Here is a 57,293-nt window from a genome sequence, read left to right as displayed (position 1 = left end):
GTCCAGGGTGATGCGGCCGAAGTCCATCGCGACGGTGGTGGTCGTCTTGTCACCGGTGTGGGTGAGGTCGTCGATCCCGGCCGAGGCGCTGGTCATGACGGCTTCGGTGCGCAGCGGGTTGATCTCGGAGACCGCGCCGACGAACGTGGTCTTGCCCACGCCGAAGCCGCCCGCCACCACGATCTTCGCGGAGGTGGTGGAGCGAGCGGGAGCCGCTCCGCTAGATGTTCCGAAGGCCACTGAGCACCCTTTCGAGCAGCGTTACATCCGGCGTGCCGCCGGCCTCTCCATTGCCCGGCTGGTGGATGGCCACCATTCCGGCCTCCGCCAGGTCGGCGACGAGGATCCGGGCGACACCGAGCGGCATCGACAACAGTGCGGAGACCTCGGCGACCGACTTGACCTCGCGGCACAGGGTGCAGATGCGCTGGTGCTCCGGGAGCAGGCCGGACAGGTGCATCGGATCGGCGGTGGTGCTGACCAGCGCCTCGATGGCGAGCTGGTAGCGGGGCCGGGTCCGGCCGCCGGTCATCGCGTACGGACGCACCAGCGGCTGATCGCCTTCCGAGTACGAATCTCCGTACGCATCGGGATAGGCGGGGGGCGGGGTCATGGATCCTCCGGGCTGGACAGCAGTGGTCAGCGTGCCGTCTGACGGGGCGGCCGGTGGGGGGAACGGTATGACGGCCTGGCGGGGGTACTGGATTCCGGGGTGGGGCCCCGGTCTCCCGGCCGGTAGTACCGTCCGGCCGGGAGAGGGGAAGTCAGCCGAGCAGGCTTCCCTGCAGTTCGGCACGCAGGTCCGGGGTAAGGACACTGCCGGCGCGATCCACCAGAAGCGCCATCTCGTAGCCTACGAGGCCGATGTCGCACTCGGGGTGTGCGAGCACGGCCAGCGAGGATCCGTCCGAGACGGACATGAGGAAGAGGAATCCCCGGTCCATCTCGACCACGGTCTGGTTGACGGCGCCGCCCTCGAAGATGCGGGAGGCTCCGGCGGTCAGCGAGGTCAGTCCGGAGGCCACGGCCGCCAGCTGATCGGCGCGGTCGCGGGGGAATCCTTCGGACATCGCCAGAAGGAGTCCGTCGGCGGAGACCACCACCGTGTGGGACACCCCTGGGGTGTTGTCCACGAAGTTGGTGATCAACCAGTTCAGGTTCTGTGCCGCCTGGCTCATCGAACTCAACTATCGCTCCTGCTGGTATGTGGGGTCGATGTGGTAACTGCCGGTCGCCGGGCCGTTGTTGCCGGCCTGACGGCCCTGCTGGATACCGCGTCGGAGGTTGGTCAGACGGCCGCGGACGTCGTCCGGCGCCCGCGAGACCTGGGGACCCGCCTGCGCCTCGGCCTGCTGCTGCGCGGTGCCGGCCACGAGGTTCGCCCGCGGGACCCGGCGGGGCAGCCCCGAGGTCGTGATGCCGCCGGCGGCGGGCTGACGCACACGCTCGGCCTGGCGCATCAGTTCGTCGTTCGGCGAGGACTTCCAGCTGACGGTCGGCATGCTGCCGGTCGCCGCGGCGGCGGACTCGGCCGCGTGCTCCTGGCCGCGCTGCGGCAGCTGCTGCTGCGGAGCGTGGGCCGGAGCGGACTGCTGCGGCTGCTGACCCTGCGGGGACATCGCCGAGGCCGGTCCCTGCGCGGGGGGCTGCTGCCCCTCCTCGCGGAACCAGTTCGACTCCAGCGTGTCGAAGATCGGGCTGCGGCCGTCGCCGGAGCTCTGGGCCGGGGGCAGGGCCTCCGGCCGGTGAGCCTGCGGCTGCATGTGCTGCGGCTGCTGCGGGGCCTGGGGCTGCCGGGCGAAACCGCCGACACCGGGGCCGCCGGGCCGCTGGGGCTGACCGCCGGACTGGTAGGGGGCCGGGCGCTCGAACTGTCCGGTGGTGGACGGGTTCATGGGGCTGCGCACGTCCGGACGCTCGAACTGTCCGGTCGTGCTGTTGCCGCCGTCCGCCTGGGGCATCGGCGCGTTGAAGTCCGGGCGGGCGAACTCGGCCGTCGAGCCGGGGCCCGAGAGTTCGTCGTGGCCGCGGGCCTGGTCGGCACCCCAGCTGGTGGTCTGCGGGCCCGGAAGCTCCGGACGGGCGGCGCCACCGCGCGGCGGCAGCTGCGGCCGGGGGCCGTTCGGGGCCGCGGGAGCGGCCGGCTGCTGCTGAGTCTGCTGGTGCTGCTGGTGCTGCTGGTGCTGGGGCTGCTGGGGGCGCTCGAAGCCGCTCCCCTGCTGGTACCCGGACGGACCGCCCGCCGGACGGGCCTGCGGGCCACCGGCCGGTCCGCCACTGGCGACGGGACCGCGGGCCGGCAGCGGCGCACCGGAGCCGAAGGCACCCTGGCCCTGTCCCGCGGTGGTCGGACCCTGCTGCGGACGGCCGCCGGGAGCACCGGGACCGTTCTGCTGCGGAGGCCGCCCGCCCTGCGGGCCCTGCGGACGCTGCTGGCCGCCGTCGCGTCCCGGCAGGGCGGCACGCTGGCCGCCCGCGGAGACCTGACCGCGCTGCGGGGCCGCGCCCACGGGCGGGCGTGCGGGCGCACCGGGCACGGAACCCTGCGGGCCCTGGGGACCGCCGGGGCCGCCCTGACCACCCTGGCCGGGCATCGGAGCCGGCTTCTTGCCGCCCTGGGCGACATCCACCGGAAGCATGACGAGGGCCGTCGTACCGCCCGAGTCGGAGGGGCGCAGCTGGATGCGGATGCCGTGTCGCAGGGACAGGCGGCCGACCACGAACAGGCCCATGCGGCGGGAGACGGAGACGTCCACGGTCGGCGGCGACGCGAGTCGCTCGTTGATCGCGGCGAGGTCCTCGGGGGAGAGGCCGATACCGGTGTCGTGGATCTCGACGAGCACGCGGCCGTCGGGCAGCGCGTGACCGGTGACCTTGACCTTGGTCTGCGGGGAGGAGAACGAGGTGGCGTTCTCCAGCAGCTCTGCGAGGACGTGCACGAGGTCGTTGACGACGCGGCCGGCGACATCGGTGCCGGGCACCGAGGACAGCTCGACGCGCTCGTACTGCTCCACCTCGGACGCGGCGGCACGGAGCACGTCGACGAGCGGGACGGGGCGGGTCCACCGGCGGCCCGGCTCCTCGCCCGCGAGGACGAGGAGGTTTTCGCCGTTACGGCGCATGCGGGTCGCGAGGTGGTCGAGCTTGAAGAGCGAGGACAGCTGGTCCGGGTCGGCCTCGCGCGACTCCAGTTCGGAGATGAGCGACAGCTGACGCTGGATGAGGCCCTGCGAGCGGCGCGAGAGGTTGGTGAACATCGCGTTGACGTTGCCTCGCAGGAGGGCCTGCTCGGCGGCGAGGCGGACGGCCTCGCGGTGCACGTCGTCGAATGCCGCGGCCACCTGGCCGATCTCGTCGCGGGTGTGCACACCGACCGACTCCACGGACGTGTCCACGTCCTGCGGGTCGGACTCGGACAGCTGCTTGACGAGCTCGGGCAGCCGGTCCTGGGCGACGCGCGTCGCGGTGTCCTGCAGGCGGCGCAGCGAGCGGATCATCGAGCGGGCCATGACGAAGGCACCGACGAGGGAGACGCCGAGGACGAGGAGGATCAGGGCACCGTTGATGATGGCGTCCTGCTGGGCCTCGTTCTTCAGCTCACGGGCCTTCTGCTCCATCTCCTCGAGCAGGGTCAGCTCGATGACCTTCATGGCCTGGAGCTTGGTGCCGTCGGCGTCGTACCAGTCGAGCCAGGACCGGTTCTTCTCCCGGAGGAACGCGTCCGGGCTGGCCAGGACGCGGCGCGCGTAGTGGTCGGCGCTGGAGATCTCGGAGTTGCTGTCGCCCAGACCCGCGAGGAGTTCCTCGGTCCGGCCCTGGTAGACGAGGCCGAAGGTGGTCTTCGACTGCTGCTCGCCCTTCTGGGCGGACAGGGCGTAGAGGCGGTCGTTCTCCTTGAGCTCGCCCTGCCTCTCCGGGGTCTCGGGGAGCGAGGCGGCGATGATGGCGCGCTGGATGGAGGCGTACTCCTTGGCGGCGGAGAACGCCGCCAGGGCACGCGTGCGCTTGATCATCTCCGGGTTGGAGGTGGCCTGCGCCATGTCCTGGGAGAGCGAGAGCAGCGAGACGATCATCGCGTTGTACTCGCTGACGGTCTGCTGGGCGCCGTTCGCGTACGCCTTGGTGCGGACCGTCTCGATGCTGGTGAGCTGGCGCCCGATCTGCAGGACGTTGTTGCGGATCGACTTGAGGGTGTCGTCCTTCTCGCCCGTGCTGTCGACCTTGTCGGTCGCCGCGGCGAAGGCCTTGGCAGCGGTGTCGGTCGCCTGACGGGCACTGTCGACGCTGCTGGTGCTCTTGCCCTTGGAGAGCGAGAGCGGACCTGCCGACAGGTCGCGCTCCTCCTGGAGCATGGCTGCCAGGTTGGTGGCCTGCCGCGTCATCGTCGTCAGCAGCTGCATGTGTTCCAGCTGCGCGATGTCGTTGAGCGAGTCGTTGATGCGGAAGCCACCGAGCGTGGTGGCGGCGACGACCGGCAGGGTCAGCAGCGACACCAGTCGCGTGCTGATGCGCCAGTTCTGCATGGCGAGGCGGGAACCGGGCCCACTGGGGGCCTTCGGTATCGCCACGTCCTGCCCAGTCGACCCGGCTTTGGCCTTGGCCTTTGCCTTGACGGACTTCCCACGGCCCTTCGCCTGAACCGCGGCGGAGGTGTCGGGGCCTGCGCCTTCGACAGCCGGCCCGCGGTTCTGGGCGTGCTGGGGCGAGGAGCCACGGTCGGTCCCGCCGCGCGGCTCCTGCTCCGCCGCAGCGCTGCCATCCCTCTTGAATCGTCCCTGCACTAGCGTCGCAACCTCTGGACCAGGCGTCCCGCCGGGCGACCGGTGGGACGGTGTCGAGTCGTGGGGCACTTGCGGCCCCATGGTGGTCGTCGGTGACCGGCGCGTCTCCCTCTCTTTGCCACCGCGCTCGGCGCTGAGTCGCGCCACCTGCGCGCCGGCTGTTCCCGCGGCGGTCCCGCGAATTCCAGCACAGTGGAGGATCTCCAACAAGGTGCGAGCGTCGGCCCGGAGAGTCGATTACGGCTCGTGACGGAAGCGCTACGCCATGTGTGACTGCATTCGGGAGAAACCGGACTTACGCCACCCAAACAATGGTGCTGCCAAGGTGTCCCAGTCGAGATGATCAGGAGCGGAATGGCGCATTCAGTGGCGCAATGTCCGTTTTGACTGAGGAAGTTGGCTGTCCGTTATGTCGTGAATGCCTGGGCCTTGGTGAGCAAACTCACACAGCCGTGGCCATTACTTCCTGGTTCGGCGGGGGATTCAGATGTTTAGCCTTGCCCCTTAAAGGGTTGGCGCCAGGGTTGGTGCATGCAACAGCCGTCACTCACAGATCGAACCGAGGACCCCGAACTCCGATGAAGACGACGACGATGTTCCGCAACATAGCCAACCCCCGCCGCACGACCCTCGCGCACCTCAAGGACGCCGAGGACCTGCAGGCGGCCCCGGCCACCCCGGAGCACGCCGTCGAGCTGCCGACGCAGACCGCCAACCCGCGGCGCACGGTCCTGATGAACGTCCCGGTCGCCGTCGCCGCGGAGTGACCGCCGCGCACGGAACGTGAAGCCGCACTGCCCGCCGCGTTAGCCTGGAGACCGCAGACTCCAGCCAGCGGAACATAAAGAGGGGCAGACGCAACACGTGCGCATCGCCAGGTTCTCGATCGACGGCAACGTCGCGTTCGGCGCGGTCGAGGGCGACGCCGCCCCCGGCGGCGAATCGACGCTCGTGCTCGACATCATCAAGGGCATTCCGTTCGCGGACTTCGAGCTCTCGGGCACGAAGGTCCCGCTCAGCAAGGTCCGGCTGCTGCCGCCCGTGCTCCCGAACAAGGTCGTGGCCATCGGCCGCAACTACGCGGAGCACGCGGCGGAGCTCGGCAACGAGGTCCCGGACGCCCCGATCACCTTCTTCAAGCCCTCCACCTCGGTGGTCGGCCCGGGCGATCCGATCACGTACCCCTCCTTCTCCCAGGACCTCCACCACGAGGCGGAGCTCGCCGTGGTCATCGGCCGCATGTGCCGCGAGGTCCCCCGGGAGCGCGTCAAGGACGTCATCCTCGGCTACACCTGCGCCAACGACGTCACCGCGCGCGACGTCCAGCAGCGGGAGAAGCAGTGGGCACGGGCCAAGGGCTTCGACAGCGCCTGCCCGCTCGGCCCCTGGATCGAGACCGACCTGGACCCGAGCGACCTGACCATCCAGTGCACCGTCAACGGCCAACAGCGCCAGCTCGGACGCACCAGTGACATGGTCCGCTCCATCGAGGACCTGATCGTCCACATCACCGAGGCCATGACGCTGCTCCCCGGCGACGTCATCCTCACGGGGACCCCGGCCGGAGTCGGCCCCCTCAACGTCGGCGACGAGGTCGCCGTCACCATCGAAGGCATCGGCACTCTCACCAACAAGGTGATCAAGCGTGGCTAACGCGAACTCCCCCAAGCTCTCGACTTCGCTCGAGCAGGGGGTACCCCCCCGCGTACGTTTCTGTCCCTCCCCGACCGGCAACCCCCACGTGGGCCTGGTCCGGACCGCCCTCTTCAACTGGGCGTTCGCCCGCCACCACGGCGGTACGTTCGTCTTCCGCATCGAGGACACCGACGCGGCACGCGACTCCGAGGAGTCGTACGACCAGCTGCTCGACTCGCTGCGCTGGCTCGGCTTCACCTGGGACGAGGGCCCCGAGATCGGCGGTCCGCACGCCCCGTACCGCCAGTCCGAGCGCATGGACATCTACGCGGACGTCGCCCAGCGGCTGCGCGACGGCGGCTACGCGTACAACTGCTACTGCACGACCGAGGAGCTGGACGCCCGCCGCGCCGCCGCCCGCGCCGCCGGCAAGCCCTCCGGCTACGACGGTCACTGCCGCAACCTGACCGCGGTGCAGCTGGAGGCCTACCAGGGCGAGCACCGCCCCTCGATCGTCCGCTTCCGGATGCCCGACGAGCCGATCACCTTCACCGACCTGGTGCGCGGCGAGCTGACCTTCACCCCGGAGAACGTGCCGGACTTCGGCATCCTGCGGGCGAACGGCGCGCCGCTCTACACCCTGGTCAACCCGGTCGACGACGCGCTGATGCAGATCACGCACGTGCTGCGCGGCGAGGACCTGCTGTCCTCCACCCCCCGCCAGATCGCGCTCTACAAGGCGCTGATGGAGATCGGCGTCGCCACGGACGTCCCGCAGTTCGGCCACCTGCCGTACGTGATGGGCGAGGGCAACAAGAAGCTCTCCAAGCGCGACCCCGAGTCCTCGCTCAACCTGTACCGCGAGCGCGGCTTCCTCCCCGAGGGCCTGCTCAACTACCTCTCGCTCCTCGGCTGGTCCTTCTCCAAGGACCAGGACGTCTTCTCGATCGAGGAGATGGTGTCGAAGTTCGACATCGACGGCGTCAACGCCAACCCGGCGCGCTTCGACCTGAAGAAGGCCGAGGCGATCAACGCCGACCACATCCGCCTGCTGGACCCGAAGGCCTTCGCGGACGCGTGCGGCCCCTGGCTCCAGGCCCCGCACGCCAACTGGGCGCCCGAGGACTTCGACGCCGAGGCCTGGGCGCGCATCGCCCCGTACGCCCAGACCCGCGTGACCGTCCTGTCGGACATCACGGCCAACGTCGACTTCCTCTTCCTGAAGGAGCCGGTCGAGGACCAGGCCTCGTGGGACAAGGCGATGAAGGGTGAGCCGGCCGCGCTGCTCACCACGGCGCGCGAGAACCTCCTCACCGCCGACTGGTCGGACCCCGAGTCCCTCAAGCAGGCCGTGCTGACCGCCGGCGAGACCCACGGCCTCAAGCTCGGCAAGGCCCAGGCCCCGGTCCGCGTGGCCGTCACCGGCCGCACGGTCGGCCTGCCGCTCTTCGAGTCCCTGGAGATCCTGGGCAAGGAGCGGTCCCTGGCCCGCATCGACGCGGCCCTCGCCAAGCTCGCGGCGTAGCCCTCCCGTACGTCCCGCACGTCCCGCAGGGGGCGGCAGCCAACCAGGCTGCCGCCCCCTGCGGCGTTGCGGACCAGGGTGCGGCAGGCCCCGGAAAGCGCCCCCGCGATCGCCTTCGCGGGCATAGGCTCGGCCCCATGCCGATCCGCGCCGTGCTGTGGGACATCGACGACACCCTCTTCGACTACACGGGGGCCGACGCCGTCGGGCTGGCGGGGCAGCTGGCGGCCGCGCGGATCGCGGAGCGGTACGGGACCTCCGCGCAGGCGCTCGCGCTGTGGCGGGAGATCACCGACCGGCACTGGGCGCGCTTCGCCGCGGGGGAGGGCACCTTCCAGGGGCAGCGGCGGGACCGGGTGCGGGAGTTCCTCGACGACCCCGGGATGACCGCGGACGAGGCCGACGCCTGGTTCGACCAGTACGTCGAGCACTACAAGGCGGCCTGGACCGTCTTCCCCGACGTCGTGCCCGCCCTCGACGCCCTCGCGGCCGGCTACCGGCACGGGGTGCTCACCAACTCCTCCGCCGTCAACCAGGACCCCAAACTGCGCCACCTCGGCCTGCGCGACCGCTTCGAGGTGCTGGTCTGCGCCGTCGAACTCGGGGTCAGCAAACCGGAGGCGGAGGCCTTCCTGGCCGCGTGCGAGGCACTCGGACTGCCGCCGGGCGACGTGGCGTACGTGGGGGACCAGCCCGAGATCGACGCGCGCGGGGCCCGTGACGCCGGACTGCTGGCCGTCTGGCTCGACCGCGACGGCGGCCGCGGGGAGGGACCCGACGGCGTGCACCGCATCGAGGGCCTCGACCAGCTCCCGGAGCTGCTGGCACGGGATACCCGTTTTGGAGCACGGTCAGGCATCCGGTAATGTTCTTTCTGCGCCGCCGGAGCGGGCCGAAAGGCCGGACGGAGGCGCCACCCGAAGGAAAACCCCGCCAAGGGGTTGACTTTTGGTGGGGTATAGTGTAATTGGCAACACGAGGGTTTCTGGTTCCCTTATTCTAGGTTCGAGTCCTGGTACCCCAGCGCAGTGCAGCAGTAACGCAGTGCTTTGCCCCCGTTGTGTAGCGGCCTAGCACGCCGCCCTCTCAAGGCGGTAGCGCCGGTTCGAATCCGGTCGGGGGTACAGATCCTTCCCGCGAGATCTCCAGGGTCGCACCCGGACGTCTTGATGCAGGATCGCTAGGGCCCCCGTTGTGTAGCGGCCTAGCACGCCGCCCTCTCAAGGCGGTAGCGCCGGTTCGAATCCGGTCGGGGGTACTGTTGGTCTGGTCTAGACCACTTTGGGCTATAGTGTAATTGGCAACACGAGGGTTTCTGGTTCCCTTATTCTAGGTTCGAGTCCTGGTAGCCCAGCGCAGTAACAGCAGCACCAGCTAGCCCCCGTTGTGTAGCGGCCTAGCACGCCGCCCTCTCAAGGCGGTAGCGCCGGTTCGAATCCGGTCGGGGGTACGCATCGAAGAGGCCCTCCGCGTTCATCGCGGAGGGCCTCTTCGCGTTGCCCCCAGGGATCCGGGCGCGGATGTAAGTGCGGGCCCGGAGGCGCGTGTTCGGACGTGTGCGGCGTCGTACGCGCCCCCGGGCCCGGGGGGATGGACGGGGGGAGGCCCTTCGGGCCGGGAGGGTGCTCAGCCGGAGCGGCGCAGGGCCTCCGTGAGGCGTGCGGCCGCGTCGATGACGGCCTGGGCGTGCATCCGGCCCGGGTGCCGGGTCAGCCGCTCGATCGGTCCGGAGACCGATACGGAGGCCACGACGCGGTTCGAGGGCCCGCGCACCGGCGCCGAGACGGAGGCCACGCCGGGCTCCCGCTCGCCGATCGACTGCGCCCAGCCGCGACGCCGTACGCCCGAGAGCGCCGTCGCCGTGAAGCGCGCACCCTGCAGACCGCGGTGGAGCCGCTCGGGCTCCTCCCAGGCCATCAGGATCTGCGCGGCCGAGCCGGCCTTCATCGGCAGCGTCGAGCCCACGGGAACGGTGTCCCGCAGACCGGACAGCCGCTCCGCGGCCGCCACGCAGATGCGCATGTCTCCCTGACGGCGGTAGAGCTGCGCGCTCTCGCCCGTCACGTCGCGGAGGTGGGTGAGTACAGGTCCGGCCGTGGCCAGCAGGCGGTCCTCGCCGGCCGCGGCGGCGAGCTCCGCCAGCCGCGGTCCGAGGATGAACCGGCCCTGCATGTCCCTCGCCACCATCCGGTGGTGTTCCAGTGCCACGGCAAGGCGATGTGCCGTGGGTCGTGCGAGCCCTGTCGCCGCGACCAGCCCGGCGAGGGTGGCCGGACCGGACTCCAGTGCGCTCAATACCAGAGCTGCCTTGTCGAGAACGCCGACGCCGCTAGAGTTGTCCATGAAACGATATTCGCGTCTCACACTGTGAAACGCAAGTTCAATTTTTCCAAGAACCAGAGACTCTGTATGTGCGGGTCCACGAACCACTGGGTCCGAGCCGTCGTCCGGGACGTGGGGTACGGACGACAGGCGCACAAGATCTCTATGAAGCGCCGGCACAACCGGCCGGCCGGAGGGAAAGCGATGGGTAGGACACTCGCGGAGAAGGTCTGGGACGACCATGTCGTCCGGCGCGCCGAAGGCGAGCCCGACCTCCTCTTCATCGATCTGCACCTGCTGCACGAGGTGACCAGCCCCCAGGCCTTCGAGGGCCTGCGTCAGGCCGGCCGCAAGGTCCGACGCCTCGACCTCACCATCGCGACCGAGGACCACAACACCCCCACCATCGACATCGACAAGCCGATCGCGGACCCGGTCTCCCGGGCCCAGCTGGAGACGCTGCGCAAGAACTGTGCGGAGTTCGGTGTCCGCCTGCACTCGCTGGGCGACGTCGAGCAGGGCGTCGTCCACGTCGTGGGACCGCAGCTGGGTCTGACCCAGCCCGGCACCACCGTGGTCTGCGGCGACTCGCACACCTCCACGCACGGCGCCTTCGGCGCGCTGGCCTTCGGCATCGGCACGAGCCAGGTCGAGCACGTGCTGGCCACCCAGACGCTGCCGCTGGCCCGCCCGAAGACGATGGCGATCACCGTCACCGGCGCACTGGCCGACGGTGTCACCGCCAAGGACCTGATCCTCGCGATCATCGCCAGGATCGGTACCGGCGGCGGACAGGGCTACATCCTGGAGTACCGCGGCGAGGCCATCGAGAAGCTGTCGATGGAAGCCCGCATGACCATCTGCAACATGTCGATCGAGGCCGGCGCCCGGGCGGGCATGATCGCCCCCGACCAGACCACCTTCGACTACCTCCAGGGCCGCGACCACGCCCCCGAGGGCGCGGACTGGGACGCGGCGGTCGCCTACTGGCAGACCCTGCGCACCGACGACGACGCGGTCTTCGACGCCGAGGTCGTCATCGACGGCACCACGCTGTCCCCGTTCGTCACCTGGGGCACCAACCCGGGCCAGGGCGCGCCCCTGTCGGCCAGCGTCCCCGACCCGGCTTCGTACGAGGACGCTTCGGAGCGCCACGCCGCCGAAAAGGCCCTGGAGTACATGGGGTTGACCGCCGGGCAGCCGCTGCGCGACATCAAGGTCGACACCGTCTTCGTAGGTTCGTGCACCAACGGCCGCATCGAGGACCTGCGCGCCGTCGCCGGGATCATCGAGGGCCGCAAAGTCGCCGACGGCGTACGGATGCTGGTCGTCCCGGGCTCGGTCCGCGTCGCCCTGCAGGCCGTGGAAGAGGGCCTGGACAAGGTCTTCAAGGAGGCCGGCGCCGAGTGGCGGCACGCGGGCTGTTCGATGTGCCTGGGCATGAACCCCGACCAACTGGCGCCGGGTGAGCGCTCCGCGTCCACCTCCAACCGCAACTTCGAGGGCCGGCAGGGCAAGGGCGGACGGACCCACCTGGTCTCCCCGCAGGTGGCGGCCGCCACCGCGGTACTGGGCCATCTGGCCTCGCCCGCCGACCTGTCCGACGCCACCGCGACCGCCGGAGTCTGAACCATGGAAGCCTTCACCACCCACACCGGCCGGGCCGTCCCGCTGCGCCGCAGCAACGTCGACACCGACCAGATCATCCCGGCCCACTGGCTGAAGAAGATCACCCGCGACGGGTTCGAGGACGGGCTCTTCGAGGCCTGGCGCAAGGACCCGGAGTTCGTCACCAACCGTCCGGAGCGCGCCGGCGCGACCGTGCTGGTCGCCGGCCCCGACTTCGGTACCGGCTCCTCGCGCGAGCACGCCGTCTGGGCCCTGCAGAACTTCGGCTTCAAGACGGTCATCTCCTCCCGCTTCGCCGACATCTTCCGCGGGAACTCGCTGAAGAACGGCCTGCTGACCGTCGTGCTCCCGCAGGAGACGGTCGAACAGCTGTGGAAGCTGACCGAGGCCGACCCCACGGCCGAGATCACGGTCGACCTGGTCGACCGCCAGGTGCGAGCCGAAGGCGTCGTCGCGGAGTTCGAACTCGACGACAACGCCCGCTGGCGTCTGCTGGAGGGCCTGGACGACATCTCGCTCACCCTTCAGAACGAAGCGGACATCGCCACGTACGAAAGCGGCCGCCCCTCCTTCAAGCCGCGCACGATTCAGGCCTGATTCCTGCCTGATCAGCGCTTATTCACCCTCGGGTGATCACATCGAGAACACTGTGCCCCCCGCCTCACGGCGGGGGGCACAGCCGTTTGTTGAGGCCCCGTGAGGCGACAACTCGCCCCAGATGGCACAATCTGTGCATGGAACGCGACAGTCAACTCGAGCTCTACGAACTCGTCGCGGACCGGTTGAAAGAAGCACACACACGGGTGCGCTCACTGCAAGTCCCGGAGGGCGTAAGGATGGCGCTGTCCCGGAAGCTGTTGGTCGTCACGGCCGCGGCGAAGCATGATCTCGCCGATGCGGCAAGGCGCCTGGACAGGTTGATGAAGGACCTCGACGAGGGTCGATTCCCTGAAGGCGACTGATGCGAAGGAACTCCGTAACGGCCTACAGCGTTGCGGCACTAGGGTGATTAGCCCGTTTCGTGTTTGATTTGCGGTATATATCCGCCTAACGTGCGAAATAAGCTTGAACACATTCGTTCTGGCGAAGTCTCCGAAGGGGAAGACGTGAACAAGGCGCAGCTCGTAGAAGCGATTGCCGACAAGCTGGGCGGCCGCCAGCAGGCCGCGGATGCTGTCGACGCGGTACTGGACGCGATCGTCCGCGCTACCGTCGCGGGCGACCGGGTCTCGGTCACGGGCTTCGGCTCGTTCGAGAAGGTCGACCGTCCGGCCCGTTACGCCCGCAACCCCCAGACGGGAGAGCGCGTCCGGGTCAAGAAGACCTCGGTACCCCGATTCCGCGCAGGCCAGGGCTTCAAGGACCTGGTCAGCGGTACCAAGAAGCTGCCCAAGGGCGGCGAGGTGTCCGTGAAGAAGGCGCCCAAGGGCAGCCTCACGGGTGGTGCCTCCGCGACGGTCAAGAAGGCCGTGGCGAAGAAGGCCACCACCGCCAAGAAGGCCGCGGCAAAGACCGCGGTCGCAAAGAAGGTCACGGCGAAGAAGACCACCGCGACCGCCAAGAAGGCCGCGGTGAAGAGCACGGCCACGGCGAAGAAGGCCACGGCCACCGCCAAGAAGGCCACGGCCACGGCGAAGAAGACCACCGCTGCGGCGAAGAAGACCACCGCCACCGCGAAGAAGACCGCCCCGGCGGCCAAGAAGGTCACCGCAGCGACGAAGGCGCCTGCCAAGAAGACGGCGACGCGCAAGGCCACCGCGAAGAAGACCACCGCCCGCAAGAAGTAGAAGCAGGGCACGAGTCACACACGCCGGGCCGGCTTCCCCCCGCGGGGAGGCCGGCCCGCGGTGCGTCCAGGCAGTCCGGACCGAGCCGGCCGATCCGGGGCGCGACGGTCTTCGCAGGTCAGAAGGTCAGAAGGTCAGAAGGTCTGCAGCGTGACGAGGGTGATCCGCCGGCCGGCGCCCTCGCCGTCCGTCTCGATCCGGACCCGCTGCCCGGGCCGCAGCAGACGCAGGCCGCCCGCGTCGAAGGCCGGGGCGTCGAACGGCACCGGGGTGCCGTCGTCCAGCAGCACACTGCCGCTGCGGGTCTGGGAGTCGTACGTGTACGCGGTCGCCTGCATACCGGCACTGTATCGGGCCGTGTGCCGCCCCACCCCGAGGGTGAGCGCCGTCCGCAGATCCGCCCCGGTGTCAACGTCCCGGCGCACGCTGTCGACGTCCGCCAGGGCGATTTCCACCGCCCCCGAGGCCGAATGCCTGACCCGGGACGGTCCGCCGAAGGACGGGGCCAATTCCACGTCCGGCGCGGCGGAAAGCAAGGTCGTCCCGATTCCGGCCGCATCCGCCAGAAATGCCCGGGGAAATGCCGAGGCGTTTTCGAGCACGCGTAGCAATTCGGGGGGCCGCAACGCCGGTAGATCGGCGTTCATCGCGGCCACCGCGGCGCCGGGCCGCCCCGACCGGGCCGCCCGCGCCCCGTGGGCCAGCGCCGCGTTGAGCCCGGCCGCAGGCGCGTCCGCGACGATCCGCGCCCCCAGCCGCGCCAGTTCCGCACCGGCCGCGACGTCGTCCGTGACGACCACCACATCCGCGACCGCCGTGCAGGCCAGGGCCCCCGCGACGGTGTCCTGCGCGAAGGCCAGGGCGAGGCCCGGACGGGAGGCGCCCACGGCCGCCGCAAGGCGGCTCTTGGCCACCGCCAGAGGCTTCAGCGGGACCACCAGACTCCAGACGGCGTTCGTGGCCGACCCCTTCCCTCCGGTGCGCTCCGGCACATTCTTTGCCCACGGTCAGGTCATGGCCGGGTCATGTGTCGGCCCATTGTCACCTCCGCCCGGGCGGCCCGGGAGTCCGGTGGCTTGAGCGGGGCGTACGGTGTTCTCGACAGAGACCGGGCCTGGGGCGACACTTGTCCGGCCGACGAGGTGCCCAAGCCGCGCACCGGTCCTAGAGGAAGGTGTCCGAGTGTCCCGCCGCAGAATCGGCTTCTGGTACCGCCTGGCGGCGGTCATCGCAAAACCGCCGCTGGTAGTGCTCTTCAAGCGGGACTGGCGGGGAATCGAGCACATTCCGGCCGAGGGCGGATTTATCACCGCCGTCAATCACAACTCGTATCTGGACCCGCTCTCCTACGCGCACTTCCAGTACAACACCGGCCGCGTCCCCCGATTGCTCGCGAAGGCCGCCCTCTTCAAGGTCCCTATTGTCGGGTCGATCCTGCGCGGATCCGGGCAGATCCCCGTGTACCGGGAGAGCACCAACGCCCTGGACGCATTCCGGGCCGCGGTGGACGCGATCGAGCGCGGCGAATGCGTGGCCTTTTACCCGGAGGGCACCCTCACCCGGGACCCCGACATGTGGCCGATGGCCGGCAAGACCGGCGCCGCCCGGGTCGCCCTGATCACCAGGGCGCCCGTCATTCCGGTGGCCCAGTGGGGCGCGAACCTGGCGATGCCGCCGTACGCCCGGGAGAACAAGGTCCGGCTCTTCCCGCGTAAGACCCTCCAGGTGCTCGCCGGACCGCCGGTGGACCTCTCCGCCTTCTACGACCGGGAACCCACCCCCGAAGTGCTCAAGGAGGCCACCGAGGTCATCATGGCGGCCATCACCGGGCTGCTGGAGGAGGTGCGGGGAGAGACCGCGCCCGAGCAGCCGTACGACCATCGCAACGCCAGGGCGGAACAGCGGCGCAAGGCCGCAGGGGAGGGCAACAAGTGACACGTCCCGTGAAGGCGACCGTCTTCGGAACAGGCTCCTGGGGCACGGCCTTCGCCATCGTGCTCGCCGACGCCGGATGCGAGGTGACCCTCTGGGGCCGCCGCCGGGAGGTGGTCGACGCCATCAACACCGGCCGGACCAACCCGGACTACTTCCCCGACGTCGAACTCCCCGAGAACATCCGGGCGACCACCGACCCGGCCGAGGCCGCGGCCGGCGCGGACTTCACCGTCCTCGCCGTCCCCTCCCAGACCCTGCGCGACAACCTTGCCGCGTGGGCGCCGCTGCTGGCCCCCGACACGGTGCTCGTCTCCCTCATGAAGGGCATCGAACTCGGCACCGCCAAGCGGATGAGCGAGGTCATCGAGGAGGTGGCCAAGGTCCCCGCCGAGCGCATCGCCGTGGTCACCGGCCCCAACCTGGCCGCCGAGATCGCCGCCCGCCAGCCCGCCGCCTCCGTCGTCGCCTGCGTGGACGAGACCGTCGCGCAGCGCCTCCAGGCCGCCTGCCACACCGCATACTTCCGCCCGTACACGAGCACCGACGTCACCGGCTGCGAACTCGGCGGCGCCGTCAAGAACGTCATCGGCCTCGCCGTCGGCATCGCGGACGGCATGGGCCTGGGCGACAACACCAAGGGCTCGCTCATCACCCGCGGACTGGCCGAAGCCACCCGGCTGGGCGTGGCGATGGGCGCCGACCCGCTCACCTTCTCCGGCCTCGCGGGCCTCGGCGACCTGGTCGCCACCTGCTCCTCGCCGCTCTCCCGGAACCACACCTTCGGCACCAACCTCGGCCGCGGGATGACCCTGGAAGAGACCATCGCGGTCACCAAGCAGACCGCCGAGGGGGTCAAGTCCTGCCAGTCGGTGGCCGATCTGGCCCGCCGCCACGGGGTCGACATGCCCATCACCGACACCGTGGTGGACATCGTCCACCACGGCAAGCCGACCCTGGTGGCGCTGAAGGAACTCATGGGCCGCAGCGCCAAACCGGAACGTCGCTGACTCCATTCCGGACGCATGAGCGGGTACTCTCGTGGCGATATGAGCAGCGAGAACCTCCCCCAGACCCCTGAGCAGCAGGGACGCAAGCCCCGCGTGGCCGTCGTGTTCGGCGGCCGCAGCTCGGAACACGCCATCTCGGTCGTCACGGCGGGCGCCGTGCTGCGCTCCATCGACCGGTCCAAGTACGAGGTGCTGCCCATCGGCATCACCACGGACGGCCGATGGGCGCTGACCGCCGACGAGCCCGACCGGATGGCCATCGCCGACCGAAGGCTCCCGAGCGTCGAGGAGCTCGCCGATTCCGAGGACGGCGCCGTCGTGCTCTCGGTCGACCCGGCGAGCCGCCAGGTCGTCTACACCGAGCCGGGCGCCGTTCCCAAGGCCCTGGGCGAGGTCGACGTCGTCTTCCCCGTGCTGCACGGCCCGTACGGCGAGGACGGCACCCTCCAGGGCCTCCTGGAGCTCTCCGGCGTCCCGTACGTCGGCTCGGGCGTCCTCGCCTCGGCCGTCGGCCAGGACAAGGACTACATGAAGCGGGTGTTCACGTCCTTCGGGCTGCGCGTCGGCCCGTACGTGACCATCCGCCCCCGCGAGTGGGAAGCCGACCGGGACGCCGCCGAGGCCAGGATCCTGGACTTCGCCGCCGAGCACGGCTGGCCGCTGTTCATCAAGCCCGCCCGGGCCGGCTCCTCCATCGGCATCACCAAGGTCGACGACGCCTCCGGCCTGGACGCCGCCGTCAAGGAGGCCCGGCGCCACGACCCGAAGATCATCGTGGAGGCGCTGCTGCGCGGCCGCGAGATCGAGTGCGGGGTTCTGGAGTTCGAGGACGGTCCGCGCGCGAGCGTGCCCGCCGAGATCCCGCCGGTGTCGAGCCACGACTTCTACGACTTCGAGGCGAAGTACATCGACTCCGCCTCCGGGATCGTGCCGGCCCCGCTCACCCCGGAGCAGACCGCCGAGGTGCAGCGGCTCGCGATCGAGGCGTTCGAGGCCGCGTCCTGCGAGGGCCTGGTGCGCGCCGACTTCTTCCTCACCGAGGACGGCACCTTCGTCATCAACGAGATCAACACGATGCCGGGGTTCACGCCGATCTCCATGTACCCGCTGATGTGGCAGAAGTCGGGCATCGAGTACCCGGAGCTGGTGGACAGCCTGATCCAGGCCGCCCTGCGCCGCTCCACGGGCCTGCGCTAGCCCTCGGGGCCCGTACAGCAGACCGCCCGCCGGCCCGCCCCGAGGGGCGTGGCCGGCGGGCGGCGGTGTGCCCGGTGCTCAGTAGGAGGAGATGCCCTCGGGCACGGTCGCGGCGATCGCCGTGGACAGGCCGACCAGCATCCCCGCGTCCGTGGCATGCTCCTTCTCGACCCGGACCTCCGTGTACGCCTTCCGCAGCCCGGTGGTGAACCGGAAACCGCCGTCGGGCAGCTTCTCCAGCAGCCAGGCCACGTCGTTCACGGTGACGCCCTCCTGGTCCGGATCCGCCATCTTGGGGGGCTTGGGGATACCGCACCGCAGTACGATCGCCGAGCCGCCCCACGCGGCGGTCAGACCGGACTCCGGTTCGGTCGTGGTCCGCGCCAGGCCGGCCACCGTCTCCGGGAGTTCCTCGTGCAGGGCTGCACAGAACCCCGCGATGTCGGCGGGCGGCGTGGGCGGAGGAGCCACCCGGGTCTCGGAACCGCCCGGGGAGCACGCCGCGAGGGCCACTGCGGCCAGTACGGCGGCCACGGCAGTCATGGTGCGGACACGGAGGGGCCGGCGGTGGAGGGACATCACCGGCCAAGAGTAGACGGGGGCTACAGATGGACCACCGGGCAGGTCAAGGTGCGGGTGATCCCCTCCACCTGCTGGACCTTGGCGACGACCATGCGGCCGAGGTCGTCCACGGTGTCGGCCTGGGCGCGCACGATCACGTCGTACGGACCCGTCACGTCCTCGGCCTGGATCACCCCCGGGATCTGGCCGATGGACTCGGCGACGAACGACGCCTTGCCCACTTCGGTCTGGATAAGGATGTACGCCTGTACCACGGAACCTCCAGGGCGGCCACGAGGATCATTTCCCCTAATCTTCGGGTGGACCCCACACGATGGACAGGGCCGGGGGAAGAAGGGACGCCACGGTACCGCGTCGCCGTGCGCCGCGGGGAGACCTACGGGCCCGGCGCCACGCACAGCGGGGCGTACGGGGAGCAGAAGTTGACGTATCTGTTGACGGTACCCAGAGCTGTGACGGCTCGCGACCGCAAGCGGACTGGGCAAGAAGGGGCACAGCGATGAAGGGCACTGTGGGCGAGCTGGGGGAGTTCGGGCTGATCAGGGAGCTCACCTCACGGCTCACCACCACCCCGGCGGTCCGGCTCGGACCGGGCGACGACGCCGCGGTGGTGTCGGCGCCCGACCGGAGGGTCGTGGCGAGCACCGACATCCTGCTGGAGGGCCGGCACTTCCGGCGCGACTGGTCCACGGCCTACGACGTCGGCCGCAAGGCCGCCGCGCAGAACCTCGCCGACATCGCCGCCATGGGCGCCGTGCCCACCGCGCTGCTGCTCGGCCTCGTCGTCCCCGCCGAACTCCCGGTCACCTGGCCCACGGAGCTGATGGACGGCATCCGCGACGAATGCCAGGTCGCCGGCGCGGCCGTGGTCGGCGGGGACGTGGTGCGCGGCGACGTCATCACCGTCGCCATCACCGCCCTCGGCGACCTGCGCAACCACGAGCCCGTCCTGCGCTCCGGCGCCCAGCCCGGCGACGTCGTCGCGGTCACGGGCTGGCTGGGCTGGTCCGCCGCCGGCTTCGCCGTCCTCTCGCGCGGCTTCCGCTCCCCGCGGGCCTTCGTGGAGGCCCACCGGCGTCCCGAGCCGCCGTACCACGCGGGCCCCGCGGCCGCCGGACTCGGCGCGACCGCCATGACCGACGTCAGCGACGGCCTGATCGCCGACCTCGGGCACATCGCCGAGGCCAGCAAGGTACGGATCGACCTGCGCTCGGCGGCCGTCGACATCCCGACCCAGATGCACGACATCGGGCAGGCCGTCGGCGTGGACCCGCTGCAGTGGGTGCTCACCGGGGGAGAGGACCACGCGATCGTGGCGACCTTCCCGCCCGACGTGAAGCTCCCCGCCCGCTGGAAGGTGATCGGCGAGGTGCTGAACCGCTCCGCGCTGCCCCAGGTGACCGTGGACGGCGCGCCCTGGACCAGCACCGGCGGCTGGGACCACTTCGGGGCCGACCCGGCCGCCCAGGAGGGCTCGCCGTGAGCGGCGCGAACGTCGCCCCGCCCCTGTGCCTGACCGTCGCCGGATCCGACTCCGGCGGCGGCGCGGGCATCCAGGCCGACCTCAAGACCATGCTGGCGCTCGGCGTGCACGGCATGAGCGTGGTGACCGCCGTGACCGCCCAGAACTCCCTCGGGGTACGGGGAGTCTGGGAGCTGCCCGCCGAGGCCGTCACGGCCCAGTACCGGGCCGTCGTGGACGACATCGGCGTCCGGGCCGTGAAGACCGGGATGCTCTCCTCCGCCGTCCTGGTGGAGACGGTGGCCACGCTGCTGGCGGCCACCCCGGCCCCGGCCGTCGTGGACCCCGTCGGGGTCTCCAAGCACGGGGACGCGCTGCTCGCCGCCTCCGCGCTGGACGCCGTACGCAAGGAGCTCCTGCCGCGGGCCACCGTGGCGACCCCCAACCTGGACGAAGTGGCCCAGCTCACGGGGGTACGGGTGGAGACCGAGGACGACATGCGGCGGGCCGCCGACGCGATCCTCGGCCTCGGGCCCCGGTGGGCGCTGATCAAGGGCGGACACCTCGCGGCGCACGGCGACGAGGCGGTGGACCTGCTCACCGACGGCACCGAGGAGCGGTGGCTGCGCGCCCCCCGCCACGACAACCGGCACACCCACGGCACGGGCTGCACCCTGGCCAGCGCGGTCGCGGCGGGCCTGGCCAAGGGGCTGGCCGTCCCGGAGGCCGTCACTGCCGCCAAGGAGTACGTCACGGGCGCCATCGCCGCCGGCTTCGCGCTCGGCGGGGGCATCGGCCCGGTGGATCACGCCTGGCGGTGGCGCTGAACCCGGTCCGCTGTCCCGGACAAGGCAAAAGGCCGGCTCACCAGAGGTGAACCGGCCTTCTTTTTGGCAACCGAGAAGGGCTGCGCTACGACGTGAGGCGTCAGCGCGAGACCTTGCCGGCCTTGATGCACGAGGTGCAGGCGTTGAGGCGCTTCGGCGTCCCATTGACCACGGCACGGACACGCTGGATGTTCGGGTTCCAGCGACGCGAGGTGCGGCGGTGCGAGTGGGAAATGCTGTTGCCGAAGCTCGGCCCCTTGGCGCAAACGTCGCAGTTGGCAGCCACAGGTCACTCCAAAGACTTCAGATGCAATTACAGTGAATCCGGCGCACCGGAATCAGAGAGTCTGAAGTGGTTTGCCGGGGGAATGGCCCGACTCTCATCGGGCAACCGGAGCAGCATACAACGACTGCGTCGGTCCAAGAAAACTACCATGACCGCCGCTGCCCCCGTCCCGTGGTCCGGACGCCGGGGCAGTCCTTCGTTACCCTGCGGTGAACCCTGGCCCGCACGAGGAGGAACACCCGGTGCCGCACGAGCCGCAGCCGCAGCCCCCTGACGAGCTCGACGCCGAAGCGGTGCGCACCTGGAGCTCGCTGGCCCTGGCCGCACTGGGCCGGGCCCGCGAGGACATCGACGCGATCAACGTCTATCCGGTCGCCGACGCGGACACCGGCACGAACCTCTACCTCACCGCCGAATCGGCCGACCGCGCGCTGGCCGAGGCCTTCGCGAAGGTGATCGACGGCACAGCGCCGACCTCCCTGTCCGGGGCCGTACGGGCCTGGGCGCACGGAGCGCTCGTCGGGGCCCGGGGCAACTCCGGGACGATCCTGGCGCAGCTGCTGCGCGGAGTGGCCGACGTACTCGGGGGCGAGCCCGGGAAGCCGCAGACCGGTGAGCAGGGGACCGGGGAACGAGGGTCCGCGGAGCAGGGGGCCGGGGAGCCGGGGCCCGGCCGGCTGCTCGCCCGGGCGCTGACCCGGGCCGCGGAGGAGGCGTACGCGGCCGTCGCGCACCCGGTGGAGGGCACCATGCTCACCGTCGCCGGCGCCGCGGCGCGGGCGGCCGAGGCGGCCGGCGCCGCCGCCGGCACCGCGGCCGAGGTGGCCCGCGCCGCCTACGACGGGGCCCGCGCCGCCCTGGCCGAGACCCCCGGACAGCTCGCCGCACTGGGCCGGGCCGGGGTGGTCGACGCCGGGGGCTGCGGGCTGGTCGCCGTACTCGGGGCCCTGTGGCAGGCGCTGTCCGGCGAGGAGCCGGCGTTCGAACCCGTCCGCGGCCGGGCGGTGCCCGTGCCGCAGTCGCCGGACCCCTGCGCGCAGCAGGAGGACGGGCCAGCGTACGAGGTGATCTATCTCCTGGAGGCCTCCGAGGCGGCGGTCGGGGAGCTGCGCGAACGGCTCGACGGGCTCGGCGACTCGCTGGTCGTGGTCGGCGGCGACGGACTGTGGAACGTCCACGTCCACGTCGACGACCCGGGCGCGGCCGTGGAGGCGGGGGTCGTCGCCGGGCGGCCCTACCGGATACGGATCACGCACTTCGGGGACGAACGGCGCCGGGCGCGGGGCGAACGCGCCCAGCGGGCCGTCGTCGCCCTGGTCCCCGGCGAAGGACTGGCCGGGCTGTGCGGGGAGGCGGGAGCGACCACCGTGCTCGTGCGCCCCGGCGAGGTCCCGGCCGTCGCCGAACTGATCGACGCCGTCCGCCGCGCGCACGCCCGCGAGGTGGTGCTCCTGCCGGGCGGCGCCGAACTGCGCGCGGCCGCGGCCGCGGCCGCCGAACAGGCCCGCGCCGACGGCGTACGGGTGGCGGTGATCCCCACCCGCTCCGTGGTCCAGGGCCTGGCCGCCCTCGCCGTGCACGACCCGGACGGCACCTTCGACGAGGACGTGGTCGCCATGACCGCGGCGGCCGGCGCCACCCGGTACGGGGAACTTGCCTTCGCCGAGCGGCAGTCCTTCACCTCGGCCGGCATCTGCCAGGCCGGCGACGTGCTCGGCCTCATCGACGGCGACGTCGCCGTGATCGGCTCGGGCCTGACCGAGACCGCCGAGGCCGTCCTGGAGCGGATGCTGGGCTCGGGCGGCGAACTCGTCACCCTGGTCCTGGGACCGGACGTGCCGGACTCCGTCGCCGAGCACCTGGAGGCGTACGTACAGCACGGCCACCTGGCCGTGGACACCGTCACCTACCGGGGCGGCCGGTACTCGGCGCCGCTCCTCATCGGGGTGGAATAGCGGGCTTGTCAGCGCCATGGTGTGCAATGGAACACGTGCCCGCGCTCGACGAAGACCTCAAGAAGACGCTCGGTCCCGCCACCGCCAAGGTGCTGGCCGAGCAGCTCGGCCTGCACACGGCCCTGGACCTGCTCCACCACTACCCGCGGCGGTACGCCGAGCGCGGCGAGCTGACCTCCCTGGCCGAACTCGCCGACCAGATCGACGAGCACGTGACCGTCGTCGCACAGGTCGCCGACGCCCGGCTGCTGACCTACCAGGGCAGCCGGGGCGGCGGAAAGCGCCTCGAAGTCACCATCACCGACGGCAGCGGCCGGCTCCAGCTGGTCTTCTTCGGCGCAGGCGTCCACAAGCCGCACAAGGACCTGCTGCCCGGCAGCCGCGCGATGTTCGCGGGCAAGGTCTCGAAGTTCAACAACAAGCTCCAGCTCGCCCACCCCGCCTACGAGCCGCTCGGCGCGGACGCCTCCGACCGGGACGCGGCCGCCGCCTTCGCGAGCCAGCTCATCCCGATCTACCCGGCCTGCGCCAAGCTGGAGTCCTGGAAGATCGCCAAGTGCGTGGACGCGGTACTGCCCAGGGCCCAGGAGGTCGTGGACCCGCTGCCCGCCGCCCTGCGCGAGGGCCGCGGGCTGGTCCCGCTCACCGACGCCCTGCTGAAGGTCCACCGGCCGGTCACCAAGGCCGACATCGAGGACGCCCGCCAACGCCTGAAGTGGGACGAGGCCTTCGTCCTCCAGGTCGCCCTGGCCCGCCGCCGCCATGCCGACGCCCAGCTCCCGGCCGTCCCGCGCCGCCCCGTCCCCGGCGGCCTGCTCGACTCCTTCGACGCCAAGCTCCCCTTCACCCTCACCGACGGCCAGCGGAACGTGTCGAAGGAGATCTTCGACGACCTGGCCACCAGCCACCCCATGCACCGCCTCCTCCAGGGCGAGGTCGGAAGCGGAAAGACGCTGGTGGCGCTGCGGGCCATGCTCGCCGCCGTGGACTCCGGCGGGCAGGCGGCGATGCTCGCGCCCACCGAAGTGCTCGCGCAGCAGCACCACCGCTCCATCGTCGAGATGATGGGCGAACTGGCCGAGGGAGGCATGCTCGGCGGCTCCGACCAGGGCACCAAGGTGGTGCTCCTCACCGGGTCGATGGGGATGCCCGCACGCCGGCAGGCCCTGCTCGACCTGGTCACCGGCGAGGCCGGGATCGTGATCGGCACGCACGCGCTGATCGAGGACAAGGTGCAGTTCCACGACCTCGGCCTGGTCGTCGTGGACGAGCAGCACCGCTTCGGCGTGGAGCAGCGCGACGCGCTCCGCTCCAAGGGGAAGCAGCCCCCGCACCTGCTCGTGATGACCGCGACCCCGATTCCGCGCACCGTCGCCATGACCGTCTTCGGCGACCTGGAGACCTCCGTCCTCGACCAGCTGCCCGCCGGGCGCTCGCCGATCGCCACCCACGTGGTGCCCGCCCAGGACAAGCCGCACTTCCTCGTGCGTGCCTGGGAGCGGGTCCGCGAGGAGGTGGAGAACGGTCACCAGGCGTACGTGGTGTGCCCGCGCATCGGCGACGGCGAGGAAGAGCCCAAGAAGAAGAAGGCGGCCGAGGAGGACGGGGACAGGCGGCCTCCGCTGGCCGTGCTGGAGATCGCCGAGCAGCTCACGCGCGGTCCGCTGGCCGGGCTGAGCGTCGAGGTGCTGCACGGCCGGATGGACCCGGCCGACAAGGACGACGTCATGCGGCGCTTCACCGCGGGCGAGGTCAAGGTGCTGGTCGCCACCACCGTCATCGAGGTCGGGGTGAACGTCCCCAACTCCACCGTCATGGTGATCATGGACGCGGACCGGTTCGGCGTCTCCCAGCTCCACCAGCTGCGTGGCCGTGTCGGCCGCGGCTCCGCGCCCGGCCTGTGCCTGCTGGTCAGCGAGATGCACGAGGCGAGCCCCGCCCGGGCCCGGCTGGCCGCCGTCGCCGCCACCCTCGACGGCTTCGAGCTCTCCCGCATCGACCTGGAGCAGCGCCGCGAGGGCGATGTGCTGGGCCAGGCCCAGTCCGGAGTGCGGTCCTCGCTGCGGATGCTCGCCGTCATCGAGGACGAGGAGGTCATCGCCCAGGCCCGGGAGGAGGCCACCCGCGTCGTGGCCGAGGACCCCGCGCTCGAAGGGCTGCCGGGCCTGCGGACCGCGCTCGACGCCCTGCTCGACACCGAGCGCGAGCAGTACCTGGAGAAGGGCTGAGCGGCACGACCTATCGTGGGGGGTGCCGCGGTCGTTCCGCGACGCCCCCTACCGTCGTAGCGAAGGACCCCAGATGACCCGCGTGATCGCCGGCAGCGCCGGCGGGCGACGGCTGGCCGTGCCCCCCGGCACCGGCACCCGGCCGACCTCGGACCGGATGCGCGAAGGCCTCTTCTCCACCTGGGAGTCGCTGCACGGCGTCGAGGGGTCCCGGGTGCTCGACCTGTACGGCGGCTCCGGCGCCGTCGGCCTGGAGGCCCTCTCCCGCGGCGCGGCCCACACCCTGCTCGTCGAGGCCGACGCCAAGGCCGCCAAGGCGATCCGGGAGAACATCGGCACGCTGGGCCTGCCCGGCGCCGAGTTCCGCGCGGGCAAGGCCGAGCAGATCGTGGCGGCCCGGGCCGGCGGGGACCCGTACGACATCGTCTTCCTGGATCCGCCGTACGCCGTGGACAGCGGCGACCTCCGGGAGATCCTCCTCACACTCCGTTCCAATGGCTGGCTCACGGACGATGCGCTCGTCACCGTGGAGCGCAGCACCAGGAGCGGCGCCTTCCCGTGGCCCGACGGCTTCGAGCCGCTCCGGTCGCGCAAGTACGGCGAGGGCACCCTGTGGTACGGCCGCGCCGCCTCCATCAGCGAAGACTCATGAACGAGGGAGTTCAGTTGCGCCGCGCCGTCTGTCCGGGGTCCTTCGATCCCATCCACAACGGACACCTCGACGTCATCGGACGCGCCTCCAGGCTCTACGACGTCGTGCACGTCGCCGTGATGATCAACAAGTCGAAGCAGAGCCTGTTCACCGTCGAGGAGCGGATCGAGCTGATCCGCGAGGCGACGGCCGACTACGGCAACGTCGAGGTGGAGTCCTTCCACGGCCTGCTCGTCGACTTCTGCAAGCAGCGCGACATCCCGGCCATCGTCAAGGGGCTGCGCGCGGTCAGCGACTTCGACTACGAGCTCCAGATGGCCCAGATGAACATGGGCCTGTCGGGCGTCGAGACGCTGTTCGTCCCGACCATCCCCACCTACAGCTTCCTGTCCTCCTCGCTGGTCAAGGAGGTCGCGGCCTGGGGCGGCGACGTCGCCCACCTGCTGCCGGCGCACGTGCACACGGCGCTCATGGAGCGGCTGCGCAACCGCTGACCGACTGACGGGCCGTCAGTCAGTGTCGGGGGCCCGCCCGGTGGCCTTACAGTCGTCCCGTCCGTCTCAGGAACCGCCTGAGGCCGAGAGAGTGCGAGCCCCCATGGACGTGCAGAAGAAGCTCGACGAGATCGTCGCGGCCGTCGGCGGCGCCCGGTCCATGCCCATGTCGGCCTCCTGCGTGATCAACCGCGCCGAGCTGCTCGCCCAGCTCGAAGAGGTGCGCCAGGCACTCCCCGGCTCGCTCGCGCAGGCTCAGGAGCTGATCGGCGGCCGCGAGCAGATGGTCGAGGACGCCCGCCGCGAGGCGGAGCGGATCATCGACGCCGCCCACAACCAGCGCGGCTCGCTGATCTCCGACACCGAGATCGCGCGGCGCTCCCAGGCCGAGGCGGACCGGATCCTGGACGAGGCCCGCCGGGAGGCCGAGGAGATCCGGGCCGAGGCCGACGACTACGTCGACAGCAAGCTCGCGAACTTCGAGGTCGTGCTGACCAAGACCATCGGTTCGGTGGACCGGGGCCGGGAGAAGCTGCTGGGCCGCGGCCCGGGCCTGGACGAGCACGGCTACCAGGACCCCGACTACGACGAGGCGCCCGAGCGCAGCCACGACCCCGAGACGCAGCGGCAGCAGGCCGACGCGTACGTGGACACCAAGCTGGCGACCTTCGAGGCGGTCCTGTCCAAGACCCTGGAGGCCGTGGGCCGCGGCCGCCAGAAGCTGCTGGGCCGCGTCCCCTCGGACGACCTGGGCGTGCACATGGCCGCGCAGGACGCCGCCGGCGGGCAGTCCTCCCGGTCGGCGAGCGACGCGGACTTCCTGGCGGGCCTGGCGGAACCGGAGCTCGTGCACGCGCAGGCGCCGATCCCGGCGCAGCCGGAGCCGGTGTACGACACGTACGCCTACCAGCAGCCCGCCGCCCAGCAGCAGGACGCCTACGCCTACCAGGACCCGTACGGCGGCTACCAGCAGCAGCCGGACCCCTACGGCGCCTACCAGCAGCAGCCCGACCCCTACGCCGCGTACCAGCAGCCGCAGCAGCAGCCGCAGCCGCAGCAGCCGCAGGCCCAGCAGCCCTCGCTCGACGAGACCAGCTTCTTCGACACGAGCATGATCAACCTGGACCAGCTGCGGCAGTACGAACAGGGGCGCTAGGGCCGGATTGGGTGCTGGGCGCCGCTCCGGGTATCCTGGCTCTTCGGTCGCGCGTATGCACCGCGATCCATGCTGCCCTTGAGCGGCGGAATTTTTGATCTTCAGCGATCTGTGAAAGCAGGAACAGCCCTGAATACCCGCCTCGACCACCACAACCCCCTCGTGTTCGACACGCACGAGCTGGGGCGGCGTCCTGGTGCCATGCAGCGGCTGTCCCGTGAGATCGCGGCACCGGCGGACCTCGGTATCGCCGGCGTCATCGGAGTGCCGGAAGGCACCCCGCTCAAGCTCAAGCTCCGCCTCGAATCGGTCATGGAAGGGGTGCTTGTCACAGGCACCGCCCGTGCATCGGCCGTGGGGGAGTGCGTAAGGTGTCTGGAGTCCGTCGAGCGCGAGCTCAAGGCGGACTTCCAGGAGATGTTCTCGTACCCTGACGCCGACGACCGGAGCCGCTCCAAGGCGGAACCGGCCGACGACGCCGAGGACGACGAGGACACGCTCTTCCTCGAGGACGGTTTGTTCGACCTCGAACCCGTGCTGCGCGATGTGGTGGTGCTTGCACTGCCCATGCAGCCGGTGTGCCGGGAGGACTGTCTCGGACTGTGCCCGGATTGCGGGCTCAGCCTGAACGACGACCCGGACCACCACCATGACGCCGTCGACATTCGATGGGCGGCATTGCAAGGACTCGTCGTGACCGATCAGGACGACGAGAAGGACAACATGAGCGGCACTGCGTCTGACGGAGTTCAGAGCGCCGCCGAGAAGCAGGAGAAGTAGCCGTGGCTGTTCCGAAGCGGAAGATGTCGCGCAGCAACACGCGCCACCGCCGGTCGCAGTGGAAGGCTGCGGTCCCCACCCTGGTTTCGTGTGAGCGTTGCCAGGAGCCGAAGCTCCAGCACATTGCGTGCCCGAGCTGCGGCACCTACAACAAGCGCCAGGTCCTCGAGGTCTGAGCGGCTGGTGAGAGGCGCAATGTCTGAGCTGTCCAACGCTGAGAAGCAGGCAGACAGTAACAACGCGGCCTCGTCCCACACGCTTCTGGAAGGGCGGCTCGGGTATCGACTCGAGTCCGCCCTTCTGGTGCGTGCACTGACCCACCGCTCGTACGCGTACGAGAACGGCGGTCTGCCCACCAACGAACGCCTGGAGTTCCTCGGGGACTCCGTGCTGGGCCTGGTGGTCACGGACACGCTGTACACGACCCACCCCGATCTCCCCGAAGGCCAGCTGGCCAAACTTCGGGCCGCGGTGGTCAACTCGCGCGCACTGGCGGAGGTCGGGCGCGGCCTCGAACTCGGCTCCTTCATCCGGCTCGGCCGGGGCGAAGAGGGCACGGGCGGCCGGGACAAGGCCTCCATCCTCGCCGACACCCTTGAAGCGGTGATCGGCGCGGTCTACCTCGATCAGGGCCTCGACGCGGCCTCGGAGCTGGTTCACCGGCTCTTTGACCCGCTCATCGAGAAGTCCTCGAACCTCGGGGCCGGCCTGGACTGGAAGACCAGTCTCCAGGAGCTCACGGCGGCCGAAGGTCTTGGTGTACCGGAATACCTGGTCACCGAGACCGGTCCGGACCACGAGAAGACCTTCACTGCTGCCGCTCGCGTCGGTGGTGTCTCGTACGGCACCGGCACCGGCCGCAGCAAGAAGGAAGCGGAACAGCAGGCCGCGGAGTCCGCATGGCGCGGGATCCGCGGCGCGGCGGACGAACGGATCGCCGCGGCAGCGGCTGCGGCAGCCACTGCGGCAGCCACTGCGGCTGCCGCTCCGGCCGAGGTCCCGGCTTCGGCCGAGGCCGCGGACGGCGGGGTGCCGACGCCCGCCGAAACGGCGCCGGACGCCTGACCCTTCCTTCGGGATCTCCCCGCCCGCCCCTGCCTTGCAGGGGCGGGCGGTTCCGTTTCCGGGCGGCCGGTACGCTCGCCCACAGCGACCCTGTCCACACCCCCGGAGGAACGCCGTGCCCGAGCTGCCCGAAGTCGAAGTCGTGCGGCGGGGGCTGGAGCGCTGGGTGGCCGGGCGGACCGTCGAGTCCGTCGACGTGCTGCACCCGCGGGCCGTACGACGCCATCCGGGCGGCGGCGCCGACTTCGCGGCGCGGCTGCGCGGCGAGACCCTGGGGGTGCCGCAGCGGCGCGGGAAGTACCTGTGGCTGCCCCTGGAGGGGCGGGACCTTTCGGTGCTCGGGCACCTCGGGATGAGCGGGCAGCTGCTCGTCCAGCCGCAGGACGCCCCTGACGAGAAGCACCTGCGAATCCGGGTGCGGTTCGACGATGCCGCCGGGACGGAGCTGCGCTTCGTGGACCAGCGGACCTTCGGCGGGCTCTCGCTGCACGACGCCGTGGCCGACAGCGCCGAGGGGCTGCCCGACGTCATCGCGCACATCGCGCGGGACCCGCTGGACCCGCTGTTCGACGAGGTGGCCTACCACCTCGCCCTGCGCGCCAAGCGGACCACCGTCAAGCGGGCGCTGCTGGACCAGTCCCTGATCAGCGGGGTCGGCAACATCTACGCGGACGAGGCGCTGTGGCGCGCCCGGCTGCACTACGAGCGCCCCACCGGCAACCTCACGCGCCCCCGGAGCACGGAACTCCTCGGCCACGTCCGGGACGTCATGAACGCCGCCCTTGCCGTCGGCGGCACCAGCTTCGACAGTCTGTACGTCAACGTGAACGGCGAGTCGGGGTACTTCGACCGCTCGCTCGACGCCTACGGGCGCGAGGACGAGCCCTGCCGGCGCTGCGGGACGCCGATGCGGCGCCGCCCGTGGATGAACAGGTCGAGCTACTTCTGTCCGCGCTGTCAGCGGCCGCCGCGCGTGCCGTCGTAGGACTCCCGGGCGGTCAGCACCGCCGGCATGTTCCCCTCCAGGCAGTGGATGAGCGCCAGCAGCCGGTCCGCGACCTCGGTGCCGAGCGCGGTCAGCTCGTAGTCGACGCGCGGCGGGTTCGTCGGCTGCGCCTCGCGGTGGACGATGCCGTCGCGCTCCAGCGCCTGCAGGGTCTGGGAGAGCATCTTCTCGCTCACGCCGTCCACCCGGCGCCGCAGTTCGTTGAAGCGGCACGGACCTTCGCGCAGGGCGCCCACGGTGAGACTGCCCCAGCGGCCGGTGACGTGTTCCAGCGTCTCCCGCGACGGGCAGGCGCGCGCGAACACGTCGAACGGAGGGTCGGACACGGCGGCTTCGGTACAGGCAGGGGTCTCCATGAGCCAAGCGTACCCCTCTACAGCGCTAACTGCTGGGTTGCGCTTTCTGAAAGTTAGTTTTTCTCTTTCTCTCGTCGCACCACGCCCCGTGCTGCGGCGAAGGTATTCCCGAGGGGGAGATCCAGCCTTGTCCGCTATCACGCACACCCCCGTCGTCTCGATCGCCTACCACTCCGGCTACGGCCACACCGCGGTCATCGCGGAGGCGGTCCGCAGCGGCGCCGCGGAGGCAGGGACGACCGTCCACCTGATCAAGGTCGACGAGATCGACGACGCGCAGTGGGAGCTGCTCGACGGTTCCGACGCGATCGTCTTCGGCTCCCCGACGTACATGGGCACCGCCTCCGGTGCCTTCCACGTCTTCGCCGAGGCCACCTCGAAGCGCTGGTTCGGCGATGTCTGGCAGGACAAGGTGGCCGCGGGCTTCACGAACTCCGGCTCCAAGAGCGGCGACAAGCTCAACACCCTGCACTACTTCCAGACGCTGGCCGCGCAGCACGGCATGAGCTGGGTCAACCTGGGCCTGAAGCCGGGCTGGAACAGCAGCACGGGCTCCGAGAACGACCTCAACCGCCTCGGCTTCTTCGCAGGCGCCGCCGCCCAGTCCAACGCGGACGAGGGTGCTGACGCCGTCCACAAGGCCGACATCGCGACCGCGGAGCACCTGGGACGCCGGGTCGCCGAGCAGACCCGCATCGTCGTGGCGGGCCGCGCCGCGCTGGTCGCCGTGGCCTGAGCCGCCGTGGCCTGAGCCGCCGTGGCCTGAGCCGCCGCGGACCCCGCTGCGGCGGGCCGCCCTCCGCAGGCGGACCCGCTCCGCCCGAGCCGTGCTAGAAGCCGAAGTCCTGGGTCCACCAGGGGCCGCCGTCGGCGAAGTGGGCGCCGACGCCCAGGGTGCGGAACTCGCAGTTGAGGATGTTCGCCTTGTGGCCCGGGCTGTTCATCCAGGCCTTCATCACGGCGTCGGCGTCGCCCTGGCCGCGGGCGATGTTCTCGCCGCCGAGGCCCGACAGGCCGGCCTTGGCGGCGCGGTCCCACGGGGTGTTGCGGTCGGGGTCGTCGTGGCCGAAGAAGCCGCGGGTGGCCATGTCCTTGCTGAAGGCTCCGGCCAGCGCCGCGAGCGGCGGATTGGCCCGGACCGGACGGCACCCGGCCTGTGCGCGCTCCTGGTTCACCAGGGTGACCACGGCGGCCTCCTCAGCGGAGTGGCCGTCCAGGGACGGCGGGGTCACGGGGGCGGCCGGCTTGGCCGGCGCCGGGACCGGGACCGGGGCGACCGGCACGGTGCTCTTCTGCGGGGCCTTGGTGGAGGGGGCCGGCGCGGCCGGGGGCTTGGCAGGGGTCGACGCCGGGGCCGACGGGGAGGGCGAGGCGCTCGGCGTGGCGGGCGCGGATGTGGAGGGGCTCGGCGAGGCCGACGGGGAAGGGGAGGCCGACGGGGCCGTGGAGGCGGTGGCCGTACCGGTGCCCGCCGAGGAGCGGTCGGTCAGGTTGGCCAGACCGAGCTGCCGGCGGAGCGTGCCGTCGGGGCTGGGCGAGGCCTTGGCCTTGGCCTTCGCCGCCGTGGGGCTCTCCGTACCGCTGACGCCCACATAGGGGAACGAGGCGCCGACGGGCACCATGCCGGTGGTGACGGCCGCGGTGCCGAGGGCCACGGCCACCGCGCCGCCGAGCAGGCCGGTGCGCAGGGCGGTGCCGTTCTTGCCGCCGCGGCGCGGAGCGGCGTGGAGTCGGTGGCGTCCCATCGTTCGGGCCTTCCTTGCCGGGTCAAGATCATCCCTTACTCACCCAAATGGGTAAGTTCATTGCTGCGCGACTGTACGCCATGGGGCCTGGGGGCGATGTGTCCCGAAAGTCTTTGCCCGGTTAGCGTTCACGCATGAATGAAGACGTCCGTCTGACCGCCTGGGTGCGCGGCCGCGTGCAGGGAGTGGGCTTTCGCTGGTTCACCAGGGAGAACGCCCTGGAGATCGGAGGGGTCGTCGGCTTCGCACTCAACCTCGACGACGGGCGAGTACAGGTGGTCGCCGAAGGGCAACGTGAGAATTGCCACCGGCTGCTCGACTGGTTGCGGTCCTCCGACACGCCCGGCCTGGTGGACGGGGTGACAGAGATCTGGGGGACACCGCGCGGTGGCTACGACGGATTCGGGATGCGGTGACCGATCGGCTGATCATGCACTCATCACACCTCTGAACCGTCCGCACACGGTCGGAACTGCGCATTCTCCGCCGACGCGTTGCCGACGCCGGCGATCCGTGGAAGGCTCGGAGATGAGGATGATCTCCACCCCCCGTGCGGGGACCGGGGCGCCCGCCGATACGGGGCGTGATCGTGTTGACCGTCAAACTTTTTGGTGAGACGCTGGAAGCCCCGCGCACCTGAGCTGTTTGGCAGTGTTGGCAGTAGTAAGCGCAGTGACTGTCAGTTGCTGCCGGACATCCGCGGGTGCGATTCCCTCACGACCCACACCGCTTCGGTCGGTCACTCAGTGTGGAGGACCATCCATCATGGCAAAGGCGCTTCTCGGTTACGTCGGCGGTTCCGATCCGCGACTCCTCGCCGAGATGCGACGGCTTCAGCAGCGCGTCCAGGACCTTGAGTCCGAGCTCGTACGGATTCAGTCCGAAAATGACGCGCTGAACGCGGCCGCCGCTCAGCACGACGGAGACTCGCTGCTGGACAGCATCGACATCGACGTACCCCAGGCGGAGCCTGCGCTCACCTGAATCCGCGCTCACTCGTCGCTCGACTCCAGCCCCGCTTGATCTGCAAGGGACGCTTCGGCGTCCCTTCTTTCTTTGGCCGCTGCTTCGTTCTTCGGCCGCCGCGCCCCTGACCAGAGGGCCAGGTGGGGGGCGTGATGCCTTTAACGTCAGTCGTGCCCTGCACTTTCATGGGTGAAACCGAACGTGAAAGGTAGAGTCCGGCGGCGTGCACCTCAAGTCCCTGACCCTGCGCGGCTTCAAATCCTTTGCTTCCGCCACCACCCTGCGCTTCGAACCCGGCATCACCTGTGTCGTGGGTCCGAACGGCTCGGGCAAGTCCAATGTGGTGGACGCACTGTCCTGGGTCATGGGCGAACAGGGGGCCAAGTCCCTGCGCGGCGGGAAGATGGAAGACGTCATCTTCGCCGGGACCACCGGGCGGCCGCCGCTCGGGCGCGCCGAGGTGTCGCTGACGATCGACAACTCCGACGGCGCGCTGCCCATCGACTACGCCGAAGTCACCATCACCCGGATCATGTTCCGCGGCGGCAGCAGCGAGTACCAGATCAACGGGGACACCTGCCGCCTGCTGGACATCCAGGAACTGCTCTCCGACTCCGGCATCGGCCGCGAGATGCACGTCATCGTCGGCCAGGGCCAGCTGGACTCCGTCCTGCACGCCGATCCCATGGGACGCCGCGCCTTCATCGAGGAGGCGGCCGGCGTACTGAAGCACCGCAAGCGGAAAGAGAAGGCGCTGCGGAAGCTCGACGCGATGCAGGCCAACCTCGCGCGCGTGCAGGACCTCAACGACGAGCTGCGGCGCCAGCTCAAGCCCCTGGGCCGGCAGGCGGCGGTCGCCCGCAGGGCCGCCGTGATCCAGGCGGACCTGCGCGACGCGCGGTTGCGGCTGCTCGCCGACGACCTGGTCGTGCTGCGGCGCGCGCTCGACGCGGAGATCGCGGACGAGGCGGCGCTGAAGGAACGCAAGGAGGCCGCCGAGGCCCAGCTCGCGGGCGCGCTGCGGCGCGAGGCGGAGCTGGAGGAGGCCGTACGGGAGCTCGCGCCGCGGCTGCAGCGGGCGCAGCAGACCTGGTACGAGCTGTCGCAGCTCGCCGAACGCGTCCGGGGGACCGCGTCCCTGGCGGACGCGCGGGTCAAGAGCGCGACGGCGCCGGTGGAGGAGGAACGCAGGGGCCGCGACCCGGAAGACATGGAGCGTGAGGCCGCACGGATCCGCGAGCAGGAGGCCGAACTGACGGCCGCTCTGGAGGCGGCCTCGCGGGCGCTGGAGGACACCGCCGAGCACCGGGCGGAGCTGGAGCGGGCGCTCGCCGAGGAGGAACGGCGGCTGCGGGACGCCGCACGGGCCATCGCCGACCGGCGCGAGGGGCTGGCCCGGCTGACGGGGCGGCTCGGCGCGGCCCGCTCCCGGGCCGGGGCGGCGCAGGCCGAGATCGACCGGCTGGTCGCCGCGCGGGACGGGGCGGAGGCCCGGGCCGCGGCGGCGCAGGCGGAGTACGAGGCGCTGGCGGAAGAGGTCGGCGGGCTCGACGACCCGTCGGCGGACACGGACCACGCGGCGGCGCGGGCGGAACTGACGGCGGCGGAGGCGGAGCTGTCCGCCGCGCGGGACGCCCTGTCCGGGGCGGAGCGCTCGCGGGCGGCGGTGTCCGCGCGGCGGGACGCACTGGCGCTGGGGCTGCGCCGCAAGGACGGTACGGGGGCGCTGCTCGCGGCGCGGGAGCGGCTGGCCGGGCTGCTGGGCCCGGCGGCGGAGCGGCTGTCGGTGACCCCGGGCTGCGAAATCGCCGTGGCCGCGGCGCTGGGCTCGGCGGCGGACGCCCTGGCGGTGGCCTCCCCGGCGGCGGCGGCCGCCGCCATCCGCCACCTCCGCGCGGCGGACGCGGGCCGCGCCACCCTGCTGATCACCCCACCGGCCCCCCTCCCGCGCGGTGCCGCGGACCCGAAGGCCCCGCCCACCCCGCCGGCCCAGAGCCACGGGCCGCAGCCCACCCCTTCGGCGGGCCCTGCCCTGCCGGGCCAGGTCCACGGCCCTGAGGTTGCTCCGGCGAGCCATGCCTGGTCGGGCCAGGGGCCTCGAGCCGAGGTTGCTGGGGAAGGGTCTGGCCTGCCGGGACGGAGTGGCGGGCTTGCGCCGGCGGTCGGCGTGGACACCGTCGTCCCGGGTCAGGTGCCGGCTTGCGGCGCTCCGTCGGGCACCGTGCTGTCCAGGCAGGGCGAGGCCGAGGGAGGCTTGCCCCACCCCGGCGCTTCCGGCGAGCGGGCTCTGGCCGTACCAGCCGCTCACGCGCAGGCCGGGCCGGTTGTTTCAGCCTCCTCGGCGATTGAGGCGCGGGGTGCGGGGCAGAGCCCCGCGGGCCTGGCCGCAGGCGAGGGAGTGCCCGCCGCCCGCCTGGTCGACGGGGACGAGGAGGCGCGCCGGGCAGCCGCCTGGGTGCTGCGCGACCACGTCGTGGTCGGGACGCTCGACGAGGCCGAGGCACTCGTCGCGGCGCGGCCCGACGCCGTGGCCGTGACCCTCGACGGCGACGTGCTCGGGGCACACCTCGCGCACGGCGGCTCCGCCGGGGCCCCCAGCCTGATCGAGGTCCGGGCCGCCGTCGACGAGGCGGCGGCGGAACTGGCCCGCCTGGACGACCGCTGCGCGGAGCTCGGCGAGGCCCAGACGGCCGCCCAGGCACGCCGGCAGGACACGGCCGCCCTGGTCGAGGAGCTCGCCGAGCGGCGGCGCGCCGCGGAACAGGCCCGGGCCGGGGTCGCCCAGCAGCTCGGGCGGCTCGCCGGCCAGGCGAAGGGGGCCGCAGGCGAGGCCGAGCGCAGTGCGGCCGCCGCGGCCAAGGCCCAGGACGCGCTGGAGCAGGCGCTGGCCGACGTGGAGGAGTGCGCGCAGCGGCTCGAGACCGCCGAGGAGATGCCGGTCGAGGAGGAGCCGGACAGCTCCCGGCGCGACCGCCTCGCGGCCGACGGGGCCAACGCCCGGCAGACCGAGATGGAGGCCCGGCTGCAGCTGCGGACCCATGAGGAGCGGGTCAAGGGACTGGCCGGGCGGGCGGACTCACTCGACCGCGCGGCCCGGGCGGAACGCGAGGCCCGGACCCGCGCCGAGCGGCGCCGGGCGCGGCGGCGGCACGAGGCGGAGGTGGCCCGGGCGGTGGCCGACGGCTCCCGGCAGCTCCTCGCGCACGTGGAGGTCTCGCTCCGCAGGGCCGACGAGGAGCGCGCGCTGGCCGAACAGGCCAAGGGGCTGCGCGAGCGGGAGCTCGGCGAGGCGAGGAACCGCGGGCGCGAACTGAAGGGGGAGCTCGACAAGCTCACCGACTCCGTCCACCGCGGCGAGGTGCTCGGCGCCGAGCAGCGGCTGCGCATCGAGGCGCTGGAGGCCAAGGCGCTGGAGGACTTCGGCATGGAGGCCGCCGGGCTCGTCGCCGAGTACGGCCCCGACCAGCCGGTGCCCCCGTCCCCGCCCGCCGAGGGCGAGGAGCTGCCGGAGGATCCGGAGCATCCGCGGAACCTGCCCGGCCCCTTCGTCCGGGCACAGCAGGAGAAACAGCTCAAGGCGGCCGAACGCGCCTACCAGCAGCTCGGCAAGGTCAACCCGCTCGCGCTGGAGGAGTTCGCGGCCCTGGAGGAGCGCCACCAGTTCCTCAGCGAGCAGCTGGAGGATCTCCGTAAGACCCGAGCCGATCTCCTTCAAGTCGTGAAGGAGGTCGACGAGCGCGTCGAGCAGGTCTTCACGGAGGCGTACCGGGACACGGCCCGGGAGTTCGAGGGGGTGTTCTCGCGGCTGTTCCCCGGCGGCGAGGGCCGGCTGATCCTCACCGACCCCGACAACATGCTGACCACCGGCGTCGACGTCGAGGCCCGCCCGCCGGGCAAGAAGGTCAAGCGGCTGTCGCTGCTCTCGGGTGGCGAACGCTCGCTGACCGCCGTGGCGCTGCTGGTGTCCATCTTCAAGGCGCGCCCCAGCCCCTTCTACGTGATGGACGAAGTCGAGGCCGCGCTCGACGACACCAACCTGCAGCGGCTGATCCGGATCATGGAGGAGCTCCAGGAGAGCTCGCAGCTCATCGTCATCACGCACCAGAAGCGGACGATGGAGATCGCGGACGCGCTCTACGGCGTCTCGATGCAGGGAGACGGGGTCTCCAAGGTCATCAGCCAGCGTCTCCGCTAACCCCTATCACTTCAATAAGTGAATTCAAAACCGGCGCTTCCCTGGCCTTGCGCACTTTGCATCCAGTCTTGACTTCAGGAAATGAACGAATAGGCTCGCTCCGCTGTCCCCCCGCCTTCAGGTGGTGCCCGATCTTGAACTGTGCGCCACTGTGAGGACGGACGAATCCCCCACGGAGCACACCTTGACCAGCAGCACTGCGCAGACCCCGGCGCCGGGAGGCGGATCCTCGCCGCGGCCCGACCACCTCGGCCACGTCATCTTCATCGCCGCGGCCGCGGCCATGGGCGGTTTCCTCTTCGGGTACGACAGCTCCGTCATCAACGGCGCCGTCGTCGCGATCCGCGAACGGTTCGACGTCGGTTCGGAGGTGCTCGCCCAGGTGATCGCCGCCGCGCTGATCGGCTGCGCGTTCGGTGCCGCCACCGCGGGCCGCCTCGCCGACCGGATCGGCCGAATCCGCTGCATGCAGATCGCGGCCGTTCTCTTCACGGCGAGCGCCATCGGCTCGGCCCTCCCGTTCGCCCTCTGGGACCTGGCCATGTGGCGGGTCATCGGCGGCTTCGGCATCGGCATGGCCTCCGTCATCGGCCCCGCCTACATCGCCGAGGTCTCCCCGCCCGCCTACCGCGGCCGGCTCGCCTCCTTCCAGCAGGCCGCCATCGTCATCGGCATCGCCGTCTCCCAGCTGGTCAACTGGGCCATCCTGAACCTCGCCGACGGCGACCAGCGCGGCGAGATCGGCGGCCTGGAGGCCTGGCAGTGGATGCTGGGCGTCATGGTCGTCCCGGCCGTGCTCTACGGCCTGATGTCCTTCGTCATCCCGGAGTCCCCCCGCTTCCTGATCTCCGTCGGCCGTAACGACGAGGCCAGGAAGGTGCTGAGCGAGGTCGAGGGCTCGAAGGTCGATCTGGACGGCCGCGTCCACGAGATCGAGCTGGCGATGCACTCCGAGCACAAGTCCACCTTCAAGGACCTGCTCGGCGGCCGCTTCGGCCTGCTGCCCATCGTCTGGGTCGGCATCGGCCTCTCCGTCTTCCAGCAGCTCGTCGGCATCAACGTGATCTTCTACTACAGCTCCTCGCTGTGGCAGTCCGTCGGCATCGACCCGAGCAGCTCGTTCCTCTACTCCTTCACCACGTCGATCATCAACATCGTCGGCACGGTGATCGCGATGATCTTCGTCGACCGGGTCGGCCGCAAGCCGCTCGCCCTCATCGGCTCGGCCGGCATGGCCGTCTCGCTCGGCCTCTGCGCGTGGGCCTTCTCCTACAAGTCCGAGGTCGCCGGCGAGATCTCCATCCCCGAGGTCCAGGGCACGGTCGCACTGATCGCCGCGCACTCCTTCGTGCTCTTCTTCGCCCTGTCCTGGGGCGTGGTGGTCTGGGTGCTGCTCGGCGAGATGTTCCCGAACCGCATCCGGGCCGCGGCGCTCGGCGTCGCCGCCGCGGCCCAGTGGGTCGCCAACTGGGTCGTCACCGTCACGTTCCCGACGCTCTCGGACTGGAACCTGTCCGGCGCGTACGTGATCTACACGTTCTTCGCCCTGCTCTCGATCCCGTTCATCCTCAAGTGGGTGCCGGAGACCAAGGGCAAGGCGCTGGAGGAGATGGGGTAATCATCCCCCGCCACCACCCCTCTCCTCGATACTGCCCCGGCTCAGTCCTTGAGCCGGGGCAGTACCTGTTCGCACAGCAGGTGCAGGCTGCGCCAGCCCTCGTCCAGCGGCATCCCGCCGCACAGCGGGTGCAGGACCAGGTTCCCCGCCTCGCCCGCGCCCCGGCCGTACGCGACGGCCTCGTCCGGGGTGAGGATCCGGTACACGCCCTCCGCGCGCAGCTGGGCCACCGAGCGCGCGTTCGACCGTACGGCGCTGCGGATGTCCTTGGACTGCCAGGACGCGTACATGCCCGCCTCGTGCAGGAAGCGCTCGCCGTGCTCCGCCCACACCCGGTCCGGGTCCTCCGCGATGTGCAGCAGCGGGGTCTCGGCCGCCGGCATCATGCAGAAGCCCTCCGTGCCGTACTCCGCCAGTCGCGCGGTGTAGTACGCCTCCAGCTCCGGCAGGTGCGCGCTCGGGAAGAAGGGCAGCCCCAGCCGGGCCGCGCGCCGGGCCGCCGCCTCGGAGCTGCCGCCCACCAGGAGCAGCGGGTGCGGCCGGGTGAACGGCGTCGGGGTGACCCGCACCGTGCGGCCGCGGAACGCGAAGGGCTCGCCGGTCCACGCCTTCAGCAGGGTCTCCAGCAGCTCGTCCTGGAGCCGGCCGCGCCGCCCCCACTCCACGCCGTGCTGCTCGTACTCCGCCGGGCGGTAGCCGATGCCCGCCACGGTGACCAGGCGCCCGCCGCTCAGCAGGTCCAGGACGGCGATGTCCTCGGCCACCTTCAGCGGGTCGTACAGCGGACCGATGATCGCCGAGACGGTGACGGCGATCCGGCGGGTGGCGCCGAAGACCGCGCCGGCGAAGGTGAAGGGGGAGGGCAGCCAGTTGTTGTCGGTGCCGTGGTGCTCCTCGGTCTGGATGGTGTCGATCCCGCGGTCGTCCGCGTACCGGGCCATCTCCAGCGCCGCCTTGTAGCGGGCGGAGAGGGACTCGGGGGTGCCGTTCGGGTCGACGAGATTGAACCGGGCCACGGTGATGGGCATGGAGAAGTCCCCCTTCGCCGGATGTGGGTGGGCGGGCGAAGGGGGACGTTAGCTGACGTGGCGTCAGTTGGACAGGGATCCGGCGAGCGCGGGCTCCTGCGCCGCGGCCGGGTCCGGCTCCACCGGTGCCGTGCGCGGCAGGACGGCGTACAGCACGCCCGAGGTGACGATGCCGGCCACCCAGCCGAGGCCGTTCTCCCCGATCCAGGTGGTGGCGAGCGGTCCGCTGAACCAGTCCACCTTGGTGAAGAGCAGCCCCACGACCAGCGCGAGGGCCCACGCCGTCATCGCCTGCCAGGCGAAACCGCCCCTGTACCAGTAGGCGCTGGTCCGCGTGGTGTCCAGCAGCGCGGGGCCGTCGTAGGTCCGGCGGCGCAGCATGTCCACGCCGAACACGCCGATCCACGCGGAGAAGGCCACGGCCAGCAGGGTCAGGAAGGAGATGAACGAGCCGAAGAAGCTGGTCGCGACCACCATCAGCAGGAAGCCGAAGACCAGGCTGATGACCGCGTTGACGCTGACCGCCCAGGTGCGCGGGACCTTGATGCCCAGGGTCTGCGCGGTGAAGCCGGCCGAGTACATGGACATCGAGTTGATCAGCAGCATGCCGACGAGCGCGACGAGCAGGTACGGGACCGCGATCCAGGTCGGGAGCAGCTTGCCGATGAAGGAGACCGGGTCCTGGGCGGTGGCCAGGTCCGGCGTGCCGACGGCCATGACCGCGCCCATCAGCACCATCGGGAGCACGACCACGCCGGCGCCGCCGATCGTCGCGCCGACCAGCCCTTTGGAGGAGGCGGTGCGCGGCAGGTAGCGGGTGAAGTCGGGGCCGGAGGGCACCCAGCTGATGCCGCCGGCCGCGATGGTGCCGATGCCCGCGATCATCATCGCGGTGGAGCCGGCCGGCTTGCCGAAGACGGCGGCCCAGTCGGTGGTGACGACCAGGTAGCCGAGGACGAGCACGCTGAAGGCGCCGAAGAGGTACGTCGACCAGGTGGAGCAGACCCGCAGGGCCTTGATGCCGAGGCCCGAGACCGCGAAGGTGCAGCCCACGAAGAACAGCAGGGTGACGACGATCAGCGGGGTGCTGCTCTCGACGCCGAACAGCAGGTCGAGCACGGTCAGCACGGCGTAGGCGCCGCTGACCGCGTTGATGGTCTCCCAGCCCCACCGGGCCACCCAGATCAGGGACCCGGGGAAGAGGTTGCCGCGCTGCCCGAACACGGCCCGCGACAGGGCCATGCCGGGGGCGCCGCCGCGCTTGCCCGCGATGGATATCAGCCCGACGATCCCGTACGAGACGACCGGCGCGGCGACGGCGACGACGAGCACCTGCCAGATGTTGAGCCGGTTGAAGATGACCAGCCCCGCGCCCATGGTCAGCAGCAGCACGCTGATGTTGGCGGCGACCCAGGTCGGCACGAGATCGCGGACCCGGCCGCCGCGCTCGCCGTCGGGGACGGGTTCCAGGCCGCGGGTCTCGATCGCGGTTTCGTTTCCGCCGGCGGCGGTCTCGGCAGGCATGCGAAGGCTCCGTGGGGAGGGGTACGAGGGGAAGTCGCCCATCATCGTAGATTTGCCGCTAAAACCATAAACGGAGGCTTACGTCCTGGTCGGAACGTCCAAGGTCCGAGCTCTGGGGCGCCCGTGTCCGATACTGGTGAGGTTATGGACATCCTCATCCTTGCTGTAGTCATCGCCCTGGTCGCGGTCGGCGCGATCAGCGGACTCGTGGTCAGCAGCCGCAAGAAGAAGCAGCTGCCGCCCACGCCGCCGAGCACGCCGACCATCACTGCCCCGCCTGCCGAACCGCAGGTGGGGGAGGACGCCGTAGAGACGGCGGAAGAGCCGCGCCGCACGATCGAGGAGGTCGTGCTCCCGGAGGCGACGGCTCCGGTCGAGGCCCCCGTCGAGGCCCCCGTCGCGGAGCCGGAGGCCCCGGCCGCGCCCGCGATCGAGGTGCCCGAGCCCACCGCCGGCCGCCTGGTCCGGCTGCGCGCCCGCCTCGCCCGGTCGCAGAACTCCCTCGGCAAGGGGCTGCTCACGCTGCTCTCCCGAGAGCACCTCGACGAGGACACTTGGGAGGAGATCGAGGAGACCCTCCTCATCGCCGACGTCGGTGTCGTGCCCACCCAGGAGCTCGTCGAGCGGCTCCGCGAGCGGGTCAAGGTGCTCGGCACGCGCACCCCGGCGGACCTGCGCACCCTGCTGAAGGAGGAGCTGCTGACCCTCATCGGCACCGATTTCGACCGCACCGTGAAGACGGAGAGCGGCGAGGACACCCCCGGCGTGATCATGGTCGTCGGTGTCAACGGCACCGGGAAGACCACCACCACCGGCAAGCTCGCCCGCGTGCTCGTCGCCGACGGCCGCAGCGTGGTCCTCGGCGCGGCCGACACCTTCCGCGCCGCGGCCGCCGACCAGCTCCAGACCTGGGGCGAGCGCGTGGGCGCCCGCACCGTGCGCGGCCCCGAGGGCGGCGACCCCGCCTCGATCGCCTACGACGCGGTCAAGGAGGGCATCGCCGAGGGCGCCGACGTGGTGCTCATCGACACCGCCGGCCGCCTGCACACGAAGACCGGCCTCATGGACGAGCTCGGCAAGGTCAAGCGCGTCGTGGAGAAGCACGGACCGCTGGACGAGATCCTGCTGGTCCTGGACGCCACCACCGGGCAGAACGGCCTGACCCAGGCCCGCGTCTTCGCCGAGGTCGTGGACATCACCGGCATCGTGCTCACCAAGCTCGACGGCACGGCCAAGGGCGGCATCGTCGTCGCCGTCCAGCGCGAGCTGGGCGTCCCGGTCAAGCTCGTCGGCCTCGGCGAGGGTCCGGACGACCTGGCCCCCTTCGAGCCGGAGGCGTTCGTCGACGCCCTGATCGGCGACTAGCGCGACCGGGCCCCGCCCCCGCGCACACCAGTGCCCCCGCGTTCCGTTCGGAGCGCGGGGGCACCGGTGTGTACGGGCGGCTGCCGGCGGCTACCGGCGGAAGCGGTGGCAGATGTAGGCGAGGGTGCCCAGCAGCAGCCGGGCCTGCGGCGGGCCCCCGGCGGAGTCGAGCGCGGGCGGCCGCAGCCAGCCGACCTGGCCGAGCCCGGCCCGGTCGGAGGGCGGGGCCGTCACGTAGGCCCCCCGGCCCAGGGCCCGCAGGTCGAGGTCGGCGTCGTCCCAGCCCATCCGGTACAGCAGCTGTGGCAGTTCGGCCGCCGCGCCCGGGGCCACGAAGAACTGCGCCCGTCCGTCCGCGGTCACGATGACCGGGCCCAGCGGCAGGCCCATCCGTTCGAGTCGCACCAGCGCGCGCCGCCCGGCCTCCTCGGAGACCTCGATGACGTCGAAGGCGCGGCCCACGGGGAGCAGCACCGCGGCGCCCGGGTACGCACCCCAGGCCTCGGTGACCTCGTCCAGGGTGGCGCCGGCCGGGACGGTGGGGGCGAAGGCCAGGGGGTGCGCCCCGGGTGCGGCGCACTGCGCGTCCCCGCAGGAGCAGTCGCGGGCGGGCGCCGCGGCGCGGGCGCCGGGGACCACGTCCCAGCCCCACAGTCCGGTGTACTCCGCCACCGCCGTGCACTCCGAGGTCCGGCCGCGGCGCCGGGTGCCGGAACGGAACTCCCTGGTGCCGCGGCTGCCGCCGATCGTGAAGCCCATGCCCATGCCCCCTCCAACGGGTCGGACGCGCCGGTGGTTACGACGCCGGTGGCGGCGACGTCGGCGGGATCTCCTGCGGGCGCTCCGCCGCGGGGTGCCGGCCGATGCGGCCCGGCGCACTCCTCGCCGCGCGCGCCCCGAGCGCACTCCAGTCCAACCGATCCGCTTTCACCTTGGTGTCAAGTGAATCGCGCCTGGCGGGTGGCGAGTTCATTCGAAGGGGTGGCGAATGGTGGCGTTTCTGGAATCGGCCTCGCCGCAGGGGTGATCGTAGGATTACTTTCGGTGCACGAACCCGAAGGCGGGCCCATCCGTGGGTATGCCGGAGGCAATGCGTGAAGGACCTGTGAAGGTCCGTGGCGGCGCTCGGCGCCCCCGCCAGGGTTTCGTGAGGAAGAGGCTGAGCGGATGGGGGCGTTCCAGTGAGCGGCAACGGCGCAAGCGGAACGATCGAGGACGCTGCTGCGCGCAACGACCAGCTGACCTCGTGGTTCGTCCGCAGCGGATGGTCCAAGGGTGAACTCGCACGTCAGGTCAACCGCCGGGCCCGCCAGCTGGGCGCCCACCACATCAGCACCGACACCTCCCGGGTGCGCCGCTGGCTCGACGGCGAACAGCCCCGCGAGCCCGTCCCGCGCATCCTGTCCGAGCTGTTCTCCGAGCGCTTCGGCTCCGTCGTCGCCATCGAGCAGCTCGGCCTGCGCACGGCCCACCAGACGCCCTCCGTCTCCGGGGTCGACCTGCCCTGGGCCGGCCCGCAGACCGCCGAACTGCTCGGCGAGTTCTCCCGCAGCGACCTGATGCTGGCCCGCCGCGGCTTCCTCGGGACCTCGCTCGCCCTCTCCGCCGGCCCCGCCCTCATCGAGCCCATGCAGCGCTGGCTCGTCCCGGTCCCGGCCGCCGATCCGGGACCGCGGGAGGCGGGGCCGACGGGGGCCCTCGGCGGCCACCGCCCGCCCCGGCTCTCCGAACCGGAACTCGGGCTCCTCGACGCCACCACCGTCATGTTCCGCCAGTGGGACGCCCAGTGCGGGGGCGGACTGCGCCGCAAGGCCGTCGTGGGCCAGCTCCACGAGGTCACCGACCTGCTCCAGGAGAACCACCCGGCCCCGGTCATGAAGCGGCTCTTCAAGGTCGCCGCGGAACTGGCCGAGCTGGCCGGCTGGATGAGCTACGACATCGGCCTGCACCCCACCGCGCAGAAGTACTTCGTGCTCGCGCTGCACGCCGCCAAGGAGGGCGGCGACAAGCCGCTCGGCTCGTACATCCTCTCCAGCATGAGCCGCCAGATGATCCACCTGGGCCGTCCCGAGGACGCCCTGGAACTCATCCACCTCGCCCAGTACGGCAGCCGCGACTGCGCCGGCCCGCGCACCCAGGCCATGCTGTATGCGATGGAGGCCCGCGCCTACGCCAACATGGGCCAGCCCAGCCGCTGCAAGCGGGCCGTGCGGATGGCCGAGGACACCTTCGGCGACGTCGGCTTCGGAGGCGAGCCCGAGCCCGACTGGATCCGCTTCTTCTCCGAGGCCGAGCTGAACGGCGAGAACTCCCACTCGTACCGGGACCTGGCCTACGTCGCCGGGCGCAGCCCCATGTACGCCTCCCTCGCCGAACCCGTCATGGAGCGGGCCGTGGACCTCTTCGAGAAGGACGAGGAGCACCAGCGCTCCTACGCCCTCAACCTCATCGGCATGGCCACCGTGCACCTGCTCCAGCGCGAGCCCGAGCAGGCCGCGGTCCTCGTCGACCGGGCCCTCGACGTGGCGGGAAAGGTGCGGTCCGAACGGGTGAACACCCGGCTGCGCAAGACCGTCGACGCCGCCGCCCGTGAGTACGGCGACGTCGCCGAGGTGGTCCGGCTCACCGACCACCTCGCCTCCCGGCTCCCCGAAGCCGCGGAGGCCGTCTGACGGCCCGCGCGGCCGCCCTCAAGGCCCCGGCCGCGGCAGTCACCCCGTGAAGCCCGATCAGGCTCCCCCAGCCAGGACATCCGGGTACTGCCGCGGCCGGTTTTTGCGTACGACCCCGTTCATGGGCGCGTAACACGCCCGACCTCTTCGTCACGGGCACGAAACACCCAGCGGCGCCGCCGGAAACCGGCCTGCGCGAATCTCATGGCCAATAACCGGCCAGTTCTTATTGCCGCCGCTCAGGTTTTCACGATCGCCCGCACGCGAACGTACCGACGACGAGGAGACGCCGATGGCATCAGCCATCACGACCCTCGCGGCAGACGCCCCGACGCTGTCTGCCGCGAACACCGGGTTCATGCTCATCTGCTCCGCCCTGGTCATGCTGATGACCCCGGGACTCGCCTTCTTCTACGGGGGCATGGTCCGCGTCAAGAGCAGCCTCAACATGCTGATGATGAGCTTCATCAGCCTCGGGATCGTCACGATCCTCTGGGTGCTCTACGGCTTCAGCCTCGCCTTCGGCACCGACTCCGGCTCCCTCATCGGCTGGAACTCCGACTACGTCGGCCTCAGCGGCATCGGGATCACCGAGCTGTGGGACGGCTACACCATCCCGGTCTACGTCTTCGCCGTCTTCCAGCTGATGTTCGCCGTCATCACCCCGGCCCTGATCAGCGGCGCCCTGGCCGACCGCGTGAAGTTCGGCGCGTGGGCCCTGTTCACGGCCCTGTGGGTCACCGCCGTCTACTTCCCCGTCGCCCACTGGGTCTGGGGCTCCGGCGGCTGGCTCTTCGAGATGGGCGTCATCGACTTCGCGGGCGGCACGGCCGTCCACATCAACGCCGGCGCCGCCGCCCTCGGCGTGATCCTGGTCATCGGCAAGCGCGTCGGCTTCAAGAAGGACCCGATGCGCCCGCACAGCCTCCCCCTCGTGATGCTCGGCGCCGGTCTGCTCTGGTTCGGCTGGTTCGGCTTCAACGCGGGCTCCTGGCTCGGCAACGACGACGGCGTCGGCGCGGTCATGTTCGTCAACACCCAGGTCGCCACCGCCGCCGCCATGCTCGCCTGGCTCGGATACGAGAAGCTGCGCCACGGCTCCTTCACCACCCTCGGCGCCGCCTCCGGCGCGGTCGCCGGCCTCGTCGCCATCACCCCGTCCGGCGGTGCGGTCAGCCCGCTCGGCGCGATCGCCGTCGGCGCCATCGCCGGTGTGCTGTGCGCCATGGCCGTGGGCCTCAAGTACAAGTTCGGCTACGACGACTCCCTCGACGTGGTCGGCGTCCACCTCGTCGGCGGCATCGTCGGCTCCCTGCTCGTCGGCCTCTTCGCCACCGGCGGGGTCCAGTCCGACGTGGCCGGCCTCTTCTACGGCGGCGGCCTGGAGCAGCTCGGCAAGCAGGCCATCGGAGTCTTCGCCGTCCTCGCCTACTCTCTGGTGGCGTCCGCGCTGCTCGCCTTCCTCCTCGACAAGACGATCGGGATGCGGGTCACCGAGGACGACGAGGTCGCCGGCATCGACCAGGTCGAACACGCCGAGACCGCCTACGACTTCAGCGGAGCCGGTGGCGGAGCCGCCTCGCGGAGCACCGCCGCCCCCACCCCCTCCGCAGCGAGCAAGAAGGTTGACGCATGAAGCTGATCACCGCGATCGTCAAGCCGCACAAGCTGGACGAGATCAAGGAAGCCCTCCAGGCCTTCGGAGTGCAGGGACTCACGGTCACCGAGGCCAGCGGCTACGGCCGCCAGCGCGGCCACACCGAGGTCTACCGCGGTGCCGAGTACCAGGTCGACCTCGTCCCCAAGATCCGCATCGAGGTGCTGGTCGAGGACTCCGACGCCGAGGAACTGATCCGGGTGATCGTGAGCGCGGCGGCCACCGGCAAGATCGGTGACGGCAAGGTGTGGAGCGTCCCCGTGGACTCGGTCGTACGGGTCCGCACCGGCGAGCGCGGCGCTGACGCGCTCTAGGTGACGGGAGATCCCGGGTGACGAGCGTCGAAGAGAATGCGGACCACACGGCCGACTCGGGACCCAGCGGATACGCCGCGGCCCGGCTGCGACTCCTCCAGGAGGAGTCGCGGTCCGGGCCGTCGCGGCGTTCCGCCCTGGCCGGGCTGACCGACGAATGGCTGAACGCCCTGTTCACGACCGCCGCACGGGAGACCGGCGTCCGCGGCGCCACCCTGGTGGCCGTCGGCGGCTACGGGAGGGCCGAACTCTCCCCGCGCAGCGACCTCGACCTGGTGCTGCTGCACGACGGCAAGGCGGAGCCGCGGGCGCTGAGCGCGCTGGCCGACCGCGTCTGGTACCCGGTCTGGGACCTCGGCCTGGCCCTCGACCACTCGGTACGGACCCCCGGCGAGGCCCGCAAGACCGCCTCCGAGGACCTCAAGGTGCACCTCGGGCTGCTGGACGCCCGGACCGTCGCCGGCGACGCCGGACTCCTCGCCGGCCTGCGGACCTCCGTACTGGCCGACTGGCGCAACCAGGCGGCCAAACGCCTCCCGCAGCTGCACTCCCTGTGCCGTGAGCGGGCCGAGCGGGCCGGGGAGCTCCGCTTCCTGCTCGAACCCGACCTCAAGGAGGCCCGCGGCGGGCTCCGGGACGCCACCGCGCTGCGGGCCGTCGCCGCGTCCTGGCTGGCCGACGCCCCGCGCGAGGGCCTCGCCGAGGCACGGCGGCGGCTCTTGGACGCGCGCGACGCCCTGCACCTGGTGACCGGCCGGGCCACCGACCGGCTCTCGCTCCAGGAACAGGACCAGGTCGCGGCGCAGCTCGGGCTCCTCGACGCGGACGCGCTGCTGCGCGAGGTGTACGAGGCCGCGCGGGTCGTCGCGTACGCCGGTGACGTGACCTGGCGGGAGGTCGGGCGGGTGCTGCGGGCGCGCGCCGCCCGGCCCCGGCTGCGCGGGCTGCTGGGCACCCGGGGCACCCCGGCGGCGGCGCGGGCGCCACTGGCCGAAGGGGTGGTGGAATCCGACGGCGAGGCCGTACTGGCCCTGGCCGCCCGCCCGGACCGCGACGCCGTACTGCCGCTGCGCTTCGCCGCGGCCGCCGCGCAGACGGGCCTGCCCGTGTCGCCGCACGCCGTACGCCGGCTCGCGCAGCAGGGGAAGGCCCTGCCGGTGCCCTGGCCGGCCGAGGCCCGCGAGCAGCTGCTCACCCTCCTGGGAGCGGGGGAGCCGACGGTCGCCGTGTGGGAGGCCATGGAGGCGGAAGGCCTGATCACGAGGCTGCTCCCGGACTGGGAGCGGGTGCACTGCCGCCCGCAGCGCAATCCCGTCCACACCTGGACGGTGGACCGGCACCTGATCGAGACGGCGGTGCGCGCCTCGGCCCTCACCCGCCGGGTCGGCCGCCCCGACCTGCTGCTGATGGCCGCGCTGCTGCACGACATCGGCAAGGGCTGGCCGGGCGACCACTCGGTGGCCGGCGAGACCATCGCGCGCGACGTCGCCGCACGGGTCGGCTTCGACGCGCAGGACGTCGACGTACTGGGGGCGCTCGTACGGCACCACCTGCTGCTGATCGACACCGCGACCCGGCGCGACCTGGACGACCCGGCGACGGTCCGTTCCGTCGCCGACGCCGTGGGGTCGGTGGGCACGCTGGAGATACTGCACGCCCTGACCGAGGCGGACGCCCTGGCCACCGGCCCGGCGGCGTGGAGCGCCTGGCGGGGATCCCTCGTGACGGACCTCGTCACGCGGGTCGCCGCCGTCCTGCGGGGCACGGCCCCGGCGGCGCGGGAACCGGAGATCCCGACCACGGAATCGGAACGCCTGGCGGTGGAGGCCCTGCGCACAGGGGAGCCGGTGCTGGCGCTCCACACCCGCCAGGAGGAGGACGCGGTCGGCGTGGAACTCGTCGTGGCGGTCCCCGACCAGCCGGGGGTCCTCCCGGCGGTGGCCGGGGTGCTGGCCCTGCACCGGCTCACCGTACGGGCGGCTGACCTGCGCTCGGTGGAGCTCCCGGACCAGCTCGGCGAGGTCCTCGTGCTGCGGTGGCGGGTGGCGGCGGAGTACGGCGCGCTGCCGCAGGGCGCCCGGCTCCGCTCCGACCTGGTCCGCGCCCTGGACGGCTCGCTGGACGTCCCGGCGAAGCTGGCGGACCGCGAGGCGGCGTATCCGCGGCGGCGCGGGGTGGTCCCGCCGCCGCCCCGGGTGACGGTGGTCCCGGACGTCTCCTCGCTGGCCACGGTCCTGGAGGTGCGCGCTCCGGACGCGGTGGGACTGCTGCACCGCATCGGGCGCGCGCTGGAGTCCGGCGGCGTCCGGGTCCGCAGCGCGCACGTCTCGACGCTCGGCGCGAACGCGGTGGACACGCTCTACGTGACCACCACGGACGGCAAACCCCTGGACCCCCACGCCGCATCCACCCTGGCAACCTGGATCCAGACGACCCTGTCCTGACTTCCGTGCCACAAACGCCGGCGGGATCCGGCCCCTCCGGCGTTTGAGGCGCGGGGTGCGGGGCGGAGCCCCGGTCTTTGAGGCGCGGTGGGCAGTCGGCACGTGCCGAATCCGGCCCCTCCGGCGTGTGAGACGCGGGTCCGGGCAGAGCCGGGACCGCCCGCCGGGTCCACCACGCGGCGAGGGCCGATACCCTGGGGGACGACCACACCGCCCCCGACCCGAGGAATCGCGACCACCGTGTTCGATACGCTCTCCGACCGCTTGGCGAATACCTTCAAGGGCCTGCGCGGCAAAGGCCGGCTGTCCGAGGCTGACATCGACGCAGCGGCCCGGGAAATCCGTATCGCCCTCCTCGAGGCCGACGTCGCCCTCCCGGTCGTCCGCTCCTTCATCGCGAACGTCAAGGAACGTGCCCGCGGCGAAGAGGTCAGCAAGGCCCTGAACCCGGGCCAGCAGGTCCTGAAGATCGTCAACGACGAGCTCGTCACCATCCTCGGCGGCGAGACCCGGCGGCTGCGCTTCGCCAAGACCGCCCCCACCGTGATCATGCTGGCCGGTCTCCAGGGTGCCGGTAAGACCACCCTCGCCGGAAAGCTCGGCCTGTGGCTGAAGGGGCAGGGCCACGCCCCGCTGCTCGTCGCGTGCGACCTCCAGCGCCCCAACGCCGTCAACCAGCTGAGCGTCGTCGCCGAGCGCGCGGGCGTGGCCGTCTACGCGCCCCAGCCCGGCAACGGCGTCGGCGACCCGGTCCAGGTCGCGAAGGACTCGATCGAGTACGCGCGGACCAAGCAGTACGACATCGTCATCGTCGACACCGCCGGCCGCCTCGGCATCGACTCCGAGCTGATGCAGCAGGCCGCGGACATCCGCGACGCCGTCAGCCCCGACGAGATCCTCTTCGTCGTCGACGCCATGATCGGCCAGGACGCGGTCAACACCGCCGAGGCCTTCCGCGACGGCGTCGGCTTCGACGGCGTCGTGCTCTCCAAGCTCGACGGCGACGCCCGAGGCGGTGCCGCGCTCTCCATCGCGCACGTCACCGGCAAGCAGATCATGTTCGCCTCGAACGGCGAGAAGCTCGACGAGTTCGACGCGTTCCACCCCGACCGCATGGCGGGCCGGATCCTCGACATGGGTGACATGCTCACCCTCATCGAGCAGGCCGAGAAGACCTTCTCGCAGGCCGAGGCCGAGAAGATGGCGGCCAAGCTCGCCAAGGGCCCCAAGGAATTCACGCTCGACGACTTCCTGGCCCAGATGGAGCAGGTCCGCAAGATGGGCTCCATCTCCAAGCTGCTCGGCATGCTGCCCGGCATGGGGCAGATCAAGGACCAGATCAACAACATCGACGAGCGCGACGTCGACCGCACCGCCGCGATCATCAAGTCGATGACCCCGGCCGAGCGCCAGGACCCGACGATCATCAACGGCTCGCGCCGTGCCCGTATCGCCAAGGGTTCCGGCACCGAGGTCAGCGCCGTCAAGGCGCTCGTGGAGCGGTTCTTCGACGCCCGCAAGATGATGTCCCGCATGGCCCAGGGCGGCGGCATGCCCGGAATGCCGGGCATCCCCGGGATGGGCGGCGGCCCCGGCCGGCAGAAGAAGCAGGTCAAGCAGGCCAAGGGCAAGCGCAAGAGCGGCAACCCGATGAAGCGCAAGGAAGAGGAGGCCGCAGCCGCGGCCCGCAGGGAGCAGGGTCCGCAGGCGGTCGAGCCCGCGGCCGCCGGAAACCCCTTCGGTCTTCCGGCGGGCGGCGGCCAGGCCGGCCAGGACTTCGACCTTCCGGACGAGTTCAAGAAGTTCATGAAGTAGTCCGCACGCAGGCGTGCGAGGAGGGCCCCGACCAGGGTGTGACCGACAGGGTCACACGGTCGGGGCCCTCCTGTTTCTGCTGGGGCGATGATCCGTTTTATCCCTTATGGTCGGCCGGGAGGATGGCAGAAGGAGGCGCCCCGTGCCCAGCCCCACCCCCGTACCTCCCCGAGACCGGGCCGACACGCCCTGGCGCTCGGAGGGCGCGCCGCCCACCCCTCCGCCGAAGAAGCGGATGCCGGGCGGCTGGCGGGGGCTGATCCTCGCCGCCCTGATCGTCTACCTGATCGCCAACCTGGTGCTGTCCTTCTTCAACGAGGGGGACGAGCCGACGATCTCGTACACCGAGTTCAGCAAGCAGGTCACCGACGGAAACGTCTCGAAGATCTACTCCAAGGGCGACGCGATCCAGGGCGAGCTGAAGGCCAAGCAGCCGCTGCCCGACGGCGAGAAGGGGGACTACACCAAGTTCGTCACCCAGCGCCCGGCCTTCGCAGACGACGCCCTGTGGGCCAACCTCACCAAGCAGAACGTGAACGTGACGGCCTCCCCGGTCGTCGTGCAGCGCAGCTTCCTCTCCAACCTGCTGCTCGCCCTCGCCCCGATGCTGCTGCTGGTCCTGCTGTGGGTGGTCGTCGCCCGCCGGATGGGCGGCGGGCTGGGCGGCGTGGGAGGGCTGGGCCGCAAGGCGCCGCCCAAGCCGGTGGAACTGCAGGAGGGCGCCCAGCGCACCTCCTTCGCGGACGTGGCCGGCATCGACGAGGTCGCGGGGGAGCTCAACGACGTCGTCGACTTCCTGAAGAACCCGCAGGAGTACCGGAAGATGGGCGCCCGGATGCCCGGCGGGGTCCTGCTGTCCGGCCCGCCCGGCACCGGCAAGACCCTGCTCGCGCGGGCGGTCGCGGGCGAGGCGGGCGTGCCGTTCTTCTCCGCCTCCGCCTCCGAGTTCATCGAGATGATCGTCGGCGTCGGCGCCTCCCGGGTGCGCGAGCTGTTCTCCGAGGCGAGGAAGGTGGCCCCCGCCATCATCTTCATCGACGAGATCGACACCATCGGGCGGGTGCGGGGCGGCGGCGCGGCCATGGGCGGCCACGACGAACGCGAGCAGACCCTGAACCAGATCCTCACCGAGATGGACGGCTTCTCGGGCTCGGAGGGCGTGATCGTCCTGGCCGCCACCAACCGTGCGGACGTGCTGGACCCGGCGCTGACCCGCCCCGGCCGCTTCGACCGCACGGTGGTCGTCTCCCCGCCCGACCGGGGCGGCCGCGAGGCCATTCTGCGCATCCACACCCGCGACATCCCGCTCGCCGAGGACGTCGACCTGGCCCAGGTGGCCCGTACCACCCCCGGCATGACGGGAGCCGAACTCGCCAATCTGGCCAACGAGGCCGCGCTGCTGGCCGTCAAGCGCCAGCAGACGCAGGTCACCCAGTCCGACCTGTCGGACGCGCTGGAGAAGGTCCAGCTCGGCGCCGAACGGTCCCTGGTCATGCCGCTGGAGGAACGCCGCCGTACGGCCTACCACGAGAGCGGCCACGCCCTCCTCGGCATGCTCCAGCCGGGCGCCGACCCCGTACGCAAGATCACGATCGTCCCCCGCGGCCGCGCGCTGGGCGTCACCCTCTCGACGCCGGACGCGGACCGCTACGCGTACACCGAGGAGTACCTCCGGGGCCGCATCATCGGCGCGCTGGGCGGCATGGCGGCCGAGCACATCGTCTACGACGTCATCACCACGGGCGCCGAGAACGACCTCGAACAGGTCACCAACATCGTCCGCGGCATGGTCGGCCGCTGGGGCATGAGCGAGCGCGTCGGCAAGCTCACCGCCATCCCGTCCGACGCGCAGAGCCCCTACGGACTGTCCGCCGCCCCCGCCACCCTCGACGCGGTGGACCACGAGATGCGGCGGATCGTGGACGAGTGTTACGTGGAGGCCTGCCGCCTGCTGCGGGAGCACCGCCCCCAGCTGGACGCCCTGGCGCAGGCCCTCCTCGCCAACGAGACCCTGGACGAGCGGGCCGCCTACGCCGCCGCGGGCATCGCCCGGCTGACGAAGGCGCACGGCGCCGACTGACGGGCGGCCGCCGGCGTCAGGCCACCCGGGCGATCACGTACCGGAAGATGTTCGGCAGCCACACGGCGCCGTCGGACCGCTCGAACGGGTGAAGCGCCTCGGTCAGCTCCTTCTCCGCCAGGGCGGGATCGCCCAGGTCGAAGGGCGCGGCGCCGGCCGCTGCGCCGGAGCCGGTGCTCGCGACGGGATAGAGCCCGGTCGACAGCAGGCCGCGCACCGCGCTGTCCACGTCCGCGTACCCGAACGGGCAGAACACCCGCCCCGACCCGTCCGGTCTGAGTCCGGCCCACTCCACGAGCGCGTCCAGGTCCCGCGGCGCGGGCCCGCCGCCCAGGACCGAGGGCACCGTACAGCGCTCCGCGGGACCCCAGTCGGCCAGCACCACGGCCCCGCCGCGCCGGACCGCCGGCAGGGCCGAGGCCAGGACCTCCGGGTCCGGGGAGAAGGCCAGCAGGGCGTCGTACGGGCGCGGCGCGGACGGCGGGGCCGCCAGCACCTCCAGCAGCCGCTCACGGGCCAGCGCCCGCCGCGCGGGATCCGGCTCCACGCCCGTGGCCACGGCTCCCCGCCCGGCCGCGAGCAGCAGGGCCAGGCCGGCCCCGCAGTCGAGGCCGAGCAGCCGGTCGCCCGGCCCGACCTCCAGCCGGTCGTAGACCGCCTCGTACAGCGGTACCAGCATCCGTTCCTGGATCTCAGCCCAGTCCCGGGCGACGAGCGTCGCCGTCGGCGTCGGTGTCATCGAAAGAGCGCTCCTGATTCCGTGTCGCCCCCTTGCCCCCGTTGCCAGAGAACTCCCCATTCGCCCCCGCGTCCAGAGGAGCGCGCCACCCGATTCACGTATCGCCTGCCGGGCGCCGTACGATTCGCGGCATGGCAAAGGCACCCGTTCTCACCCCGCAGGCGGAGGATTTCCCCCGCTGGTACCAGGATCTGATCAACAAGGCCGAGCTGGCCGACAACGGTCCGGTCCGCGGCACCATGGTCATCCGACCGTACGGCTACGGCCTGTGGGAGCGGATGCAGCAGGAGATGGACGCGCGCATCAAGGACGCGGGCGCCCAGAACGCCTACTTCCCGCTGTTCATCCCGCAGTCGTACCTGACGAGGGAAGCCGAGCACGTCGAGGGCTTCGCCCCCGAGCTCGCGGTCGTCACGCACGGCGGCGGCAAGGAGCTGGAAGAGCCGGTCGTCGTCCGGCCCACCTCCGAGACGATCATCAACGACTACTTCTCCAAGTGGGTCCAGAGCTACCGCGACCTGCCGCTGCTGATCAACCAGTGGGCCAACGTGGTCCGCTGGGAGATGCGCCCGCGCGTGTTCCTCCGTACGAGCGAGTTCCTCTGGCAGGAGGGCCACACCGCCCACGCCACCTACGAGGACGCCCGCGACTACGCCGCCCGCATCCACACGGACGTGTACGGCGACTTCATGACGAACGTGCTCGGCATCGACGTCGTGCTGGGCCGCAAGACCGCCAAGGAGCGCTTCGCCGGCGCCATCAACACCCTCACCCTCGAGGGCATGATGGGCGACGGCAAGGCCCTGCAGCTCGGCACGAGCCACGAGCTCGGCACCAACTTCGCCAAGGCCTTCAACACGCAGTACCTGTCGAAGGAAGGCAAGCAGGAGCTCGTCTGGCAGACCTCGTGGGGCGTCTCGACCCGCATGGTCGGCGGCCTGATCATGTCCCACGGCGACGACAACGGCCTGCGCGTCCCGCCGCGCCTCGCCCACGTCCAGGTCGTCGTCATGGCGATCAAGGGCGACGAGGCCGTGGCCAAGGTCCGCGAGCTGGGCGCCCAGCTGAAGGCCGCCGGGCTGCGCGTACACGTCGACGACCGCGTCGACACCCCCTTCGGCCGCCGCGCCGTGGACTGGGAGCTCAAGGGCGTACCGGTCCGCATCGAGATCGGCCCCCGCGACCTGGAGGCCGGCACCGCGATGCTGGCCCGCCGGATCCCGGGCGGGAAGACCCCCGTGCAGATCGACGCGCTCGCCGACCTGCTGCCCAAGGTGCTCGACGAGGACCAGGCGCAGCTGCTGCGCGAGTCCCGCGAGCGCCGTGAGTCCCGTACGTCCGACGTCTCGACCATCGAGGAGGCCGCCGAGGCCGCCATCGCCGGTGGCTGGGCGCGGATCCCGTGGGCGGACCTCGGTCCGGAGGGCGAGGCGAAGCTGGCCGAGCAGGCCGTCTCCGTGCGCTGCCTGATCGCCGCGGACGGGTCGGTCCCGCAGACGGACGACGCCCCCGGTACCCTCGCGATCGTCGCGCGCTCGTACTGAGCAGCTCTCACGCCCCGGCGCGCGGCCTGTGCCGCACGCCGGGGCTGATGCGTTCCGGTCGTCGTTACGTACCGACTCCTCCTGAGATCGACGCACCCGTCCTCGTCAGGACGCATCAGGCTGAACTGACTGGTACGTGCAAAAAATTTGGAATGGCCCGGAATCGGAACACCCGGGCACCTCGGCTCGTTGTCACGACGTGAGCACGACACCACCTGTTCTCGCCGCAGAGCTGGCGCAGGCGTGGGCCGATATTCAGCGGTACCACCCCGAGCTGCCTGACCTTGCCGCGCCCGAGTCCCTGATCGGAGAGTCGTCGTCCGCCTGTGGCGCCGAGCTCTCCTTCGAGCGACTGCTGCACGAGGCAGTCCACGGCATCGCCGCCGCCCGAGGGGTCCGAGACACCTCGCGCGCTGGCCGCTACCACAACCGCAGATTCCTCGCGATCGCCGAGGAGATGGGGCTGGACCACTCCGAAGAACCGCACGCGAGCAGCGGCTTCTCGCTGGTCACGCTCAATCCCGAGGCGAAGAAGCGCTACCGCCCCACCATGGAGCGGCTGCAGCGCGCACTGAAGGCCCACACGGTCGCCACGGCCGCCGACACCAAGCGCAGCTTCCGCGGACCGGCCGCCCGTCACGGGTCCTCCGGCGGCGGCGTCCGCGTCAAGGCGGTCTGCGACTGCGGGCGCAACGTGCGGGTGGTCCCCTCCGTGCTCGCGCAGGCGCCGATCGTGTGCGGCGGCTGCATGAAGCCCTTCCGGATTCCAGAGGTGGCTATCGCGGCGGCGTCCTGACCCCACCGGGTCGAGTCCCGCAACCACCCCGCGCCCGCCGCCGCCCTGTGTCCGTCCACAGGTGTCACGGGTCACCACCCGCGGCGGGCCGAGCCCAGACGGTGCCACCGCGCCGACGGCAGCC

General features: G+C 71.4%; 50 protein-coding genes, 5 tRNA genes and 1 pseudogene (1 of these 56 only partly in view). 41 read left to right on the top strand and 15 right to left on the bottom strand.

Going from position 1 to position 57,293, the window contains the following annotated elements; all coding sequences use genetic code 11:
• From OG534_RS10605 to OG534_RS10590, 4 genes are all read right to left on the bottom strand, one after another.
• Positions 1-240, bottom strand: the start of a protein-coding gene (locus tag OG534_RS10605; RefSeq protein WP_326587834.1) for a GTP-binding protein. It extends 345 nt beyond the left edge of the window; 240 of the gene's 585 nt are visible here — the first part of the coding sequence; its start codon is at positions 238-240; the stop codon falls past the left edge of the window.
• Positions 221-613, bottom strand: coding sequence for a DUF742 domain-containing protein (locus OG534_RS10600; protein ID WP_030037344.1), 393 nt, complete (start codon positions 611-613; stop codon positions 221-223). The genes OG534_RS10605 and OG534_RS10600 overlap by 20 nt, the downstream gene beginning before the upstream one ends.
• 151 nt (positions 614-764) lie before the next feature.
• The gene (locus OG534_RS10595) at positions 765-1,178 is read right to left on the bottom strand and encodes a roadblock/LC7 domain-containing protein (protein ID WP_030708442.1); all 414 of its coding nucleotides are present in this window, start codon (positions 1,176-1,178) and stop codon (positions 765-767) included.
• Between the two features lie 9 nt (positions 1,179-1,187).
• Entirely contained in the window at positions 1,188-4,781 is a 3,594-nt protein-coding gene (locus OG534_RS10590) for a sensor histidine kinase (protein WP_326587833.1), read from the bottom strand.
• Positions 4,782-5,359: 578 nt separating this feature from the next.
• On the opposite strand from OG534_RS10590, the gene OG534_RS10585 reads away from it, so the two are divergent.
• The 9 genes from OG534_RS10585 to OG534_RS10545 all read left to right on the top strand — a co-directional run bounded on the left by OG534_RS10585 (position 5,360) and on the right by OG534_RS10545 (position 9,391).
• Complete coding sequence (locus OG534_RS10585) at positions 5,360-5,548, top strand: hypothetical protein (RefSeq protein WP_326587832.1); 189 nt, start codon at positions 5,360-5,362, stop codon at positions 5,546-5,548.
• A 97-nt stretch (positions 5,549-5,645) separates the two neighbouring features.
• Complete coding sequence (locus OG534_RS10580; protein WP_326587831.1) at positions 5,646-6,434, top strand: fumarylacetoacetate hydrolase family protein; 789 nt, start codon at positions 5,646-5,648, stop codon at positions 6,432-6,434.
• Positions 6,427-7,941, top strand: a complete 1,515-nt coding sequence (gene gltX, locus OG534_RS10575) for a glutamate--tRNA ligase (RefSeq protein WP_326587830.1) — start codon at positions 6,427-6,429, stop codon at positions 7,939-7,941. Before OG534_RS10580 ends, gltX begins: the two co-directional genes overlap by 8 nt.
• Before the next feature lie 137 nt (positions 7,942-8,078).
• Positions 8,079-8,807: an HAD family hydrolase gene (locus tag OG534_RS10570; protein ID WP_326587829.1), complete on the top strand. Its 729-nt coding sequence runs from the start codon at positions 8,079-8,081 to the stop codon at positions 8,805-8,807.
• 86 nt (positions 8,808-8,893) lie between these two features.
• Positions 8,894-8,965 (top strand) — tRNA-Gln (locus OG534_RS10565).
• A gap of 27 nt (positions 8,966-8,992) precedes the next feature.
• Positions 8,993-9,065 (top strand) — tRNA-Glu (locus OG534_RS10560).
• Between the two features lie 61 nt (positions 9,066-9,126).
• Positions 9,127-9,199 (top strand) — tRNA-Glu (locus OG534_RS10555).
• Positions 9,200-9,223: 24 nt separating this feature from the next.
• Positions 9,224-9,295 (top strand) — tRNA-Gln (locus tag OG534_RS10550).
• Between the two features lie 23 nt (positions 9,296-9,318).
• Positions 9,319-9,391 (top strand) — tRNA-Glu (locus OG534_RS10545).
• Positions 9,392-9,567: 176 nt separating this feature from the next.
• Here OG534_RS10545 and ndgR read toward each other — a convergent pair.
• Positions 9,568-10,284 (bottom strand): IclR family transcriptional regulator NdgR, encoded by a 717-nt coding sequence (gene ndgR / locus OG534_RS10540; RefSeq protein ID WP_007266782.1) that lies wholly within the window; start codon positions 10,282-10,284, stop codon positions 9,568-9,570.
• Positions 10,285-10,467: 183 nt separating this feature from the next.
• On the opposite strand from ndgR, the gene leuC reads away from it, so the two are divergent.
• From leuC to OG534_RS10520, 4 genes are all read left to right on the top strand, one after another.
• The gene (leuC, locus tag OG534_RS10535) at positions 10,468-11,892 is read left to right on the top strand and encodes a 3-isopropylmalate dehydratase large subunit (protein WP_326587828.1); all 1,425 of its coding nucleotides are present in this window, start codon (positions 10,468-10,470) and stop codon (positions 11,890-11,892) included.
• A gap of 3 nt (positions 11,893-11,895) precedes the next feature.
• On the top strand, positions 11,896-12,489 hold the full coding sequence (leuD, locus tag OG534_RS10530; RefSeq protein WP_326587827.1) for a 3-isopropylmalate dehydratase small subunit: 594 nt from the start codon (positions 11,896-11,898) through the stop codon (positions 12,487-12,489).
• Between the two features lie 137 nt (positions 12,490-12,626).
• Positions 12,627-12,854 carry a hypothetical protein gene (locus OG534_RS10525; protein WP_030009267.1) on the top strand — a complete coding sequence of 76 codons (228 nt, stop codon included), beginning with the start codon at positions 12,627-12,629 and terminating at the stop codon, positions 12,852-12,854.
• A 144-nt stretch (positions 12,855-12,998) separates the two neighbouring features.
• A complete protein-coding gene (locus tag OG534_RS10520) occupies positions 12,999-13,679 on the top strand; it encodes an HU family DNA-binding protein (RefSeq protein ID WP_326587826.1) in 681 nt (226 codons plus the stop codon).
• A 338-nt stretch (positions 13,680-14,017) separates the two neighbouring features.
• Here OG534_RS10520 and cofC read toward each other — a convergent pair.
• Positions 14,018-14,671 (bottom strand): annotated as a pseudogene (gene cofC / locus OG534_RS10515) (2-phospho-L-lactate guanylyltransferase); the annotation flags it as partial.
• 190 nt (positions 14,672-14,861) lie between these two features.
• Here cofC and OG534_RS10510 point away from each other — a divergent pair.
• The 3 genes from OG534_RS10510 to OG534_RS10500 are packed head-to-tail and all read left to right on the top strand — an operon-like array spanning position 14,862 to position 17,818.
• Positions 14,862-15,614 carry a lysophospholipid acyltransferase family protein gene (locus OG534_RS10510; RefSeq protein WP_326587825.1) on the top strand — a complete coding sequence of 251 codons (753 nt, stop codon included), beginning with the start codon at positions 14,862-14,864 and terminating at the stop codon, positions 15,612-15,614.
• Entirely contained in the window at positions 15,611-16,621 is a 1,011-nt protein-coding gene (locus OG534_RS10505; protein WP_326587824.1) for an NAD(P)H-dependent glycerol-3-phosphate dehydrogenase, read from the top strand. Before OG534_RS10510 ends, OG534_RS10505 begins: the two co-directional genes overlap by 4 nt.
• Before the next feature lie 39 nt (positions 16,622-16,660).
• Positions 16,661-17,818, top strand: a complete 1,158-nt coding sequence (locus OG534_RS10500; RefSeq protein WP_326587823.1) for a D-alanine--D-alanine ligase family protein — start codon at positions 16,661-16,663, stop codon at positions 17,816-17,818.
• 78 nt (positions 17,819-17,896) lie between these two features.
• Here the strand turns inward: OG534_RS10500 and OG534_RS10495 are convergent, their stop codons facing one another.
• Positions 17,897-18,361, bottom strand: coding sequence for a DUF3515 family protein (locus tag OG534_RS10495; RefSeq protein ID WP_326587822.1), 465 nt, complete (start codon positions 18,359-18,361; stop codon positions 17,897-17,899).
• A gap of 59 nt (positions 18,362-18,420) precedes the next feature.
• Positions 18,421-18,654, bottom strand: coding sequence for an Lrp/AsnC family transcriptional regulator (locus tag OG534_RS10490; RefSeq protein ID WP_030011290.1), 234 nt, complete (start codon positions 18,652-18,654; stop codon positions 18,421-18,423).
• A gap of 245 nt (positions 18,655-18,899) precedes the next feature.
• Here OG534_RS10490 and OG534_RS10485 point away from each other — a divergent pair, with 245 nt between their 5' ends.
• Positions 18,900-19,883 carry a thiamine-phosphate kinase gene (locus tag OG534_RS10485; RefSeq protein ID WP_326587821.1) on the top strand — a complete coding sequence of 328 codons (984 nt, stop codon included), beginning with the start codon at positions 18,900-18,902 and terminating at the stop codon, positions 19,881-19,883.
• Positions 19,880-20,689: a bifunctional hydroxymethylpyrimidine kinase/phosphomethylpyrimidine kinase gene (gene thiD / locus OG534_RS10480; protein ID WP_326587820.1), complete on the top strand. Its 810-nt coding sequence runs from the start codon at positions 19,880-19,882 to the stop codon at positions 20,687-20,689. The genes OG534_RS10485 and thiD overlap by 4 nt, the downstream gene beginning before the upstream one ends.
• A gap of 100 nt (positions 20,690-20,789) precedes the next feature.
• On the opposite strand, the gene rpmB is transcribed toward thiD, so the two are convergent.
• Positions 20,790-20,975: a 50S ribosomal protein L28 gene (gene rpmB, locus OG534_RS10475; protein ID WP_073911113.1), complete on the bottom strand. Its 186-nt coding sequence runs from the start codon at positions 20,973-20,975 to the stop codon at positions 20,790-20,792.
• Between the two features lie 242 nt (positions 20,976-21,217).
• On the opposite strand from rpmB, the gene OG534_RS10470 reads away from it, so the two are divergent.
• The 9 genes from OG534_RS10470 to mutM all read left to right on the top strand — a co-directional run bounded on the left by OG534_RS10470 (position 21,218) and on the right by mutM (position 30,290).
• Positions 21,218-22,930 (top strand): DAK2 domain-containing protein, encoded by a 1,713-nt coding sequence (locus OG534_RS10470; RefSeq protein WP_326587819.1) that lies wholly within the window; start codon positions 21,218-21,220, stop codon positions 22,928-22,930.
• Positions 22,931-22,956: 26 nt separating this feature from the next.
• Positions 22,957-25,158, top strand: a complete 2,202-nt coding sequence (recG, locus tag OG534_RS10465; protein WP_326587818.1) for an ATP-dependent DNA helicase RecG — start codon at positions 22,957-22,959, stop codon at positions 25,156-25,158.
• Positions 25,159-25,231: 73 nt separating this feature from the next.
• Positions 25,232-25,810, top strand: a complete 579-nt coding sequence (gene rsmD, locus OG534_RS10460; protein WP_326587817.1) for a 16S rRNA (guanine(966)-N(2))-methyltransferase RsmD — start codon at positions 25,232-25,234, stop codon at positions 25,808-25,810.
• 14 nt (positions 25,811-25,824) lie between these two features.
• Positions 25,825-26,304, top strand: a complete 480-nt coding sequence (gene coaD / locus OG534_RS10455; protein WP_326593545.1) for a pantetheine-phosphate adenylyltransferase — start codon at positions 25,825-25,827, stop codon at positions 26,302-26,304.
• A 103-nt stretch (positions 26,305-26,407) separates the two neighbouring features.
• Positions 26,408-27,460 (top strand): DivIVA domain-containing protein, encoded by a 1,053-nt coding sequence (locus OG534_RS10450; protein ID WP_326587816.1) that lies wholly within the window; start codon positions 26,408-26,410, stop codon positions 27,458-27,460.
• Between the two features lie 69 nt (positions 27,461-27,529).
• Positions 27,530-28,240: a YceD family protein gene (locus OG534_RS10445; RefSeq protein WP_326587815.1), complete on the top strand. Its 711-nt coding sequence runs from the start codon at positions 27,530-27,532 to the stop codon at positions 28,238-28,240.
• 2 nt (positions 28,241-28,242) lie between these two features.
• On the top strand, positions 28,243-28,416 hold the full coding sequence (rpmF, locus tag OG534_RS10440; protein ID WP_003965982.1) for a 50S ribosomal protein L32: 174 nt from the start codon (positions 28,243-28,245) through the stop codon (positions 28,414-28,416).
• Positions 28,417-28,435: 19 nt separating this feature from the next.
• Positions 28,436-29,305 carry a ribonuclease III gene (gene rnc, locus OG534_RS10435; RefSeq protein WP_326587814.1) on the top strand — a complete coding sequence of 290 codons (870 nt, stop codon included), beginning with the start codon at positions 28,436-28,438 and terminating at the stop codon, positions 29,303-29,305.
• A 115-nt stretch (positions 29,306-29,420) separates the two neighbouring features.
• Positions 29,421-30,290 carry a bifunctional DNA-formamidopyrimidine glycosylase/DNA-(apurinic or apyrimidinic site) lyase gene (mutM, locus tag OG534_RS10430; RefSeq protein ID WP_326587813.1) on the top strand — a complete coding sequence of 290 codons (870 nt, stop codon included), beginning with the start codon at positions 29,421-29,423 and terminating at the stop codon, positions 30,288-30,290.
• Here the strand turns inward: mutM and OG534_RS10425 are convergent.
• Positions 30,263-30,667 (bottom strand): winged helix-turn-helix transcriptional regulator, encoded by a 405-nt coding sequence (locus tag OG534_RS10425; protein WP_326587812.1) that lies wholly within the window; start codon positions 30,665-30,667, stop codon positions 30,263-30,265. The genes mutM and OG534_RS10425 overlap by 28 nt on opposite strands.
• 127 nt (positions 30,668-30,794) lie before the next feature.
• Here OG534_RS10425 and OG534_RS10420 point away from each other — a divergent pair, with 127 nt between their 5' ends.
• Complete coding sequence (locus OG534_RS10420) at positions 30,795-31,403, top strand: flavodoxin family protein (protein WP_326587811.1); 609 nt, start codon at positions 30,795-30,797, stop codon at positions 31,401-31,403.
• A 94-nt stretch (positions 31,404-31,497) separates the two neighbouring features.
• Here the strand turns inward: OG534_RS10420 and OG534_RS10415 are convergent, their stop codons facing one another.
• Positions 31,498-32,412 carry a CAP domain-containing protein gene (locus OG534_RS10415; RefSeq protein WP_326587810.1) on the bottom strand — a complete coding sequence of 305 codons (915 nt, stop codon included), beginning with the start codon at positions 32,410-32,412 and terminating at the stop codon, positions 31,498-31,500.
• A 134-nt stretch (positions 32,413-32,546) separates the two neighbouring features.
• On the opposite strand from OG534_RS10415, the gene OG534_RS10410 reads away from it, so the two are divergent.
• The 4 genes from OG534_RS10410 (at position 32,547) to OG534_RS10395 (ending at position 39,191) form a co-directional block, all read left to right on the top strand.
• Positions 32,547-32,828, top strand: coding sequence for an acylphosphatase (locus OG534_RS10410; RefSeq protein ID WP_326587809.1), 282 nt, complete (start codon positions 32,547-32,549; stop codon positions 32,826-32,828).
• 349 nt (positions 32,829-33,177) lie between these two features.
• Complete coding sequence (locus OG534_RS10405) at positions 33,178-33,396, top strand: hypothetical protein (RefSeq protein WP_030032603.1); 219 nt, start codon at positions 33,178-33,180, stop codon at positions 33,394-33,396.
• 205 nt (positions 33,397-33,601) lie between these two features.
• On the top strand, positions 33,602-37,573 hold the full coding sequence (locus OG534_RS10400; protein WP_326587808.1) for an AAA family ATPase: 3,972 nt from the start codon (positions 33,602-33,604) through the stop codon (positions 37,571-37,573).
• Between the two features lie 184 nt (positions 37,574-37,757).
• Positions 37,758-39,191, top strand: a complete 1,434-nt coding sequence (locus OG534_RS10395; RefSeq protein ID WP_326587807.1) for a sugar porter family MFS transporter — start codon at positions 37,758-37,760, stop codon at positions 39,189-39,191.
• 41 nt (positions 39,192-39,232) lie between these two features.
• Here the strand turns inward: OG534_RS10395 and OG534_RS10390 are convergent, their stop codons facing one another.
• Together OG534_RS10390 and OG534_RS10385 are read right to left on the bottom strand one after the other, a co-directional pair.
• Positions 39,233-40,219, bottom strand: coding sequence for an LLM class flavin-dependent oxidoreductase (locus OG534_RS10390; RefSeq protein WP_326587806.1), 987 nt, complete (start codon positions 40,217-40,219; stop codon positions 39,233-39,235).
• 63 nt (positions 40,220-40,282) lie between these two features.
• Positions 40,283-41,743 (bottom strand): cytosine permease, encoded by a 1,461-nt coding sequence (locus OG534_RS10385; RefSeq protein ID WP_326587805.1) that lies wholly within the window; start codon positions 41,741-41,743, stop codon positions 40,283-40,285.
• Between the two features lie 144 nt (positions 41,744-41,887).
• Here OG534_RS10385 and ftsY point away from each other — a divergent pair, with 144 nt between their 5' ends.
• Complete coding sequence (gene ftsY, locus OG534_RS10380) at positions 41,888-43,108, top strand: signal recognition particle-docking protein FtsY (RefSeq protein ID WP_326587804.1); 1,221 nt, start codon at positions 41,888-41,890, stop codon at positions 43,106-43,108.
• Positions 43,109-43,198: 90 nt separating this feature from the next.
• Here ftsY and OG534_RS10375 read toward each other — a convergent pair whose 3' ends face one another.
• Positions 43,199-43,867 (bottom strand): bifunctional DNA primase/polymerase, encoded by a 669-nt coding sequence (locus OG534_RS10375; protein ID WP_326587803.1) that lies wholly within the window; start codon positions 43,865-43,867, stop codon positions 43,199-43,201.
• A gap of 422 nt (positions 43,868-44,289) precedes the next feature.
• On the opposite strand from OG534_RS10375, the gene nsdA reads away from it, so the two are divergent.
• The 6 genes from nsdA to ftsH all read left to right on the top strand — a co-directional run bounded on the left by nsdA (position 44,290) and on the right by ftsH (position 54,090).
• Complete coding sequence (gene nsdA / locus OG534_RS10370) at positions 44,290-45,780, top strand: transcriptional repressor NsdA (protein WP_326587802.1); 1,491 nt, start codon at positions 44,290-44,292, stop codon at positions 45,778-45,780.
• Positions 45,781-46,072: 292 nt separating this feature from the next.
• Positions 46,073-47,416, top strand: coding sequence for an ammonium transporter (locus OG534_RS10365; protein ID WP_326587801.1), 1,344 nt, complete (start codon positions 46,073-46,075; stop codon positions 47,414-47,416).
• Positions 47,413-47,751: a P-II family nitrogen regulator gene (locus tag OG534_RS10360; RefSeq protein WP_326587800.1), complete on the top strand. Its 339-nt coding sequence runs from the start codon at positions 47,413-47,415 to the stop codon at positions 47,749-47,751. The genes OG534_RS10365 and OG534_RS10360 overlap by 4 nt, the downstream gene beginning before the upstream one ends.
• 17 nt (positions 47,752-47,768) lie before the next feature.
• Entirely contained in the window at positions 47,769-50,195 is a 2,427-nt protein-coding gene (locus OG534_RS10355) for a [protein-PII] uridylyltransferase (protein WP_326587799.1), read from the top strand.
• 240 nt (positions 50,196-50,435) lie between these two features.
• Positions 50,436-52,010 (top strand): signal recognition particle protein, encoded by a 1,575-nt coding sequence (ffh, locus tag OG534_RS10350; protein ID WP_326587798.1) that lies wholly within the window; start codon positions 50,436-50,438, stop codon positions 52,008-52,010.
• 106 nt (positions 52,011-52,116) lie between these two features.
• Entirely contained in the window at positions 52,117-54,090 is a 1,974-nt protein-coding gene (gene ftsH, locus OG534_RS10345) for an ATP-dependent zinc metalloprotease FtsH (protein WP_326587797.1), read from the top strand.
• 16 nt (positions 54,091-54,106) lie between these two features.
• On the opposite strand, the gene OG534_RS10340 is transcribed toward ftsH, so the two are convergent.
• On the bottom strand, positions 54,107-54,829 hold the full coding sequence (locus tag OG534_RS10340) for a methyltransferase type 11 (protein WP_326587796.1): 723 nt from the start codon (positions 54,827-54,829) through the stop codon (positions 54,107-54,109).
• Positions 54,830-54,960: 131 nt separating this feature from the next.
• Here OG534_RS10340 and proS point away from each other — a divergent pair, with 131 nt between their 5' ends.
• Positions 54,961-56,373 carry a proline--tRNA ligase gene (gene proS, locus OG534_RS10335; RefSeq protein ID WP_326587795.1) on the top strand — a complete coding sequence of 471 codons (1,413 nt, stop codon included), beginning with the start codon at positions 54,961-54,963 and terminating at the stop codon, positions 56,371-56,373.
• Positions 56,374-56,572: 199 nt separating this feature from the next.
• On the top strand, positions 56,573-57,169 hold the full coding sequence (locus OG534_RS10330; protein WP_326587794.1) for a hypothetical protein: 597 nt from the start codon (positions 56,573-56,575) through the stop codon (positions 57,167-57,169).
• The last annotated feature ends 124 nt before the right edge of the window (positions 57,170-57,293 follow it).

The organism is Streptomyces sp. NBC_01294, from assembly GCF_035917235.1.
GTDB lineage: Bacteria > Actinomycetota > Actinomycetes > Streptomycetales > Streptomycetaceae > Streptomyces > Streptomyces caledonius.
The sequence above is the reverse complement of the archived record's forward strand: the minus strand, read 5'-3'. Positions and strand labels throughout refer to the sequence as shown.

Excerpts from the sequence above, each read along its gene's own strand:
- OG534_RS10600 (WP_030037344.1), bottom strand. The coding sequence starts at position 613 with ATGACCCCGCCCCCCGCCTATCCCGATGCGTACGGAGATTCGTACTCG.
- OG534_RS10595 (WP_030708442.1), bottom strand. The coding sequence starts at position 1,178 with ATGAGCCAGGCGGCACAGAACCTGAACTGGTTGATCACCAACTTCGTG.
- OG534_RS10585 (WP_326587832.1), top strand. The coding sequence starts at position 5,360 with ATGAAGACGACGACGATGTTCCGCAACATAGCCAACCCCCGCCGCACG.
- OG534_RS10570 (WP_326587829.1), top strand. The coding sequence starts at position 8,079 with ATGCCGATCCGCGCCGTGCTGTGGGACATCGACGACACCCTCTTCGAC.
- ndgR (WP_007266782.1), bottom strand. The coding sequence starts at position 10,284 with ATGGACAACTCTAGCGGCGTCGGCGTTCTCGACAAGGCAGCTCTGGTA.
- leuC (WP_326587828.1), top strand. The coding sequence starts at position 10,468 with ATGGGTAGGACACTCGCGGAGAAGGTCTGGGACGACCATGTCGTCCGG.
- leuD (WP_326587827.1), top strand. The coding sequence starts at position 11,896 with ATGGAAGCCTTCACCACCCACACCGGCCGGGCCGTCCCGCTGCGCCGC.
- OG534_RS10525 (WP_030009267.1), top strand. The coding sequence starts at position 12,627 with ATGGAACGCGACAGTCAACTCGAGCTCTACGAACTCGTCGCGGACCGG.
- OG534_RS10500 (WP_326587823.1), top strand. The coding sequence starts at position 16,661 with ATGAGCAGCGAGAACCTCCCCCAGACCCCTGAGCAGCAGGGACGCAAG.
- OG534_RS10495 (WP_326587822.1), bottom strand. The coding sequence starts at position 18,361 with ATGACTGCCGTGGCCGCCGTACTGGCCGCAGTGGCCCTCGCGGCGTGC.
- OG534_RS10485 (WP_326587821.1), top strand. The coding sequence starts at position 18,900 with ATGAAGGGCACTGTGGGCGAGCTGGGGGAGTTCGGGCTGATCAGGGAG.
- recG (WP_326587818.1), top strand. The coding sequence starts at position 22,957 with ATGGAACACGTGCCCGCGCTCGACGAAGACCTCAAGAAGACGCTCGGT.
- rsmD (WP_326587817.1), top strand. The coding sequence starts at position 25,232 with ATGACCCGCGTGATCGCCGGCAGCGCCGGCGGGCGACGGCTGGCCGTG.
- OG534_RS10450 (WP_326587816.1), top strand. The coding sequence starts at position 26,408 with ATGGACGTGCAGAAGAAGCTCGACGAGATCGTCGCGGCCGTCGGCGGC.
- OG534_RS10445 (WP_326587815.1), top strand. The coding sequence starts at position 27,530 with ATGCTGCCCTTGAGCGGCGGAATTTTTGATCTTCAGCGATCTGTGAAA.
- rnc (WP_326587814.1), top strand. The coding sequence starts at position 28,436 with ATGTCTGAGCTGTCCAACGCTGAGAAGCAGGCAGACAGTAACAACGCG.
- OG534_RS10425 (WP_326587812.1), bottom strand. The coding sequence starts at position 30,667 with ATGGAGACCCCTGCCTGTACCGAAGCCGCCGTGTCCGACCCTCCGTTC.
- OG534_RS10415 (WP_326587810.1), bottom strand. The coding sequence starts at position 32,412 with ATGGGACGCCACCGACTCCACGCCGCTCCGCGCCGCGGCGGCAAGAAC.
- OG534_RS10410 (WP_326587809.1), top strand. The coding sequence starts at position 32,547 with ATGAATGAAGACGTCCGTCTGACCGCCTGGGTGCGCGGCCGCGTGCAG.
- OG534_RS10405 (WP_030032603.1), top strand. The coding sequence starts at position 33,178 with ATGGCAAAGGCGCTTCTCGGTTACGTCGGCGGTTCCGATCCGCGACTC.
- OG534_RS10390 (WP_326587806.1), bottom strand. The coding sequence starts at position 40,219 with ATGCCCATCACCGTGGCCCGGTTCAATCTCGTCGACCCGAACGGCACC.
- OG534_RS10385 (WP_326587805.1), bottom strand. The coding sequence starts at position 41,743 with ATGCCTGCCGAGACCGCCGCCGGCGGAAACGAAACCGCGATCGAGACC.
- ftsY (WP_326587804.1), top strand. The coding sequence starts at position 41,888 with ATGGACATCCTCATCCTTGCTGTAGTCATCGCCCTGGTCGCGGTCGGC.
- OG534_RS10375 (WP_326587803.1), bottom strand. The coding sequence starts at position 43,867 with ATGGGCTTCACGATCGGCGGCAGCCGCGGCACCAGGGAGTTCCGTTCC.
- OG534_RS10365 (WP_326587801.1), top strand. The coding sequence starts at position 46,073 with ATGGCATCAGCCATCACGACCCTCGCGGCAGACGCCCCGACGCTGTCT.
- OG534_RS10360 (WP_326587800.1), top strand. The coding sequence starts at position 47,413 with ATGAAGCTGATCACCGCGATCGTCAAGCCGCACAAGCTGGACGAGATC.
- ftsH (WP_326587797.1), top strand. The coding sequence starts at position 52,117 with ATGGTCGGCCGGGAGGATGGCAGAAGGAGGCGCCCCGTGCCCAGCCCC.
- OG534_RS10340 (WP_326587796.1), bottom strand. The coding sequence starts at position 54,829 with ATGACACCGACGCCGACGGCGACGCTCGTCGCCCGGGACTGGGCTGAG.
- proS (WP_326587795.1), top strand. The coding sequence starts at position 54,961 with ATGGCAAAGGCACCCGTTCTCACCCCGCAGGCGGAGGATTTCCCCCGC.